This window comes from Mycobacterium sp., assembly GCF_035314905.1.
GTDB lineage: Bacteria > Actinomycetota > Actinomycetes > Mycobacteriales > Mycobacteriaceae > Mycobacterium.
This window is the reverse complement of sequence record NZ_DATFYW010000245.1, coordinates 1-50,289: the sequence shown is the minus strand read 5'-3', so window position 1 is coordinate 50,289 and position 50,289 is coordinate 1. Positions and strand designations below refer to the sequence as shown.

At 68.4% G+C, this 50,289-nt stretch carries 60 protein-coding genes; 15 read left to right on the top strand and 45 right to left on the bottom strand.

Annotated features, from left to right (window positions below):
* From VKG81_RS21130 to VKG81_RS21090, 9 genes are all read right to left on the bottom strand, one after another.
* Positions 1-194 (bottom strand): hypothetical protein (locus VKG81_RS21130; RefSeq protein WP_324398677.1); only part of this gene is annotated, 194 nt, incomplete at its 3' end.
* Positions 191-703 (bottom strand): DUF3093 domain-containing protein, encoded by a 513-nt coding sequence (locus VKG81_RS21125; RefSeq protein WP_324398676.1) that lies wholly within the window; start codon positions 701-703, stop codon positions 191-193. The genes VKG81_RS21125 and VKG81_RS21130, both read right to left, overlap by 4 nt.
* Positions 696-1,148: a hypothetical protein gene (locus tag VKG81_RS21120; RefSeq protein WP_324398675.1), complete on the bottom strand. Its 453-nt coding sequence runs from the start codon at positions 1,146-1,148 to the stop codon at positions 696-698. The genes VKG81_RS21125 and VKG81_RS21120 overlap by 8 nt, the downstream gene beginning before the upstream one ends.
* A 23-nt stretch (positions 1,149-1,171) precedes the next feature.
* A complete protein-coding gene (locus VKG81_RS21115; protein WP_324398674.1) occupies positions 1,172-1,588 on the bottom strand; it encodes a hypothetical protein in 417 nt (138 codons plus the stop codon).
* 4 nt (positions 1,589-1,592) lie between these two features.
* Positions 1,593-2,525: a porphobilinogen synthase gene (hemB, locus tag VKG81_RS21110; protein ID WP_324398673.1), complete on the bottom strand. Its 933-nt coding sequence runs from the start codon at positions 2,523-2,525 to the stop codon at positions 1,593-1,595.
* Positions 2,526-2,582: 57 nt separating this feature from the next.
* Entirely contained in the window at positions 2,583-4,211 is a 1,629-nt protein-coding gene (locus VKG81_RS21105; protein ID WP_324398672.1) for a bifunctional uroporphyrinogen-III C-methyltransferase/uroporphyrinogen-III synthase, read from the bottom strand.
* Positions 4,212-4,240: 29 nt separating this feature from the next.
* Positions 4,241-5,167, bottom strand: a complete 927-nt coding sequence (gene hemC / locus VKG81_RS21100; RefSeq protein ID WP_324398681.1) for a hydroxymethylbilane synthase — start codon at positions 5,165-5,167, stop codon at positions 4,241-4,243.
* A 24-nt stretch (positions 5,168-5,191) separates the two neighbouring features.
* Positions 5,192-6,571 carry a glutamyl-tRNA reductase gene (locus VKG81_RS21095; RefSeq protein ID WP_324398671.1) on the bottom strand — a complete coding sequence of 460 codons (1,380 nt, stop codon included), beginning with the start codon at positions 6,569-6,571 and terminating at the stop codon, positions 5,192-5,194.
* Between the two features lie 126 nt (positions 6,572-6,697).
* Positions 6,698-6,970, bottom strand: coding sequence for a glutaredoxin family protein (locus tag VKG81_RS21090; protein WP_324398670.1), 273 nt, complete (start codon positions 6,968-6,970; stop codon positions 6,698-6,700).
* A gap of 35 nt (positions 6,971-7,005) precedes the next feature.
* Between VKG81_RS21090 and VKG81_RS21085 the strand changes: the two genes are divergently transcribed.
* The gene (locus tag VKG81_RS21085; protein ID WP_324398669.1) at positions 7,006-7,875 is read left to right on the top strand and encodes an HAD-IB family hydrolase; all 870 of its coding nucleotides are present in this window, start codon (positions 7,006-7,008) and stop codon (positions 7,873-7,875) included.
* Between the two features lie 60 nt (positions 7,876-7,935).
* Positions 7,936-8,499: an FAS1-like dehydratase domain-containing protein gene (locus VKG81_RS21080; RefSeq protein WP_324398668.1), complete on the top strand. Its 564-nt coding sequence runs from the start codon at positions 7,936-7,938 to the stop codon at positions 8,497-8,499.
* On the opposite strand, the gene VKG81_RS21075 is transcribed toward VKG81_RS21080, so the two are convergent.
* From VKG81_RS21075 to VKG81_RS21035, 9 genes are all read right to left on the bottom strand, one after another.
* Positions 8,496-9,563, bottom strand: a complete 1,068-nt coding sequence (locus VKG81_RS21075) for a lysophospholipid acyltransferase family protein (protein ID WP_324398667.1) — start codon at positions 9,561-9,563, stop codon at positions 8,496-8,498. The genes VKG81_RS21080 and VKG81_RS21075 overlap by 4 nt on opposite strands.
* Positions 9,564-9,596: 33 nt before the next feature.
* A complete protein-coding gene (locus VKG81_RS21070; RefSeq protein ID WP_324398666.1) occupies positions 9,597-10,673 on the bottom strand; it encodes an SDR family oxidoreductase in 1,077 nt (358 codons plus the stop codon).
* 73 nt (positions 10,674-10,746) lie between these two features.
* Entirely contained in the window at positions 10,747-10,848 is a 102-nt protein-coding gene (locus VKG81_RS21065; RefSeq protein ID WP_003402602.1) for a 30S ribosomal protein bS22, read from the bottom strand.
* A 150-nt stretch (positions 10,849-10,998) separates the two neighbouring features.
* Entirely contained in the window at positions 10,999-11,262 is a 264-nt protein-coding gene (locus VKG81_RS21060) for a helix-turn-helix domain-containing protein (protein WP_324398665.1), read from the bottom strand.
* A gap of 140 nt (positions 11,263-11,402) precedes the next feature.
* Positions 11,403-12,278: a pyrroline-5-carboxylate reductase gene (proC, locus tag VKG81_RS21055; protein ID WP_324398664.1), complete on the bottom strand. Its 876-nt coding sequence runs from the start codon at positions 12,276-12,278 to the stop codon at positions 11,403-11,405.
* Between the two features lie 29 nt (positions 12,279-12,307).
* Complete coding sequence (locus VKG81_RS21050; protein ID WP_324398663.1) at positions 12,308-13,144, bottom strand: thioesterase family protein; 837 nt, start codon at positions 13,142-13,144, stop codon at positions 12,308-12,310.
* A gap of 22 nt (positions 13,145-13,166) precedes the next feature.
* Complete coding sequence (locus VKG81_RS21045; RefSeq protein WP_324398662.1) at positions 13,167-14,012, bottom strand: sugar phosphate isomerase/epimerase; 846 nt, start codon at positions 14,010-14,012, stop codon at positions 13,167-13,169.
* Positions 14,013-14,030: 18 nt separating this feature from the next.
* Positions 14,031-14,900 (bottom strand): hypothetical protein, encoded by an 870-nt coding sequence (locus VKG81_RS21040; protein ID WP_324398661.1) that lies wholly within the window; start codon positions 14,898-14,900, stop codon positions 14,031-14,033.
* Positions 14,897-15,865, bottom strand: coding sequence for a Ppx/GppA phosphatase family protein (locus VKG81_RS21035; RefSeq protein WP_324398660.1), 969 nt, complete (start codon positions 15,863-15,865; stop codon positions 14,897-14,899). Before VKG81_RS21035 ends, VKG81_RS21040 begins: the two co-directional genes overlap by 4 nt.
* Before the next feature lie 25 nt (positions 15,866-15,890).
* Here VKG81_RS21035 and VKG81_RS21030 point away from each other — a divergent pair, with 25 nt between their 5' ends.
* Complete coding sequence (locus VKG81_RS21030) at positions 15,891-16,688, top strand: hypothetical protein (protein ID WP_324398659.1); 798 nt, start codon at positions 15,891-15,893, stop codon at positions 16,686-16,688.
* Positions 16,685-16,984 carry a YciI family protein gene (locus VKG81_RS21025; RefSeq protein WP_324398658.1) on the top strand — a complete coding sequence of 100 codons (300 nt, stop codon included), beginning with the start codon at positions 16,685-16,687 and terminating at the stop codon, positions 16,982-16,984. Before VKG81_RS21030 ends, VKG81_RS21025 begins: the two co-directional genes overlap by 4 nt.
* On the opposite strand, the gene VKG81_RS21020 is transcribed toward VKG81_RS21025, so the two are convergent.
* On the bottom strand, positions 16,962-17,297 hold the full coding sequence (locus tag VKG81_RS21020) for a winged helix-turn-helix transcriptional regulator (RefSeq protein ID WP_324398657.1): 336 nt from the start codon (positions 17,295-17,297) through the stop codon (positions 16,962-16,964). The genes VKG81_RS21025 and VKG81_RS21020 overlap by 23 nt on opposite strands.
* A 40-nt stretch (positions 17,298-17,337) precedes the next feature.
* Here VKG81_RS21020 and VKG81_RS21015 point away from each other — a divergent pair, with 40 nt between their 5' ends.
* Both VKG81_RS21015 and VKG81_RS21010 read left to right on the top strand, forming a co-directional pair.
* Positions 17,338-17,949, top strand: a complete 612-nt coding sequence (locus tag VKG81_RS21015; protein WP_324398656.1) for a carboxymuconolactone decarboxylase family protein — start codon at positions 17,338-17,340, stop codon at positions 17,947-17,949.
* Positions 17,950-18,276: 327 nt separating this feature from the next.
* Positions 18,277-18,657, top strand: coding sequence for a hypothetical protein (locus tag VKG81_RS21010; RefSeq protein WP_324398655.1), 381 nt, complete (start codon positions 18,277-18,279; stop codon positions 18,655-18,657).
* A gap of 2 nt (positions 18,658-18,659) precedes the next feature.
* Here VKG81_RS21010 and regX read toward each other — a convergent pair whose 3' ends face one another.
* The 6 genes from regX to VKG81_RS20980 all read right to left on the bottom strand — a co-directional run bounded on the left by regX (position 18,660) and on the right by VKG81_RS20980 (position 24,542).
* A complete protein-coding gene (gene regX / locus VKG81_RS21005; RefSeq protein ID WP_324398654.1) occupies positions 18,660-19,346 on the bottom strand; it encodes a two-component sensory transduction protein RegX in 687 nt (228 codons plus the stop codon).
* Between the two features lie 4 nt (positions 19,347-19,350).
* Complete coding sequence (locus tag VKG81_RS21000) at positions 19,351-20,505, bottom strand: sensor histidine kinase (RefSeq protein ID WP_324398653.1); 1,155 nt, start codon at positions 20,503-20,505, stop codon at positions 19,351-19,353.
* Positions 20,506-20,653: 148 nt separating this feature from the next.
* Positions 20,654-21,400 (bottom strand): phosphoglyceromutase, encoded by a 747-nt coding sequence (locus VKG81_RS20995; protein ID WP_324398652.1) that lies wholly within the window; start codon positions 21,398-21,400, stop codon positions 20,654-20,656.
* A 13-nt stretch (positions 21,401-21,413) separates the two neighbouring features.
* Complete coding sequence (locus VKG81_RS20990) at positions 21,414-21,938, bottom strand: YbjN domain-containing protein (protein WP_324398651.1); 525 nt, start codon at positions 21,936-21,938, stop codon at positions 21,414-21,416.
* Entirely contained in the window at positions 21,935-23,296 is a 1,362-nt protein-coding gene (mshA, locus tag VKG81_RS20985; RefSeq protein WP_414685358.1) for a D-inositol-3-phosphate glycosyltransferase, read from the bottom strand. Before mshA ends, VKG81_RS20990 begins: the two co-directional genes overlap by 4 nt.
* 10 nt (positions 23,297-23,306) lie before the next feature.
* Positions 23,307-24,542, bottom strand: a complete 1,236-nt coding sequence (locus VKG81_RS20980) for an ROK family protein (protein WP_324398650.1) — start codon at positions 24,540-24,542, stop codon at positions 23,307-23,309.
* 149 nt (positions 24,543-24,691) lie between these two features.
* Here VKG81_RS20980 and VKG81_RS20975 point away from each other — a divergent pair, with 149 nt between their 5' ends.
* Positions 24,692-25,435, top strand: a complete 744-nt coding sequence (locus VKG81_RS20975; RefSeq protein WP_324398649.1) for an SDR family oxidoreductase — start codon at positions 24,692-24,694, stop codon at positions 25,433-25,435.
* On the opposite strand, the gene VKG81_RS20970 is transcribed toward VKG81_RS20975, so the two are convergent.
* Positions 25,413-26,729 (bottom strand): L,D-transpeptidase, encoded by a 1,317-nt coding sequence (locus tag VKG81_RS20970; protein ID WP_324398648.1) that lies wholly within the window; start codon positions 26,727-26,729, stop codon positions 25,413-25,415. The two genes, VKG81_RS20975 and VKG81_RS20970, sit on opposite strands and share 23 nt — an antisense overlap.
* Positions 26,730-26,754: 25 nt before the next feature.
* Entirely contained in the window at positions 26,755-27,822 is a 1,068-nt protein-coding gene (locus VKG81_RS20965) for a UDP-N-acetylmuramate dehydrogenase (protein ID WP_324398647.1), read from the bottom strand.
* Between the two features lie 26 nt (positions 27,823-27,848).
* Between VKG81_RS20965 and VKG81_RS20960 the strand changes: the two genes are divergently transcribed.
* Genes VKG81_RS20960 through VKG81_RS20950 form a run of 3 tightly spaced genes read left to right on the top strand, consistent with a single transcriptional unit; the run spans position 27,849 to position 30,135 of the window.
* On the top strand, positions 27,849-28,355 hold the full coding sequence (locus VKG81_RS20960; RefSeq protein WP_324398646.1) for a DUF2505 domain-containing protein: 507 nt from the start codon (positions 27,849-27,851) through the stop codon (positions 28,353-28,355).
* A gap of 35 nt (positions 28,356-28,390) precedes the next feature.
* Positions 28,391-29,209, top strand: coding sequence for a carbon-nitrogen hydrolase family protein (locus VKG81_RS20955; protein WP_324398645.1), 819 nt, complete (start codon positions 28,391-28,393; stop codon positions 29,207-29,209).
* Complete coding sequence (locus VKG81_RS20950; RefSeq protein WP_324398644.1) at positions 29,206-30,135, top strand: DUF2993 domain-containing protein; 930 nt, start codon at positions 29,206-29,208, stop codon at positions 30,133-30,135. Before VKG81_RS20955 ends, VKG81_RS20950 begins: the two co-directional genes overlap by 4 nt.
* A gap of 37 nt (positions 30,136-30,172) precedes the next feature.
* Here the strand turns inward: VKG81_RS20950 and deoC are convergent, their stop codons facing one another.
* The 6 genes from deoC to VKG81_RS20920 form a co-directional block, all read right to left on the bottom strand.
* Positions 30,173-30,850: a deoxyribose-phosphate aldolase gene (gene deoC / locus VKG81_RS20945; RefSeq protein ID WP_324398643.1), complete on the bottom strand. Its 678-nt coding sequence runs from the start codon at positions 30,848-30,850 to the stop codon at positions 30,173-30,175.
* Entirely contained in the window at positions 30,847-31,281 is a 435-nt protein-coding gene (locus VKG81_RS20940) for a DUF2599 domain-containing protein (RefSeq protein ID WP_324398642.1), read from the bottom strand. The genes deoC and VKG81_RS20940 overlap by 4 nt, the downstream gene beginning before the upstream one ends.
* A 3-nt stretch (positions 31,282-31,284) precedes the next feature.
* The gene (locus tag VKG81_RS20935; protein WP_414685357.1) at positions 31,285-31,566 is read right to left on the bottom strand and encodes a DUF2516 family protein; all 282 of its coding nucleotides are present in this window, start codon (positions 31,564-31,566) and stop codon (positions 31,285-31,287) included.
* 42 nt (positions 31,567-31,608) lie between these two features.
* A complete protein-coding gene (locus tag VKG81_RS20930; RefSeq protein ID WP_324398641.1) occupies positions 31,609-32,211 on the bottom strand; it encodes a heparin-binding hemagglutinin in 603 nt (200 codons plus the stop codon).
* 80 nt (positions 32,212-32,291) lie between these two features.
* On the bottom strand, positions 32,292-32,687 hold the full coding sequence (locus VKG81_RS20925; protein ID WP_324398640.1) for a helix-turn-helix transcriptional regulator: 396 nt from the start codon (positions 32,685-32,687) through the stop codon (positions 32,292-32,294).
* Between the two features lie 91 nt (positions 32,688-32,778).
* Positions 32,779-34,041 carry a DUF445 domain-containing protein gene (locus tag VKG81_RS20920; RefSeq protein WP_324398678.1) on the bottom strand — a complete coding sequence of 421 codons (1,263 nt, stop codon included), beginning with the start codon at positions 34,039-34,041 and terminating at the stop codon, positions 32,779-32,781.
* 131 nt (positions 34,042-34,172) lie between these two features.
* On the opposite strand from VKG81_RS20920, the gene VKG81_RS20915 reads away from it, so the two are divergent.
* Together VKG81_RS20915 and VKG81_RS20910 are read left to right on the top strand one after the other, a co-directional pair.
* On the top strand, positions 34,173-34,877 hold the full coding sequence (locus VKG81_RS20915) for a TetR/AcrR family transcriptional regulator (protein WP_324398639.1): 705 nt from the start codon (positions 34,173-34,175) through the stop codon (positions 34,875-34,877).
* A gap of 13 nt (positions 34,878-34,890) precedes the next feature.
* Positions 34,891-35,739 carry a PPK2 family polyphosphate kinase gene (locus VKG81_RS20910; RefSeq protein WP_324398638.1) on the top strand — a complete coding sequence of 283 codons (849 nt, stop codon included), beginning with the start codon at positions 34,891-34,893 and terminating at the stop codon, positions 35,737-35,739.
* Between the two features lie 16 nt (positions 35,740-35,755).
* Here VKG81_RS20910 and VKG81_RS20905 read toward each other — a convergent pair whose 3' ends face one another.
* The 3 genes from VKG81_RS20905 to VKG81_RS20895 form a co-directional block, all read right to left on the bottom strand.
* Positions 35,756-36,625: a 3-hydroxybutyryl-CoA dehydrogenase gene (locus VKG81_RS20905; RefSeq protein WP_324398637.1), complete on the bottom strand. Its 870-nt coding sequence runs from the start codon at positions 36,623-36,625 to the stop codon at positions 35,756-35,758.
* A gap of 63 nt (positions 36,626-36,688) precedes the next feature.
* Entirely contained in the window at positions 36,689-37,975 is a 1,287-nt protein-coding gene (gene aceA / locus VKG81_RS20900) for an isocitrate lyase (protein WP_324398636.1), read from the bottom strand.
* A 294-nt stretch (positions 37,976-38,269) separates the two neighbouring features.
* Entirely contained in the window at positions 38,270-39,067 is a 798-nt protein-coding gene (locus tag VKG81_RS20895; protein WP_324398635.1) for an acyl-[acyl-carrier-protein] thioesterase, read from the bottom strand.
* Positions 39,068-39,192: 125 nt separating this feature from the next.
* Here VKG81_RS20895 and ramB point away from each other — a divergent pair, with 125 nt between their 5' ends.
* Together ramB and VKG81_RS20885 are read left to right on the top strand one after the other, a co-directional pair.
* On the top strand, positions 39,193-40,608 hold the full coding sequence (gene ramB, locus VKG81_RS20890) for an acetate metabolism transcriptional regulator RamB (RefSeq protein WP_324398634.1): 1,416 nt from the start codon (positions 39,193-39,195) through the stop codon (positions 40,606-40,608).
* Entirely contained in the window at positions 40,605-41,147 is a 543-nt protein-coding gene (locus tag VKG81_RS20885) for a carboxymuconolactone decarboxylase family protein (RefSeq protein ID WP_324398633.1), read from the top strand. Before ramB ends, VKG81_RS20885 begins: the two co-directional genes overlap by 4 nt.
* A 27-nt stretch (positions 41,148-41,174) precedes the next feature.
* Here VKG81_RS20885 and VKG81_RS20880 read toward each other — a convergent pair whose 3' ends face one another.
* The 7 genes from VKG81_RS20880 to VKG81_RS20850 form a co-directional block, all read right to left on the bottom strand.
* Entirely contained in the window at positions 41,175-41,369 is a 195-nt protein-coding gene (locus VKG81_RS20880) for a hypothetical protein (protein WP_324398632.1), read from the bottom strand.
* Positions 41,370-41,454: 85 nt separating this feature from the next.
* Positions 41,455-41,736 carry a hypothetical protein gene (locus tag VKG81_RS20875; RefSeq protein ID WP_324398631.1) on the bottom strand — a complete coding sequence of 94 codons (282 nt, stop codon included), beginning with the start codon at positions 41,734-41,736 and terminating at the stop codon, positions 41,455-41,457.
* 3 nt (positions 41,737-41,739) lie between these two features.
* On the bottom strand, positions 41,740-43,137 hold the full coding sequence (gene lpdA, locus VKG81_RS20870; protein ID WP_324398630.1) for a dihydrolipoyl dehydrogenase: 1,398 nt from the start codon (positions 43,135-43,137) through the stop codon (positions 41,740-41,742).
* Between the two features lie 19 nt (positions 43,138-43,156).
* Complete coding sequence (locus VKG81_RS20865; RefSeq protein WP_324398629.1) at positions 43,157-43,666, bottom strand: hypothetical protein; 510 nt, start codon at positions 43,664-43,666, stop codon at positions 43,157-43,159.
* Positions 43,659-43,937: a putative holin gene (locus VKG81_RS20860; RefSeq protein ID WP_324398628.1), complete on the bottom strand. Its 279-nt coding sequence runs from the start codon at positions 43,935-43,937 to the stop codon at positions 43,659-43,661. Before VKG81_RS20860 ends, VKG81_RS20865 begins: the two co-directional genes overlap by 8 nt.
* 28 nt (positions 43,938-43,965) lie before the next feature.
* Entirely contained in the window at positions 43,966-44,487 is a 522-nt protein-coding gene (locus VKG81_RS20855) for a DUF779 domain-containing protein (protein ID WP_324398627.1), read from the bottom strand.
* Positions 44,487-46,010 carry an aldehyde dehydrogenase family protein gene (locus VKG81_RS20850; protein WP_324398626.1) on the bottom strand — a complete coding sequence of 508 codons (1,524 nt, stop codon included), beginning with the start codon at positions 46,008-46,010 and terminating at the stop codon, positions 44,487-44,489. The genes VKG81_RS20855 and VKG81_RS20850 overlap by 1 nt, the downstream gene beginning before the upstream one ends.
* A 62-nt stretch (positions 46,011-46,072) precedes the next feature.
* On the opposite strand from VKG81_RS20850, the gene VKG81_RS20845 reads away from it, so the two are divergent.
* Positions 46,073-48,094 carry a prolyl oligopeptidase family serine peptidase gene (locus VKG81_RS20845; protein ID WP_324398625.1) on the top strand — a complete coding sequence of 674 codons (2,022 nt, stop codon included), beginning with the start codon at positions 46,073-46,075 and terminating at the stop codon, positions 48,092-48,094.
* Here VKG81_RS20845 and VKG81_RS20840 read toward each other — a convergent pair.
* Together VKG81_RS20840 and VKG81_RS20835 are read right to left on the bottom strand one after the other, a co-directional pair.
* Positions 48,066-48,887: a hypothetical protein gene (locus VKG81_RS20840; RefSeq protein ID WP_324398624.1), complete on the bottom strand. Its 822-nt coding sequence runs from the start codon at positions 48,885-48,887 to the stop codon at positions 48,066-48,068. The two genes, VKG81_RS20845 and VKG81_RS20840, sit on opposite strands and share 29 nt — an antisense overlap.
* A 9-nt stretch (positions 48,888-48,896) precedes the next feature.
* Positions 48,897-50,289, bottom strand: a 1,393-nt coding sequence (locus VKG81_RS20835) for an aldehyde dehydrogenase family protein (RefSeq protein WP_324398623.1), incomplete at its 5' end; no start/stop codon positions are given.

Here is a 50,289-nt window from a genome sequence, read left to right as displayed (position 1 = left end):
CCCGCCAGCGACGCCAGCACCAGCGCAAGCACGAGCAGCGGCGCGTAGTAGGTGACCGACGTGGTGGCCGGCTCGCCGTCCGCGATCGGGGCCACCTCGACCGTGGACAAGGATTGCCGCCAACTCACCACGCAGCCGACCGCAGCGAGGACGGCGAGCACCAGTTCGACGACAGCGCGGCGGCGGTCGGTCATCGCGCGGTGCCGGGGACTTGTCGGTTCTCCACCAGCTCGGTCAGCGCCGCCCGCAGCTCGCGATGCCGTCGTGCCCAGGCCTGTGCCGTGCGGTCGCCGGCGAGTTTCAGGCCGATGCCAACCCGTCCGCGCGGCACGCCGGTCAACTCGCCGAGCGCGCGGGCCGACTGCCACGCGGCCGGCTCCGCGCGCGGCGCGGGTTCCGGATACACGCTCTCGATCCTGTCGACGTCGAGGACCTCGGTGCCCTGTCGCAGCCGCTCGCGGGTCAGCTCGACCGATGTGTGAATTCGGGCGGCCTTGACCTGCAGCGCGATGAAGCCCGACACCAGGACCAGGAAGGCCAGCGGCACGATCCACGCTGCGCCGACGCCGGCGTGCAGTTCGATCCCGAGCATGATCGCCGCGGAGATCGGCCCCGCGAGCACCCAGTACCAGCTCGCGCCGGCCTCGAGGAAGAGCGGTTCGACGGCGGACTTGTCGACGTCGGCCTCCGGTCCGTCAGACATTGCCGCCCTCCGGCTGGTTCACTTCGTCGAACCACGCAGCCGCATTCGGACGCGTGATAAGTCCGACGGCGACGATCAGCGCGATCATCGCCGGCAACGCGTACAACGTGACGATCGCTGCGAACCAGCCGATGGCCAGCAGCACCACGCCGGCCAGCGATAGCGCCACCGCGGCGCGCCGGAATCGCTTGTCGCCGCGGCGGGTCCGGCTGGCAAGATACGCGATCGCCAGGCCGAGAAGAACGCCGACGACCCCCGCGCTCTTGTGCAGCAGCAACCACGAGCGGATCTGCTCGTCGGTCACGGTCTTCAGGGCGGCACTGCGCACGGTGCCGAACGACAGAAACTGGGGCAGGATGCCGCCCACGATGAGCAACACGGCGGCGGCCAGCCAGGACCAGAACGCCACGTCGACGATGCGTGGCCGCGGGGGTGCTGCTGTCATGATCGGACCAGCCTACTGACCGCTCACCGCGTGAAAAAAGCGTGGGCGTCCTTGCGGTGCAGCAGGAAGACCCCGCCTGCGATCAGCACCGAAGCGACGATGGCGGTGATCGCGTAGACGACGGCCGCCGCGGTGCCCCGCTGCACTGTGAACAAACTGGTGGTGACGTACACGATCGTCGCGATTCCCCCGCCGGTGAGTACCGTGCGGGCCCACCGGTAGCCCTGGCGCATCAACAGCAGGAAGGTTACGACCACCGCGCACAGCAGGACGAGGAACACCCCGGCGGCGGCGTAGAGGATGAAGGCGTGGGGCCGGTTGGCGGTCAGCACGGTGTCGGCGGCCTGGCCGATCACCAGCAGCGGCAGCGCCGCCAGCCACAGGCCGTACCCGGTATCGACGTCCAGCGGTCGGGCCGGCGGCTGTTGTGGTGATTCCATCGACTCAGCCGAGCCAGCCCGCAACGTCGGCCGCCCAGTAGGTCAGCACGATGTCTGCGCCTGCCCGGTGAATGCTGGTCAGGGTCTCCAGCGCTGCCGCCCGGCCGTCGATCCAACCGTTGGCCGCCGCGGCGCTGATCATCGCGTACTCTCCCGACACCTGGTAGGCGGCAACCGGCACCGGCGATATCTCGGCGGCGGCACGCACGACGTCAAGGTAGCCCATCGCCGGTTTCACCATGATGATGTCGGCGCCCTCGTCGATGTCCAAGGTGATCTCGCGGATCGCTTCGCGGGCGTTGCCGGGTTCCTGCTGATAGGTGCGCCGGTCGCCGGTCAGGCTGGACGCGACGGCTTCCCGGAACGGCCCGTAGAACGACGACGCGAACTTCGCGGCATATGCCAGGATCGCTACGTCGATGTGGCCCGCGGCATCCAGCGCATCGCGGATCGCCGCCACCTGACCGTCCATCATTCCGCTCGGGGACACCACGTGAGCGCCCGAATCCGCCTGCGCCACGGCCATTTCCACGTAGCGCTTCAGCGTGACGTCGTTGTCGACCCGGCCCGCGCCGTCCACTACGCCGCAGTGGCCGTGGTCGGTGAATTCGTCAAGGCAGGTGTCGGCCATCAGCACGGTCGCGCAGCCGAGGTCCTTGGACAGGTCGCGCAGCGCGACGTTGAGGATGCCGTCGGCCGACACCGCGCCTGAGCCGGTCGCGTCCTTGTCGTCGGGCCGCGGCACGCCGAATAGCATGATGCCCCCGACCCCGGCGGCGACCGCGTCGGCTGCGCTCTGCCGCAACGTGTCTCGCGTGTGTTGCACAACACCCGGCATTGACGAGATCGGCCGCGGCTCGTCGATGCCGTCGGCCACGAACATCGGCAGCACCAAGTGCTTTGGTTGCACCGAGGTCTCGCCGACGAGCCGTCGCATGGCCGGTGTCGAACGCAGCCGGCGCGGGCGTTGTCGGGGGTAGCCCACCTCCGCCCCCTACCGCCTGCGGGTCTTCTTACGCGGCGGGGGCAGCGCGCCGTCGGCGCGCAGTCGGGCGGCGTGCTCGGCCAGCGCGTCGACCAGCGGTCCGATCGCCGCGGTCTCGGGCTGCACGTCAACACGGAGCCCGAATTCGGCGGCGGTCTCGGCGGTCTTGGGCCCGATGCACGCCACGATCGTGCGGGTGTGCGGCTTGCCCGCGATGCCGACAAGGTTGCGCACCGTCGAGCTCGACGTGAAACACACCGCGTCGAAGCCGCCGGACTTGATCATCTCGCGCGTCTCCGCCGGCGGCGGCGCGGCGCGCACCGTGCGGTACGCGGTGACGTCCTCGATCTCCCACCCGCGTTCGCGCAGTCCTTCGGCCAGCGTCTCGGTGGCGATGTCCGCCCGGGGTAGCAACACCCTGTTGACCGGATCGAAAACGTCGTCGTACGGCGGGAACTCGTCCAGCAGGCCCAGCGACGACTGCTCGCCGGATGGCACGAGTTCGGGGTCGATCCCGAACGCGCGCACGCGGTCTGCGGTGGCCTGCCCGACGCAGGCGATCTTCACTCCCGAGAACGCCCGAGCATCGAGCCCGAACTCGTTGAACTTCTCCCAGACCGCACGTACCGCGTTGGTCGACGTGAACACCACCCACTGGTAGCGGCCGTCGACGAGGCCCTTCACGGCTCGCTCCATCTGCGCGGGGCTGCGCGGCGGCTCGACGGCGATCGTCGGCACCTCGATCGGCAGCGCGCCGTGCGAGATCAGCCGCTGGCTCATGTCGGCGGCCTGGTCCTTGGTGCGCGGCACCAGCACGGTCCAGCCGTACAGCGCGCGGCTCTCCCACCAGTTCAGCTTCGCCCGGTTGGCAACGGTGCGGCCGATCGTCACGATCAGCGGCCCGGTGAGCGGGCCTGCCGGATCCGTGCCGCCGATCACGGCCCGGTCCGTCAGCCCGGACAGCGTCGTCTCGACGGAACGCTGCTGGGTCGTCGTGCCGTGGGCCGTCACGACGCACGGAGTGGTTTCGACCAGCTCGAAGTCGATCAGCGCCTTGGCGGCTTCGGCCAGGTGCTCGGCGGTCGCGTGCAGGATCAGCGGCCCGGGCGCCGCGGCCAGCGCCGCCCAGTCGACATCGCCGCGCACATCTGCGACGGTGTGTGACGACCCCAGCGGCAACCCCGCATATGTGGGCACCGCGCTGCTGGCGGTCAGCCCCGGGACGATCTCGAACCGCAGCGCCGTCTTGGCGATCGCGTTCACCTCGGTGATCACCGGGTCGATCGACAGCGGGTCGCCGGCCACCAGCCGCACCACGTCAACGCCGGCGCGCGCCTCGCTTGCCAGCGTCTTGGCAACCTCGGCCGGATCGCCGAGCGCGGGGCGGACGTCGGGCACCGGCAGCTTCACCTCGACGGTGTCGTCCACGATCCCCGGGTCGGGTTCGGACAGCTTCGGCCGCTCCGGCAGCCCCGCGCCGACCAGGGCGAGCACCTCGGGCGGCACGTCGGGGTCGGTGAACACCACCTCCGCGCACGCGAGCACGTTTCGGGCTCGCACGGTCAGCAGACCCGGGTCGCCCGGACCCGAGCCGACGAACACGACGCGCCCCGGCCTCGCCTTCCGCCCTCGCGTCATCTGTCCACTCATCCTCTTGTCATCACGCGCTAGCGCACGTGTCCCATCAACTCGCGCGCGCCCAGCTCGAACAGCTCGGCGGCGACCGAGGAGCCGAGCTCCCCGGCCCGCTCGGGCGTTCCGACGCCGGACGCACGGATCACGTCGGATCCGTCCACCGTTGCCACGCAGCCGCGCAGCGACAGCTCTTCGAAGACGCGGCCGTCCTCGTCGATCGACTCGACCACCTCGGCGATCGCGCCGACCGGCGCGGAGCAGCCGGCCTCCAGTTCGGCGAGCAGGACCCGCTCAGCGGTGACCGCCAGGCGCGTGTCGGCGTCGTCGAGCTCCGCCAACAGCGCCGCGAGCCTGGTGTCGCCGCTGCGGCACTCGACCGCGAGCGCACCCTGAGCCGGCGCCGGCAACAGCTGCACCGGCTCGAGCGTCTCGGTGACAGCGTGTAGGCGTCCGATGCGGGCCAGGCCCGCCCGGGCGACCACGATGCCGTCGAGATCACCGTTGCTTACCCTGTTCAACCTGGTATCAAGGTTGCCTCTTAAGGGGCGGATTTCCAAACCGAGACCCAATGCTCTAAGCTGCGCGGCCCGTCGCGGGCTTGACGTGCCTATGACCGAGCCCGCGGGCAACTCGCCCAGGGTCAGCCCGTCGCGGGCCACGAGGGCGTCTCTGGGGTCTTCACGCGGCGGGACCGCGGCGATCACGAACCGCGGATCGTTGGCGGTCGGCAAGTCCTTGTAGGAGTGCACGGCCATGTCGACGCGCCCCTCGGCGATGGCCTCGCGCAGCGCGGCGGTGAAAACCCCGATCCCGATGTCGGCGATCGGTGCGTCGGAACGGTCCCCCTCGGTGCTGATGACCACCAGCTCCGCGGCGTGACCTCGAGCCGCCAGGGCATCCCTGACGGCACCGGCCTGCGTTGTGGCCAGCAGGCTGCCCCGGGTGCCGATCCGGATCACCGAGTCTTGCGAGCTGGCCAACCGTTACCCGGATATTTCTGCCGGGCCGTCGAATTCGCCTGGCTGCAAAGGCAGCTCGCCTGCGGCGACAGCGTCGACGGCCTGTTGGTCGAGTTCGAACAGTTCCCGCAGCGCCTCGGCGTAGCTGTTGCCGCCCGGCGCGCTGGCCAGCTGCTTGACCCGCACGGTCGGCGCGTGCAGCAGCTTGTCGACGACACGGCGCACGGTGTGGGCCACCTCGTCGCGCTGCCCGGCGTCAAGCCCCGGCAGCCGGTTGTCCAGCCGCAGCAACTCGGCCTCCACCACGTCGGCGGCGCGCTGGCGCAGCGCGGTGACCGTCGGCGTCACCTCGGCCATCCGCTGCCCGGCCAGGTACGCGGCGACCTCCTGGGCGACGATTCGCCGGGCCGCCTCGGCGTCGGACGCCGCCGCCCGCGCCGACGGCTCCCGCTGGATGCGGTCCATGTCGATGACGAACACGCCGGGCAAACCTGCGACGGCCGGATCGACGTCGCGTGGCATCCCGAGGTCGCAGATCACCAGCCGGCGTGGTTCTCCCCGGCGAGCGGAAGGTGCCCCCAGGCCCAGCGCCAAGCCGCGGTGCACGTCGGCCAGTGACACGACCGGGCGCACCGCGCCGGTGCAGCAGACGACCACGTCGGCCCCCGCCAGCAGCGTCGGAAGGCGGTCCAGGGCCGCCGGGTCAGCAGGCACTCCGAGGTCGCGGATCGCGTGGGCCAGCCGGCGCGCCCGCGGCAACGACCGGTTCGCGAGGTGGAGGCGCCCGATGCCTGCGCGAACGAGGTGTTTGGCCGACAGCGCGCCCATCGCGCCGGCCCCGACGACGACCGCCGTGCGCCCCGCCAGGGCTTCAAGCTCGGTCCCGGCCATCCCGAGTGCGACGGACACGACCGACGCGCCCGCCGCGTCGATATCGGTCTCGGTGTGTACCCGCTTACCCACGGACAACGCCCGCTGCGCCAGCTCGTGCAGCACGCGGCCGACGGTCCGGTTGGCCTCGGCGCCCGCATAGGCCCGGCGCACCTGGCCGAGCACCTGCTGCTCGCCGACGACCGCCGAATCCAGGCCGCTGGCCACCGCGAACAGGTGCTCGACGGCGGCTTCGGCGTAGCGCACGTAGGCGTGCTTGGTCAGGTCGTTCAGCGACATCCCGGATTGCTCGGCAAGCACCTGCCCGATCACCGACAGGCCGCCGTGGAACGCGTCGACGACCGCGTAGACCTCGACGCGGTTGCACGTTGACAGCACCATCGCCTCGGTCACGAGTGAGGACTGCAGCATCTTGTCCACGATCTTGGCCTGATCGGATTCGTCGGTGCTCAGCTGCTCCAGAACCGACACCGGAGCGCTGCGGTGTGACACCCCGAAAAGCAGCACGCTCACGGCTTAATCACCACGTCATAAACGGTAGTCGCTTGTTGGTTGGGCGACCAAATTCGTGATCCGGCTCATCCCCGTACACCGAGACTTAAACTGCTGCGGCGCCGCCCGGCGTGTCGCCGCACTTGGTTAAGTGTCGGCGCCGCCCACGCCGAGATCCGCCCGCAGCCGGGGTTCGTCGACCTCCCAGTAGCTGTGCTCGCGCCCGTCGAGCAGCACCACCGGCAGTAGGTCCCCGAATTCCGCGCGCAAGGTCGGCCGACCGGCCGCGGCCTCGGCATCGACGTCGGTGACCGACAACTCGAAGCCCAGTTCGCCGGCCAATCCGGCCAGGCGTTGCCGGGCCCGTTCGCACACCGAACAGCCGTCACGGGTCAGCAACACCACCTGCCGCAGGCTCACGCGGTCAGTATCCGCCAGTGGCTTAATGTTGAACGGTGACAGGGACGGATTCGCAGGATCTCGCGGGTGACGCGAGCGCGGAAGCGGCCGTTAGCCATTTGCGACCGGCACCGTCACCGCCGCCGCCGCCCGCGGACCTGACCGCGGCCGCCTTCTTCGACGTCGACAACACCCTGGTGCACGGGTCGTCGCTGGCGCATTTCGCCCGTGGCCTCGCCGCCCGCAAGTACTTCACCTACGGCGACCTCGTCCGGTTCGTGTATGCGCAGGCCAAGTTTCAGCTCACCGGCCGCGAGAACAGCGACGACGTGGCCGCGGGCCGACGCAAGGCGCTGGCGTTCATCGAGGGCCGCTCCACGGACGAGCTGGTCGCGCTCGGCGAGGAGATCTACGACGAGATCATCGCCGACAAGATCTGGCCCGGCACCCGCGCGCTGGCCCAGATGCACCTGGATGCCGGTCAGCAGGTGTGGCTGGTCACCGCCACCCCCTTCGAGCTGGCCGACACCATCGCGAGGCGGCTGGGGTTGACCGGGGCGCTGGGCACGGTCGCGGAGTCGGTGGACGGCGTTTTCACCGGCCGGCTGGTCGGCGACATCCTGCACGGCTCCGGTAAGGCCCATGCGGTGCGGTCGCTGGCCATTCGCGAGGGGCTGAACCTCAAGCGCTGCGCGGCATACTCCGACAGCATCAACGACGTGCCGATGCTGTCACTGGTCGGCACGGCGGTGGCGATCAACCCCGACGCCGCGCTGAGGGAGCTGGCCCGGGACCGGGGCTGGGAGATTCGCGACTTCCGGACCGCGCGCAAGGCGGCCCGCATCGGGGTGCCGTCGGCGCTGGCGCTGGGAGCCGCGGGGGGCGCGCTGGCCGCGATTGTGTCGCGCCGCCACGACGGTCGCTGACGGTCCGCTGATAAGCTCGCGCCGCTGAGCACGAACGACAGCTGGAGAGCACCCGCAGGCATGAGCTTCGCCGAAGAAATCATCGGAACTCACTACCGGTACCCCGACTACTTCGAGGTGAACCGCGAGAAGATCCGCGAGTTCGCCCGCGCGGTGAAGGATGACCACCCCGCCCACTTCAGTGAGGAAGCCGCCGCGGAGCTCGGGTATCCCGCGCTGGTGGCGTCGTTGACGTTTCTCACCGTGGCCGGACGCAGGGTCCAGCTGGAGCTCTTCAACCACTTCGATGTGCCCATCAACCTGGCGCGAGTCCTGCACCGGGACCAGAAGCTCATGTTCCACCGCCCGATCCTTGCCGGCGACAGGCTGTTCTTCGACTCCTACCTGGACTCGGTCATCGAGTCACACGGCACCGTGATCAGCGAGATCCGCGGCGAAGTCACCGACGCCGAGGGCAAGCCGGTGATCACCAGCATCGTGACGATGATCGGCGAGGCCGCACACGAGAGCGAAGCCGACGAGGTGGTGTCGACGATCGCCTCCGCCCGCGACGCCGCGCTCGCGGGCCAACAGCCGGCCGTGGGGGTACCTCCCGGTCGCGGGGGAGGCTCGCCCGCCGGCTAACCCAGGAAGGTGTTGCGCCGGCCGGTCAGCAGCCGGTACAGCGTCTGCTGGATGGTCTCGCGCACCTGGTCGGTGAGCTCGAAGGTGATCATCGGGTCTTCCGGCGCGGCATCGTCATAGTCCGCCGTCGAAATCGGCGTGCCGAACTCGATGTGCCATTTCGACGGCAGCGGGATCAGTCCGACCGGTCCGGCAAGCGGGAACAACGGCGTGATCGGGAAATACGGCAACCCCAGCAACCGGGCTACCAGCTTGAGGTCGCCGATCATCGGGTAGATCTCCTCGGAGCCGACGATCGAGCAGGGGATGATCGGCGCCTTGGCCCGCAGCGCCGACGACACGAAGCCGCCGCGGCCGAATCGCTGCAGCTTGTAGCGATCCTTGAAACGCTTGCCCAGCCCCTTGTAACCCTCCGGGAACACCGCTGTCAGCTCGCCGTGGGCCAGCAGCCGGTGCGCATCGTTCGTGCAGGCCATGGTGTGCCCGGCCTTGCGGGCGGCCTGGCCCAGGAACGGGCTGTCGAACACCATGTCGGCGGCCAGCAGGCGCAGCACCCGGTGGGCGGGGTGCTTGTCGTGTACCGCCACCGCCGCCATCAGGCCGTCGAACGGCAACACCCCCGCGTGGTTGGCCACCACCAGTGCCGCACCGCTGTCTGGCAAATTCTCGATGCCGGTGACCTCGACCCGGAACCATGCCTTGAAAAACGTTCTCAGCAAGGGCATCACGATCGTGTCGTTGAAGTGCGGATCGAAGCCGAACTCGTCGACGGTGTAATCACCTGTCATCCGGCGCCGGACGAACTGCGCGATCGAGGCGATGCGCTGTGCGATTTCGTTGGGCTCTTCGGGGGTTTGATCGCCGGCGGCCGCCCCGCCCCGGCGCGCGTCGATGTCCCGGACGACAGCCGCGAGCTGCTCCGCGGATGCCCGGCCGTCCGGATCGGACATCAGCGATGGATGTCGGCGCGAGGCCTCGGCGCGCTCGCCGGGCCGTCGCGGCACCGCCGCGCGACCTGAATTGCCGTGCAGCGGAATCACTTTGGCCTTGGGTTCGCCCGCCACCGCTATTCCTTCTCCCCGCCCGTCACAGTTCGCCTACCCGCCCCAGCGCTGAGCTGCGGCGACGGCACGACTCTCCAGTGAGCGTACCCATCGTGGATCGATGATCGGGGTCAAATTACGACCGCGAAGATAGTCATCGAAGGCTTCGAGAGTAGTCCACCTGGGGCTGAAGCCGAGTTCGACACGCATCCGCGTCGTGTCCATGACTCTGCCATAGCTCAGGTAGTTCAGCTGCTCTCGAGTGACCTCAGTGTAGCGGGTCGCCCTGCGCAGCGAATCAATTGCCCAGACACCGAACCCCGGCACGGGCAGCGGAATCCGCCCGGACCGGCGGATGGCCTGCGACATCATGATGATCCCGTCGGCCGCGATGTTGAATGTGCCCGCCTTGCCCGCCATCGTGCCGCGCTCGAGCGCGCCGAGCGCGTCCTGCTCGTGCAGCAATTGCAGCCGTGCGTCGTGGCCGAGCACCGTCGGCACGATCGGGCCGGCGAGGTACCGCGACAGCGCGGTGTCCATCGCGGGGCCGATCATGTTCGCCAGCCGCAGGATCGTGACCGCGATGTCCGGACGGCGGCGGCCCAGGCCACGCGCATAGCCCTCGATGTCGAGGCTGTCCTGCGCGAAGCCGGGGCCGAGCGGCCTGCGGCTGCTGCCGTCCTCGGTGAAGACCACCGGATCGTGGGCGCTGGAGCCGTACACCTCCGACGTGGACTTCAGGATCACGCGCCGCACCGCGGGGGCCTTCTGGCAGGCCGCGAACAGTTGCATCGCGCCCATCACGTTGAGTTCCTTCAACGCGGCCCGGCCGCCCGCGCGAGGAGCGTACGACGCCGATGCCGCATGCACGACGGTGTCGACCTCGCCATTGCGAATCACCTTGGCGATGAACGGGTTTCGGATATCTGCTCGCACGAACTCGGCGCGGCCCATCCGCCGCAGCAGATCCTTGCTGGGCGCTACGGCGTCCACCGCGATCACCCGGTTGATCAACGGGTTCTGTGCCAGCCTCGCGGTCAGGTAACCGCCGAGAAACCGGCAGGCACCGGTGACCAGCACGACCTTCGGGTAATGCGGGGTGCCGTCGTCCCGCGGGGTCGCAGAATCCACCCCGACAGCCTAGCGAGCGATGCGTCGCCGGGCATTTCGGCGGAGCACGCTACGGCCGGATGCGCCCGGGCGGCTACTTGCCCAGTTTCCGGCGCTGCACCCGAGTGCGACGAAGCAGTTTGCGGTGCTTCTTTTTCGACATGCGTTTGCGCCGCTTTTTGATCACCGAACCCATAGAGAACCCGAGCCTCCGCTACCTACGTCGTGTCTGTGCCTGGCCCTGCGTTGCGAAGCCAAGCGATCCCGGCCACCTTACCTGGGCGCGGCAGGTGAGCGGGCTGGGGTGTCCCGCGACCGGCGGGCTCGAGGCCCTTAACCGAGACCCTTAACCGGCGTCGAAGAAGGACGTCTCCAGCAAGTCGTGCACGGCCTTGGCGTGCACGCGAAAGGATCGCCCCACCCGAACGGCGGGCAGCTCGCCGTTGTGAACGAGCCGGTAAACCGTCATCTTGCTGACCCGCATCAAGCTGGCCACCTCGGCGACTGTGAGAAATTGAGCTCTGGCGACCGGCTGACCGTCAGCAACGCCCGAATCGCGTGCCTTTCCGCTAGCCGAATCCCGCGCCGATGGCCCGTTCGAAGACGTCATCGCAACCCAATCCTTCAGGCACGGCCAGGGCCAGCGGCTTCCCCACCGCTGGCACGGAACACGTGCATACAACGAGGAGAATAGCGGGACTAGTGGGGTTATTGCGACGGGTGTTGGGTAATCCATCGAAAATTCATGAATTACTCTGATGTAATTCCTAACTGCTCAGAGCGGCTTTTTGCGGCCTGAACAGCCGCGGCGAACGTGGCCCGCAGCCCGCCCCGCTCCAGTTCGCCGAGGCCCGCGGCCGTTGTACCGCCCGGCGAGGTGATCGTGGCCCGAAGTTGCGCGGGGGTGGTGTCGGGGGCGGCGCCCGTAGACGCTTCCTGTTCCGGCGTGCCGGCGCCCCCCATCCGGTCCAGCAACATCGCGGCCGAACCCGCCATCGTCTGCACCACCAGGTCGGTGGCTACCGATCGGCTCAGCCCCACCGCGACCCCGGCGTCGACGAGCGCCTCGACCACCAGGAAGAAATAGCCCGGCCCGGAGCCCGACACCGCGGTGACCGCGTCCAGCTGCGGCTCGGGCACGGTCAGCACGCCGCCGACCGAATCGAAGAGCGCCGCGACCTCTTTGAGCTGCTTCGCACTGGCGAAGCGGCCCTTGGCGATCGCGCTGACCCCGGCACCGACCACCATCGGCGCGTTCGGCATCACCCGGATCACCGGCGTTCCGGCGGGCAGCTTCGCCTCGTAGTACCCGGTGGTGACGCCGGCGGCGACGCTGACCACCACCTGCTCCGGGGCGTCAGCCGCCGCGCGGGTGACGGCCTCGGTGATCGCCCCGGTCACCGCATCCACATCGGCCGGCTTGACGGCGACGATCACGAAGCTCGCGTTCGCGACCGCGTCCGCGACGCCGGTCACCGGCACTGAGTACTTCTCGGACAGGTGGCGAGCTCGCGCCTCGACGTGTTCGGCGATGGCGATGTCCTCGGCTTGGCGGCCCGAACGCAGCAGCCCCGACAGCAGCGCTTCACCGATGTTGCCGCCACCGATAATCGCGATTCTGGACACCGCGAAAGCATGCCAGATGCCGATGGCGTTCAGTGCGACGGCACGAGCGCGAGCTGGCGTGTCTGTACGACGACGCGGCCGTCTGAGTCCACGACGATGTGATCCTCGTCGAACCAGTCCCGGCCGATCTGGGTGGTGGTACACAGCACCCGCAGCCAGCCGTCGGCCGGCACACCGCGCAGGTACGCGGTCAACTGCACCGTCGGCGCCCAGCCGCGGCGGCCCACCGCGAACGCGACCGGTACCGAGATGTCGCCGCACATCAGCGCGAACAGGATGTCGGGAGCCGCGCCGCGCGGTCTCACCCACATCTGGATCAGCGGCGGTCGGCCGTCGGGCGGCATCCCTTCCATGGGTACTGTCGACATCAGCGGGCGCACCTCGCATCCGGCAGCCAGATTCACCAGCCCGGCCATCGGGTGTCCCGGCCCGATCGGCTGGGCGTCCGGTGGCGGTTCGGGATCCATCAACGGCACCACGGGATTGGCCGACAGCAACGGCGCCGCCCGGTGCTCGGGCTCACCGAGCGTGATGACGGCGTGCACGCACGCTCGCCGGTGCTGATCGCCCTGGTCGCCCTGACTCAGCTCCACCTCGACGACGCTGACCGTGCGGCCCCGCTTGCGCACGAACGTCTGCAGTCGCATCGGCCCCGGGTCGGGGGCCGACAGGTAGCTGGCCGACACCGCCACAGGCTGCACCGTGCCGCCGTGGGCAGCCCGCGCTGCGCCCGCGCACAACGCGAGCATCGCGCCGCCGTGCACCTTCGGCCCGATCGTCCAGTGCTCGTTCAGCTCGCCCTGAAAACGGCCGTCATCCACCTGCCGTAACGCCATCGCGTCGGAGAACAGGGTGGATCCGGTCATGGGCATCCTTTGGTGCAGGTGCTCAGCGGAGCAGGTGGGTGCGGGCGAAGTCCAGCGACTCCGTGAGCAGGGCTTCGCGCTGGTCCTCGGTACGCACCCCGGATGTGGTCACCTCCAGGATCACATGCCCTGAGAAGTCGCTGTTGGCCAGCGTCTGGCACACCTCCACCGTGGGCTGGGCCCCGCGGCCGGGAACCAGGTGCTCGTCGACGGATGCGCCGGAGCCGTCGGTCAGGTGCAGATGAGACAGCCCGGACCCCATCCGGGCGGCCATGTCGAGCGCGTCGGTGCCGGCGGTGGCGGTGTGCGACAGGTCCAGCGTGTAGTGGGCGTGGTTGCCGTCGAGAGGGTCGTATGAGGGTGCGAACGCCGATATGGCCGGGCCCGGCTTGCCGCCGCGCCTGCGCATGCGCTCGATCGAGGCCTGTGTGCCGCCGAAGAACCGGTCGGCGCGGAACGGGAACATGTTTTCCACGGCGACCACTACGTCGCTGCTCTGCTCGAGCCGCGCGACCTGCTCGGTGAATCCCTCCGCGTAACGCCGCTGCCAGCGGAACGGCGGATGGATCACGACGGTCTGCGCCCCGAGCGCTTGTGCGGCGCGCACGCTGCGGTCGAGCTTCGGAATCGGGTTGGATCCCCACACCCGCTGCGAGATCAGCAGGCACGGCGCGTGCACCGCCAGCACCGGCATCCCGTACCGCCGGGACAGCTTGGCGACCGCGTCGACGTCCTGGCTGATCGACTCGGCCCACACCATCAGTTCGACACCGTCGTAGCCGAGCCGAGCGGCGTATTCGAACGCGGCCTCGGTCCTCAACGGGTACACCGAGGCCGTCGACAGACCGACCTTGATTGCGGGGCGCACAGTGTGTTCCCGGGGCCCCTAGCCAGATTGCAGCAGCGCCAACGGCCCCAGGGTGACCAGAGCACCCACCGCGACGGCGATCAGCGTGCTGGCGATGTCCTCGGTCTTGCGCACCACCCGCACGGCCACCACCAGGCCGAGGATCACCAGCACCGACAGGACCAGTGCGACGATGTTGTTCCACTTCCACAGTTGGTCGAACGCGATGAACAGCCCGGCGCCGAAGGCGACCGCGACGACCGACTGCAACACGATCAGGCCGGCGCGCAGCGCCTTCTGCATCGTGGTGGGCAACTCGTGTTCTGCGAGTTCCTCGGTCGTCGTGGTCTCTGGCGGCGCGTCGGGCAGCAACGCCGCAGGCGATCGGGTGCCGCCGTCGCGGGCCTCCTCGTCGGCCACCGGATCGGGCTCTTCGTGCCGGCGCTCATCGCGGGTCGGGCCGCCGAACAGCGGTGCGCGGATGCTCCGCAGGTATCCCGGCAGGTCGTCGTCTTCCTCGTCGGCGGGCGGCTCCTCGAGCAACACGTCCTCGTCGTGTCCGTCCTCGACGACGGGATCCGGCCGCATCTGCTCGGCAACCGACGAGCCGCCGTGGTAGTCGGCGTGCTCGTCGATCTCGGGCTCGTAGTCGTGCTCGTACTCGTCCACCGCAGCCGGCTCGGCTGTGCCGTTCGATGGCACCGCGTCCACCGGCTGGGGAACCGTGTCGTGGTGCTCATCTTCCTGGACCGCCGGGATCTCACCGGTCAGTTCGGCGACGGTCACCGCGTCGCTGTTGCCGCGTCGGCGACGGCGCCGGCCACCAACCGGCGGCGCGCCGATCGTGCCGTTGCGGGCAAGCAGCTCAGCTACGGAGATCGGCCGGGTCTCGCGATCTGGCCCGGTCATCCGGCATCCCGCACGGTGGTCTCCACTAAGGCAGTTCCGTCAGCTTCGCTGTCGAGTTTCCGCAGAATGAGGCCCTCACGCAACGCCCACGGGCAGATGTCCAGGGTTTCGATAGACAGCGCTCTCATGGTCGCCTCCGCTACCAAGGCGCCGGCCACAAGCTGTGGCGAGCGCTCGGTACTCACTCCTTCCAACTCGGCGCGGTCGGCCACGGTCATTCTCGATATGAACGCGATCAGCTGCCGTATTCCGCTAGCAGTCAGTGTCCTCTTCACTCGCGGCCCGGCGCCGGAAGGCGCCGCGCCGGTGAGTCGGGCCAGCGACCGGACCGTCTTCGATGACGCTACCGCCAGATCCGGGCTGCCCGCCTTCAGCAGGGTACGGCTGGCCTCGGCCAGCTCGCTATCCAGCCAGTCGCGAAGCATTGCGACCCGGCGCCGGCCGGGCGGATCGTCGGGCAGCCACTCGCGGGTCAGGCGGCCGGCACCAAGCGGGAGCGATATCGCCACATCCGGCTCCTCGTCGACCCCACTGGACAGTTCCAGCGAGCCCCCGCCGATGTCGATGTTGGTGATCCGCCCCGCGCTCCACCCATACCAGCGGCGCACCGCCAAAAACGTCAACCGGGCCTCGTTCACCCCGCTGAGCACCTGCAGCTCGACCCCGGTTTCGGCCAGCACCCGGGCCAGCACGTCCTCGGAGTTCTTCGCATCACGGACGGCCGAGGTGGCGAAGGCCATCAGCTCGGTGCAGCCGGAGCTGGCCGCGATCTTCGCGAACTCGTCGATGGTGGCGATCAGCTTGTCGGCGCCGCGGCGGGTGAGTTTGCCGGAGCTGTCGATCGACTCCGCCAGGCGCAGCGAGGCCTTGGTGGAGCTCATCGGCGTCGGATGGCCGCCGCGGCGTGCGTCCACCACCAGCAGGTGAACGGTGTTGCTGCCCACGTCGAGAACGCCCAGTCGCACGGTTTCCAACCTACTGGGTCTACCGTTGAATACTGTGGCTGATTCGCACCCTGGCGAGGTCGAATTGGACTTCGCCCGCGAATGGATCGACTTTTACGACCCCGACAATCCCGAACACCTGATCGCCGCCGATCTGACCTGGCTGCTGTCGAGTTGGACCTGTGTGTTCGGCACCCCGGCCTGCCGTGGCACGGTCGCGGGCCGGCCCCATGACGGCTGTTGCTCGCACGGGGCGTTCCTCTCCGACGACGACGACCGCGCCCAGCTCGACGACGCTGTGAAACAGCTCGCCGACGAGAACTGGCAGTTCCGGGAGAAGGGCCTCGGCCGCAAGGGCTATCTCGAGATGGACGAGTACGAGGGCAAGCCGCAGCTGCGGACTCGCAAGCACAAGGGAGCGTGCATCTTTTTGAACCGGCCCGGTTTTCCGGGCGGCATCGGCTGCGCGCTGCACCTCAGGGCGCTCGAGCTCGGCGTGCAACCGCTGACGATGAAACCGGAGGTCTGCTGGCAGCTGCCGATCCGGCGCAGCCAGGAGTGGGTGACCCGGCCCGACGGCTCGGAGATCCTGAAGACCACGCTGACCGAGTACGACCGCCGGGGCTGGGGCGAGGGCGGCGCCGACCTGCACTGGTACTGCACGGGCGACCCGTCGGTCCACATCGGTCGCAAGCAGGTGTGGGAGTCGATGGCCGCCGAGCTCACCGAGCTGATCGGCGAGAAGGCCTACGCCGAACTCGCGGCAGTCTGCAAGCGCCGCAACGGTTTAGGACTCGTTGCCGTGCACCCGGCCACTCGGGCGGCCGACCGGAACGTACCGTGACCGACAAGCTGTTCCTGTTCCGGCTGATCCCGCCGCGATCGGACTTCGCACAGACCCTCACGCTGGCCGAGCAGGACGCGATGGTCCGGCACGCGGAGTACTGGAAAAACCTGCTCGCCGCCGGCCGGGTGGTGGTCTTCGGCCCGGTCGCCGACCCCGAAGGGGTCTGGGGGCTTGGCGTGGTGCGGGCCGGCACCCAGGAAGACGTCGTCGCGCTCGGCGAGAAAGATCCGGCAATAGCCGCCGGGGTGGCCACGTTCGACGTGGCCGAGATCATGGGCGGCCTGACGGGCTAGCGCTAGCCCAGTCGTCGGCCCACGCCTGCAGTGGCTCCAGGGCGGCCATCAGCGAAACGCCGTGCCTCGTCAGGCGGTAGCCGCCGCCGGAATGCTCGACGATGTCGAGGGCCCTGAGTTCCTTGAGCCGGGTGTTGAGCGAACCGGGATTCATCTCGCAGGCCGCCTGCAGCGCGCGAAACGTCAGTTGCTCGCCGCGCAACTCCCACAGCACACGCAGCGCGCCGCGACGGCCAAGGGCATCGAGGGCCACCATGATCGGCCGCCCCGAGGTCGACCCCCGTACCGGCGCGCCGATCCGCGGAACAGTCATGCTTCACATTCTGGAGCAACGGGGCGTAAGCTGGCCGGCCATGGACCGCTATAAAAACAGTAGCGCGCGGATCGCGCCGGCTTCCGCGCCCCTCTCGCCGGACATGCAGCAAGCCATCGACAAGATCATGCGCGGCAACCCTCCGCTGCGGTTGTTCACCACGATGGCACGCGATCGCAGGCTGTTCTTCAAGTTCTTCGACTCCGGGCTGCTCGACCGCGGCCACCTGAGCATCCGCCAGCGCGAAATCGTCATCGACAGGGTGACCGCGTCGTGCGGCGCGGAGTACGAATGGGGCGTTCACGTCGCGACATTCGCCGACAAGGCAGGCCTGACCGACGAGCAGATCGTGTCGCTGACGACCGGCGGCCCCGACGATGCCTGCTGGGATGAGCACGACCGCGTCCTCATCCGGCTCTGCGACAGCCTGCACCGCGCCAGCGACGTCGACGACGAGCTGTGGGCCCGGCTGAGCGCCCGCTTCAGCGACGAGGCGATCCTCGAGCTGCTCATGCTCGCCGGCACGTATCGCACTGTGAGCTATCTGGTGAACTCATTGCGGCTGCCGCTTGAGCCCGGCGCGCGTCGCTTCCCGCGGGCGCCGTCGCCGGGGTCGTGGCCGGCCGGCGCTGCAACAGCACCGACACCGTGAGCACCGCGAGGCCGGCCGGGGCGGGCGCGAGAAGTCAGGCGCCCTGCCAAGCGTGACGACGATCGGCGGCAGGTTCAGCTGCTCGTCGGTGTGTAGGCCATTGCTGCTTGCTTCCTCCGATCTGATAACGAGGCGGGGGCACTGTCGGGTTCAGGTCGAACCCTCCGATCCGGACCGCAATTTTTCCTTTCCGTCATTTACTGGGCGTGCCGTGTGTGACGATGCTCACTCGTTGACCTGACTCAACCGACGCTGCAGACGCTGACCGAAATCGGCTATGACCACACGAGCTACGGCCGGCCCACTCCGTTCAAGCTGATTCCGATCGTGAACCCGATCACGCTCACAACCCAACTCGTCGCGGATGCCGGCGAGGGTGTCAACAATGCCCTGGGCAATCTCGGCAACACCACACCTGTTCCGCTGACGCCGGATCCGCCCAGCGACTCGCCTGACACCTCGGCGCTGACCACCGCGGCGGCAGCGGGGCCGACCCTGTCCACGCCGACAGTCAGCCTGCCGGGACCGAAGCGCAACGTTGTCCGCACGTCCGCCAACGCGACGTCGGCGTCCGGGCCGGCCACCACCGTGGCCGCGAACGGGACCGGGCCGCTGCGCACGATCGGGCAGGATTTGTCCCAGATCGCAAAGAAGGTCGGCGGTAACGGCGCCCAGACCGGCGCATCGTCGAAGGCCGGCGCGAAGTAGCGCTAACCCTCGAGCTTGTAGCCCAGCCCGCGCACCGTCACCAGGTGCGTTGGGTTGGCGGGGTCGGCCTCGATCTTGGAGCGAAGCCGCTTGACGTGCACATCGAGCGTTTTCGTGTCACCGACATAGTCGGCCCCCCACACCCGGTCGATGAGCTGGCCACGGGTGAGCACCCGCCCGCTGTTGCGCATCAGGTACTCGAGTAGGTCGAATTCCTTGAGAGGTAACGTGATCGGCTCGCCGTTGACGGACACGACGTGGCGCTCGACGTCCATCCGTACGGGGCCGACCTCGAGCACACCGTCGCCGACGCCGGAGTCGTCGGGGTCGGCGCCGCGGCGCAACACCGCCCGGATCCGAGCGATCAGCTCGCGCGCCGAATACGGCTTGGTGACGTAGTCGTCGGCGCCGAGCTCGAGCCCGACGACCTTGTCGATCTCGCTGTCCCGCGCGGTCACCATGATCACCGGCACGCTGGACCGCGATCGCAGTTGCTTGCACACGTCGGTGCCACTCATCCCGGGCAGCATCAGATCGAGCAGCACGATGTCTGCCCCGGCGCGGTCGAATTCGGCGAGCGCCGCCGGTCCGTCGGCGACGACCGTGGCCTCGAATCCCTCCTTGCGCAGCAGAAATGCCAGGGGATCGGCAAGGGACTCCTCGTCCTCAACGATCAGCACACTGGTCACGACGTCATACTTCCTCTCCCTGATATGCCGGGATCGACAACGTGAAAGTCGACCCGGTTCCCGGCTGGCTCCACAGCCGGATGGATCCGTTGTGGTTGGCGGCTACGTGCTTGACGATCGCCAGACCCAGGCCGGTGCCTCCGGTCGCACGCGAGCGAGCCTTGTCGACCCGGAAGAACCGCTCGAACACCCGCTCCTGATGCTCCCGTGCGATCCCGATGCCGCGGTCGGTCACGGCGATCTCGATGCTGCCGCCGCGCCGGCGCCTGCTGATCGACACCGGTGATCCCTGCGGCGAGTACGAGATCGCGTTGGAAACCAGGTTCGCCAGCGCCGTGACGAGCAGGCCCTGGTCGCCGAGCACCCGAAGCCCGCTGGGCCGGTCGGTGGTGATCGCGATGTCGGCGTTGTCCGCGGCGACCTTGGAACGCGAAAGCGCCTCTGCCACAACGGTATCCACGTCCACCACCTCGAGCTCGGGCAGCGGCTCGGCGCCCTGCAGCCTCGACAACTCGATCAGCTCGTTGACCATGTTCGCCAGCCGCTGGGACTCCACGTGCATCTTCTGCGCGAAGCGGCGCACGGTGTCCGGGTCGTCCGCCGACTCCAGCAGTGCCTCGGCCAGCACCCCCATTGCGCCGACCGGTGTCTTGAGTTCATGGCTGACATTGGCGACGAAGTCGCGGCGGGTGGCCTCCATGCGGGCCACCTCTGAGTCATCGGTGACGTAGATGACCGCAAACCGGCGGTCCTCCTCGGTGAGCAGGCGGACGTGCCCGCTCACCGACAACCCGGACCGCCCCGGTGTGGGCCGCAGCGGCGACAGGTCCACGTCGACGCCCTCGCCGGACAGCAGCGTGCGTTGCGCAGCGGCCCAGGCGCGTTCGTCGAGCAGCCTGTCACCCACCAGGCCCAACTCCTGCGCCCGGGCGTTCATGAACACCACGTCGCGATGGTTGTCCACCACCGCGACACCGGTCGGCGCCAGCGCGACGATGTGCTGCAGCATCTGCGACACGGTGAGCCCGGCCCGTTCGGCCGCGATCCGCCGCTTGCGCTCGGCGATGCGGGACATCAGCCCGGCGCCGATCGCGACGCCGAGCCCCAGGGCCGCCAGCGCCGCCACCGTGGTCAGCAGCGCCACCGACACCACAGTCACGGCCAAATCGTACGCAAGGGGTGAACGTCACCCCAGCAGCGTGCGGCCAATTTGGGACAAGTCACAGACACCCGCGCAGGAGTTCGGTTGGCGTTCACCGAGTGTTTGCCGACAACACGTTGTGAAGCCGCGGTGCGGGCCAACGCGCCTACTTGGCGCCCTGGCTCGCCACCGCGGCCGCCCCGGCGGCCGCCGCCTCCGGATCGAGGTACCTGCCACCGGGAACCAGCGGCCTGAGGTTGTCGTCGAGGTCGTAGCGCAGCGGGATGCCGGTCGGGATGTTCAGCCCGACGACGTCCTCGTCCGACATCTGATCGAGGTATTTGACCAACGCGCGCAACGAGTTGCCGTGCGCGGCGATCAGCACGGTCCTGCGCACCCTCAGATCCGGGACGATCACGTCCGTGTAGTAGGGCAGGAAGCGGGCCACCACGTCGGCCAGGCACTCCGTCAACGGGCCGCCGCCGATGTTCGCGTAGCGCGGATCGCGGTCTTGGCTGAACTTGCTGCCGGGCTCGATCGGCGGCGGTGGCGTGTCGTAGCTCCGCCGCCACGCCATGAACTGCTCCTCGCCGTACTTCTCCTTGATGTCGGACTTGTTCAGCCCCTGCAGCGCGCCGTAGTGCCGTTCGTTGAGCCGCCAGCTGCGCCGGACCGGAATCCAATGCCGGTCCGCGGTGTCCAATGCGAGGTTCGCGGTCGAGATGGCCCGGCGCAGAAGCGAGGTGTACACGATGTCGGGGAGCAGCCCGTGCTCGATCAGCAGCTCGCCGGCACGCACGGCTTCCGTGCGGCCCTTGTCGGTCAGGTCGACGTCCACCCAGCCGGTGAACAAGTTCAGTGCATTCCATTCGCTTTCGCCGTGGCGAAGCAGCACGAGCGCCGCGTCTCCCATGCGCAGCAGTCTCTCACGGCGCCGCCTTGTCGGCGTCCTCGTCGTCGATCAGGTGTGAGAAGGCCTGCAGGTTGTTCAGCGACTCGCCCCGCGACACCCGCCAGGCCCATTCCCTGCGGATCGACGTGCTGAACCCGAGTTCCAGCAGCGTGTTGAAGTCCTCGTCGACCGCCTGGAGTATCTGGCCCAGTACCCGGTCGAGTTCCTCGGCGGTGACCGCCTCCAGCGCTATCCGGCCGACGAGGTAGACGTCGCCGACGTTGTCCAGCGTGTAGGCCACGCCGTAGAGCCGGCGGTTGCGCTTGAGCAGAAACCGGTACACGCCCTCGTGGTTCTCGTCGGGCTTGCGGCACACGAACGCCTCCACGCGCACGGAGTGCTCGCCGATGGTCAGGATCGTGTTGGTCTTGAGCTTGCGCTCGCCGGGCAACTCGACCACGACACCCGGCAGGCCGCCGTGCGCACCGCGGTGCCAGGAGTACGGCAACTCGCGCTCGTCGAGCGTTTCCTCGATGATCCGCTGCACATGCGAGTTCACGCCCGCACCCCCAGCCGCCTGGTCCACCGCCGGCCGTTGCGTCGCGACGCCGGGGCCCGGGCCGGGCCGCGCTGATGCGTGACGGCGTACTCGTCGCTCGCACGGCCGTAGGCGGCCAGCAGCCCGTCGACCGTGCGCGACCAGGAGAAGTTCGCAGCGTGTGACACCGCCGCGTGGCTCGCCACCTCCGCACGCCGGTCCAGCTGGGCGCCGATCGCGTCGGCCCACTCGTCGACGCCGTGACCGCCCACCAACGCGCCGCTGACCCCGTCGCGCACGGCGACCGGCAGCCCACCGACCGCCGCGGCGACGACCGGCGTGCCGCATGCCTGCGCCTCGATGGCCACCAGGCCGAACGATTCCGAGTAGCTCGGGACGGCGACCAGATCGGCGGCGCGGTACACCGTCACCAGGTCGCCGCGTGATTGCGGGGGCAGGAACGTCACCCGGTCGGTGATACCCAATTCGGCCGCGAGCCGAACGAGAGTGTCAGGTGCTTGCAGCCCCGAGCCGGATGGGCCCCCCGCGATCAACACACGGAGCCGGCCGGACCGCCCGGTCAGCCGCGCCGCGGCGCGCAGCAGGATGTCGGGTGCTTTCAGCGGCTGGATCCGCCCGACAAACGCGACGATGCGCTCGTCCGCGGCCAGGCCGAGGGCGGCTCGCGCGGCGCCGCGGTCGCCCGGGGTGAACACTTCCAGGTCCACCCCGGGGTGAACCACGTCGATGCGCGACGGGTCGGCGCGGTGCAGCGAAACCAGTTGGTGCGCTTCATCTTCGGTGTTGGCGATGAGCCGGTCGGCCTCGTCGACCACCTGCTGCTCACCCACGGCGCGCAGCGGCGGCTCGGGGGTGTCGCCGTCGGCCAAGGCGGCGTTCTTCACCGCGGCGAGCGTGTGCGCGGTGTGCACCAGAGGCACCGCCCAGCGGTCACGCGCCAGCCAGCCGACCTGGCCCGACAGCCAGTAGTGGGAGTGCACGATGTCGTAATAGCCCGGCTCGTGGTTGGCCTCGGCACGCAGCACGCCTGCGGTGAACGCGCACAGCTGCGTGGGCAGGTCGTATTTGTCGAGGCCCTCGAACGGCCCGGCCACCACGTTGCGCACCAGCACGCCGGGCGCGACGTGCACCGTCGGCGGGTCGGCCGACGAGGTCGCCCGGGTGAAGATCTCCACCGCCACCCCGCGGCGGGCCATTTCCAGCGCGGTCTGCAGGATGTAGACATTCATCCCGCCGGCGTCGCCGGTCCCCGGCTGGGCTAGCGGCGAGGTGTGGACCGACAACACCGCCACACGAGCCGGAGCCGCAAACCCGGCGGCATCAAACCCGGCGGCATCAAACCCGTCGAATGGCCCCACACTGCCATGTCTACAGGACGCCGACCTCCGGGCGGCGCGCCAGGGCACGTCGCATCGCGCCGATCGGGTCCGCGTACAGCGCGCCGAGCGACACCACCCCCGCACCGGCCTCCTGGACCCGGTTACCGAAAGCGGTGACGCGGATGTCGCGGGCAGGCAGCGTCGAGCGCTCGGTGTAGGCGGCCTCGACCAGGTTGATGCCTTCCGGATACTCGGTGAACGCCTGGCCGCCGACCACCAGGTCGTCGGGGTTGAGCATGTCGCGGAGCAACGCGACGGCCCCGCCGAGCACGCGCGCGCGTTCGGCGAGCAACTCTCGCGCGGGCCGGCTTCCGCCGCGCGCGGCCCTCAGCAGCGTCGCCATCGTCGCGTCGGCCACGATGCCCCGCCGGCGCGCCGCGGCGAGCACCGCCTCGTCGCTGACCGTCGACTCGAGTCGGCCGGAGCCGCCGAGCAGGTCCGACTGCACGGGCAGCGCGGCGATGGTGCCCGGTCCGCTGGCCGGGCTGTGCACCCGGCCGCCGATCACGAGGGCGTAGCCGACCGTCTCGCGGGCATAGACGTACAGGCTCGACGCCGCCGGGCCGGCGAATCGCCGCATGCCCAGCAGCAGCTCCGCTCCGGCCATCGCGTCGACGTGGGAGGCCACCGACACCGGCAGCGCCAACGTCTCCGCCAGAACCGGACCGACCGGAGCCGACGTCCACCCCAGGCGCGGGTGGTGGACCAGTCCGGTCGCGCCCTCGACGACGCCGCCGACGGCGACGCCCACCCAGAGTGCGCGCCGGCGGTGCCAGCGACTGAGATAGCGGCGTGCGCTGGCGGCCAGTGCGCCCAGCGCCTGCCCCTGTGGCCCCGTCGGCGTGGGTGTCTCGACGGCGTCGAGCGTGCGGCCGAGCAGGTCGGTGGCGACGATGCTGGTGGTTCGTGCGCCGATGTGCACGCCCACGGTGACGAACGGTTCATGGTTGAGCTCTACGGGCACGCGCGGCCGCCCGATCGCCCCGGACACCGCCAGGTCGGCCCGTTCCCGCAGCAGCCCCGCGTCCAGCAGCGCCGTCACCTGGCGGTTGACTGTCGCAGTCGACAGCGATGTGACGTGCGCGATCGCATCGCGCGCGATCGGCCCGCGCGTCCGCGCCGCGCCGAACACGAGCGCAGCGGCCGCGTCGGGCAGGCACAGGGCGGGCGCGACGATGTGGTTGCGGGTTACCAGCGGGTGGGACGACAGGGCTGTGGTTCGCACGGGGGGTGTCCTTCGAAGTCGGGTTGGCGGGACCGGGCCACGCCGGGGACGCTGATGTCAGGCGCGGCGAAGACCGGGGCGACAACACAATCCGGTGAAGGACACGAGGCAAACTTAGCATGGCTTCGCTCCGCACTATCGTGGGGACGATGACGACTCAACACGGCCGCCGCGTCGCGGTGGTCACCGGCGCCAGCTCCGGGATTGGAGCGGCGACCGCGAGAACCCTGGCGCGCCAGGGTTTTCACGTGGTCGCAGTGGCCCGTCGCGCCGAGCTGGTCCAGGCGTTTGCCGACGAAATCGGCGGTACCGCGGTTGTGGCGGACGTCACCGATGCGGACGCGATCGCCGATCTGGCCGATCGCGTGGACCGGGTGGACGTGCTGGTCAACAACGCCGGCGGCGCCAAAGGGCTCGAACCGGTCGCCGATGCCGACCTCGACCATTGGCGCTGGATGTGGGAGGCCAACGTGCTCGGCACGCTGCAGGTCACCCGCGCGCTGTTGCCGAAGCTGATCGAGTCCGGCGACGGGCTGATCGTCACGGTCACGTCGATCGCGGCCTTCGAGATCTACGACGGCGGCGCCGGCTACACCTCCGCCAAGCACGCTCAAGCCGCGCTGCACCGCACGCTGCGCGGCGAGCTGCTCGGAAAGCCGGTGCGGCTCACCGAGATTGCGCCCGGAATGGTCGAGACGGAGTTCTCGCTGGTGCGCTTCGGCGGCGACCGGCAGCGTGCCGACGCCGTCTACGAGGGCATGACGCCGCTGGTGGCGGAGGACATCGCCGAGGTCATCGGCTTCGTCGCGTCACGGCCGTCCCGCGTGGACCTGGACCTGATCGTGATCCGGCCGCGAGACCAGGCCAGCGCTACCCGCCGGGTCGGGGGATAGTGGTCGCAGTACCCGAGAGCGTGGGCGCATCGCTGGGCGTGGCCGGCGCTGACTTCGGAATCGACGTCGTCGCCGGCGGTGCGTTGGGCGGAGGTAGCGCCGACATCGACACCCAGGTGTCCCAGTCGACGGCCCAGTCCCAGATGTCGCCGTCGGCGGCTGACAGCTGGATCGACGTGCCGGTGACTTCCACCGGGTCGCCGTAGATCGCGCTGTTGTAGTACTCCTGTGCATTTTCCGGCGACAGGTTGATGCAGCCGTTGGTGACGTTGGTGTTGCCCTGCGCGCCCAGGCTGGCCGGGTTGGCGTGGATGAACTCGCCGTTGTTGGAGATCCGCACGGCCCAGCGTTCGTGCGCGTTGCTGTAGCCGGCAGCGGGGTTGGACATGTAGAAGTCGGAGTGCTTCTCGCTGACCACGTGTACGCCGCTGCGGGTGACGTTGCGCGGCAGGTCGGCCTCGCCGTAGCTGCAGGGGAAGTCCATGATGACGCCGTCGTCGGTGAGCACCTGGATGTGGTGCGTCGTCGCGTCCGCCTTCACGATCTGGCGCCTGCCGATGTCGATGCTCAGCGTCTCGTCCTGCGCACCGAACGCGCCGGCGCCGAACGCGACCCCGTACAGCTTCGCGTCGACGTTTACCTTGGTGCCGGGCTGGTAGTACTCCTTGGTCCGCCAGTGAATCCGCGAGCCTTCCGCCTCGTCGGGCAACCACGCCCAGCTGCCTTCGGTGGGCGGATCAGTGGTCACCGTCAGCGCCCGCTCGACGGCGGCTTTGTCGCTGATCGACGCGTCGAACTGCAAGATGATCGGGGCCGCGATGCCGACGGTCTGCCCGTCGGCGAGCTGGAACTGGCCGCTCACGGTGTTGGTGGGCTTGACCGTGGTGAGCTTGCCGGTGACGGGCACAGCCACCCCGTCGTGGCCGACCACCGAGCCGCCCCACGTGTAGGCGGCGCCGTACCCCAGCGGCTCGGTGACCGTGAACGCGGTGCGGTCCTGGTTGAGCACGCCGGAGACCGCCTTTCCGTCCGGATTGGTCAGCGTGACGCGCTGAAACCAGCCGTTGCGGACCTCCGCGCTGACAGGCGCGGTCGGGACCACGTCGGTGGCGCCGCTGTCGGGCCGAAACGTCACAGTGGGCTTTGGCGGCGGTCCCGCGGCCTCCCCTTGTTTGCCAGCACCCCCGAAACACGACACCAGAGCACCCGGCGCCACCACCCCGACCGCGAGCGCGGTCAGTGCGCGGCGCCGGCTCAGCCGCGGCACGGGATTGGCTGGTGTCACGTCGACCAAGGTTACGGGGACCGCCCCGGTGTCGCTAAATCGTCACTCCGACCAGCACCGGTTCGGGTGTGAGGGTGATCCCCAAGGCTCCGTGGACGCCGTCGCGCACCCTCCTCGCCACCGACGCCACGTCGGCTGCCGTCGCCGTCCCGCGGTTGGTCACGGCCAGCGCGTGCTTGGTGGACAACCGGGCCGGCGCTCCCTCACCGGGAAATCCCTTGCTGAAGCCGGCTTGCTCGACCAACCAGCCGGCCGCCAGCTTCACGCCGTCTGCGCCGGACCAGTGCGGCACGGGACCTGCGGCCTGTGCCTGCAGCGCGGCGAATTCCTCGACCGTGACGATCGGGTTGGTGAAGAACGAGCCGACGCTCCAGGTGTCGTGGTCGTCGTAGTCGAGCACCATGCCCTTACCCCGCCGCAGCGCCAGCACAGCCTCGCGGACCTCGCCGGGCGCCGCGCGCTCCCCCTCGCACGCACCGAGCGCGGTGACCAGCTCGCGGTAGCGCAGCGGCGCGCTGCGGCCGTCGGCGTACAGGCCGAACTCCACCTCGAGCACCACCGCGTCCGCGCAGTCCTTCAGCACGCTGCGCCGGTAGCCGAACCCGAGCTCGTCGGGGTCCGCCCAGCGCACCTGCCCGTCGCGCCGGTCTAAAAGCCGCACCCGTCGCAGCGTGTCGGCAACCTCCACTCCGTACGCGCCGACGTTCTGCACCGGCGTCGCGCCGGCGGAGCCGGGGATCCCGGACAGGCACTCCAGCCCGCCCAGGCCGTACCGCACCGCCGCGGAGACCACGTCGTCCCACACGGCGCCGGCCTCGGCGCGCAGCGTGGCGCCCTCGATGCGGATCCCCGCGTTGGCCAGCCGCACCACGGTCAGATCCCTCAGCTGTTCGGCGATCAACACGTTCGACCCTCCGGCCAGCACCAGCACGGGCCCCGGCGGGTCGTTGTCCAGCGCACGCAGTACCGCGATCACCTGATCCGTTGTGCCGCAAGTGATCAACCGACGTGCCACCGGGCCGATCCGCAGCGTGGTCAACGGTGCCAGGGGCACGTCCTCGGCCACCAGCGCCCCGGCGAATTGCTTCTGCCCGTCGGCCACGACCGCTAACGGTAGCCTGACCAGCTATGCCGCGTTCATTCGACTTGTCGGCCTCGTATCCCGTCGGTGTCGAACTGGTCCACGCCGCGTTCGGCGACGAGGAGTACTGGCTGGCGCGCCTGGCCGACTCGGGGGCGGACTCCGCCACCCTCGATTCGATGGTCGTCGAGGGCGATGGCAGGCTGATCGTCGCGACCACCCAGGCGTTGCGGCCCGACCGGCTGCCGGCCGTGGTCACCCAGTTCCACCCCGGCGATCTGGCGATCGTCCGCAGCGAGTCGTGGAGCGCGGTCGCGGACGGCAGGGCGCACGCCGAGGTGAGCGGCACGGTGCCCGGCGCGCCGGTGTCGGTCGTCGGCACGGCGAAGCTCGCGCCGGCGGAGACCGGTTCCCGGCTGACGTTCACCGCGACCGTCGAGGTCGGCATCCCGTTGGTGGGCGGCAAACTCGAGACCTTCATCGGCGGCAAGCTTGCCGAGCTGGTGACGGCAGAACAGCGCTTCACGACGCTGTGGATCGCGGAAAATGCCTGAGACACCCGACCGCGACGGCCTCTAGCCTTACCGGCATGCGGATTGCATTGGCGCAGATCTCCAGCGGCGCGGACCCGGCGGCCAACCTGGGGTTGGTCGACGACTACGCCACGCGTGCGGCCGGCGCCGGGGCGCGGCTCGTGGTGTTCCCGGAGGCGACGATGTGCCGCTTTGGCGTGCCGCTGAAGCCGGTCGCCGAGCCGCTTGACGGGCCGTGGGCGTCGCGGGTGCGCGAGATCGCCGCCAAGGCCGGCATCGCCGTGGTCGCGGGCATGTTCTGCCCGGGCCCCGACGGACGCGTGACCAACACCCTGATCGCGACCGGCCTGGGGATCGACACGCACTACGACAAGATCCACCTCTACGACGCGTTCGGCTTCACGGAGTCGCGCACGGTGGCGCCCGGACGCGAGCCGGTGCTCATCGAGGTCGACGGGGTGGGGGTCGGGTTGACGACCTGCTACGACATCCGCTTCCCGCCCCTGTACACCGAGCTTGCGCTGGCGGGTGCCCAATTGGTCACGGTGAGCGCGTCGTGGGGCTCGGGACCGGGCAAGCTCGACCAGTGGCGGCTGCTGTGCCGCGCCCGCGCGCTCGATTCGACCAGCTTTGTGGCCGCCGCGGGCCAGGCGTACCCCGGCGACGAGGTGGCCGCGGCCACGGCGCCGACGGGTGCCGGCGGCAGCCTGGTGGCATCTCCCTTCGGCGAGGTGGTGGCCGAGGCGGCCGACGGCCCGCGGCTCGTCGTCGTCGACATCGACCTGGCTCAGGTCGCTTCGGCCCGCGACACACTTGCGGTGTTGCGCAACCGCTCACGGATCGCTCAGGTCGATAGGGCAGAATCGCGCGGATGACGAACCCGCAGGGACCGCCGCACGGGGATCCGACGGTCTGGGCTCGGCCCCCCCGCTCGGCGCCTCCCCCGGAGCCTCCTACCCAGTACATCCCGCGTCCGGGCAGCCCGATGGACAGGCCGACGCAGCAGTTTCCGCGGGCCTCGACGGCGGCGGGGAAGGGCACGGGTGAACCGGTGACACCAAGACGCCGTCGGTTCCGTCTGGGCGACCCGTTGTCGATCGTGCTGATCCTCGTGATCGTGATCGCGTTGATCGCCGCGGGGCTGCTCGCCGGCGAGCTCTACGCCCGTCACCGCGCCGATGGCGTCGTGGCCGCGGCGGCCGAATGTGTGGTGCAGGACAAGGCCACCGTCTCGTTCGGCCCGGCCCCGTTTCTGCTGCAGCACATGGCGGGCCACTACGACAACATCTCGATCCAGACCGCAGGCAACCAGATTCGCGCCGCCAAGGGCATGAAGGCCGACGTGAACATCAACGATGTGCGGCTGCAGGGGAACGCGAACAGCAAGGGCACGATCGGCGCGCTCGGCGCGACGATCAGCTGGTCCTCGGACGGCATCAAGCAGACCGTTCAGAACGCGATCCCGCTGTTCGGCAGCTTCGTCAGCGGCGTCAAGACCAACCCGAGCGACGGCACGATCGAGTTGCAGGGCGGCCTGGGCAGCATCACCGCCAAGCCGCAGGTCGTCAACAACGGGGTTTCGCTACAGGTGGTCAGCCTGACCGGGTTGGGCGTCACGCTGCCGAGCGAGTCGGTGCAGCCCGCGTTGGACACGTTCACCAGCGAGCTGACCAACAACTACCCGCTGGGCATCCACGCCGACAGCGTGCAGGTGACGAATGACGGTGTGGTGGCGCACTTTTCGACGCAGAACGCGTCGATTCCGCAGGGCAGCCAGGATCCCTGTTTCGCCAACCTGTAGCCGACCTGCGCCGACCTGCAGCCGACCTAGAGCCAACCTATAACCCGTCGAGCACCGCTCGGGTGCCGGACAGCCCCAGCCGGGTCGCGCCGGCGCGCAGCATCGCGAGCGCGTCGGCCGCGGTGCGGATGCCGCCGCTGGCCTTCACGCCCAGCCGGCCCCCGACGGTGTCGGCCATCAGCCCTACGGCGGTCACCGATGCGCCGCCGCTGGGGTGAAAGCCGGTGGAGGTCTTGACGAAGTTCGCGCCGGCGTCTTCGGCGGCGCGGCACGCCGCGGCAAGGGTGGCGGCCCCGCCGCCGGGCAGGCTCAGAAGCGCCGCGGACTCGACGATCACCTTCAGCGTGGCCTGGGGGATCGCCGCGCGCACGCCGGCGATGTCGCCGCGCACGGCATCGAACTCGCCGGCCAGCGCCGACCCGACGTCGATGACCATGTCGATCTCGGCCGCGCCCGCGGCCACCGCGCGGGCGGCCTCCCCGGCCTTGATCGCGGTGAGATGCTTGCCGGACGGAAATCCCGCCACCGCGGCGATCACCGGCCCGCCGCTGCGCAGCGCCGTGACCGCGACGGGCACCATCGAGGGCGACACGCAGACCGCGAACGTGCCGAGCTCGACGGCCTCGGCCACCAACGCCGCGACATCGGCGGCCATGGCCTCGGGCTTGAGCAGGGTGTGGTCGACGAGCCTCGCGACGTCCCCCCGCGACGTCACGACGGTTCTTCGGGACCGCCGGGGTTGCAGCCGCTGGAGAACATCGTGGCGTCGTCGACCACCGGACGCCAGGGTTCGAGGTTCCAGCTGACCTTGCCGGGCTCTGCCGCCTCGGCGAGCACCCAGTGGCAGGCGAACTGGGCGCGCATGCCGGGGGTGTCGGCGTCCGGGGTGTCGGCCAGCACCTCGCGCCACGCCTCGTTAGGGCTGACGAACTCCGTCGACGCCACGCGGCCCGCCTGCGTGGGGTACACGTGCAGGCTCGAGAGGCCGCTCCCCGACGGCACCCACTGGGTGCGGTCGATGTACGGCGGCGGCGGCACCGGGGGTGCGGCGTGGGCGGGCGCGCCGGCTAGCAGCGCGACCGCGGCGGCCGCTGAAGCCAGCAGGGCGACCGCGGCCGCCGCCGAGGCCAGCAGGGCGGAGCGCATCGACTACCGCGATTTGCCTTGAATCTCGAGCAGTTTGGGCCGGACGTCGACGAGGTAGATCCCGGCCGCCACGGCAGCGATGGCGATACCGGTGACGCCAAGGACGAGCGCCAGCAGCACCCCGGCGCCGAGGATCAAAAGCCATACCGGCTTGGTCAGCTTTTCGGCGGCGGTGTAGGCGTCACCACGCTGCAGCGCGGCGTGGACGAATGCGTACACCGCCAGTATCAGGACCGCGATACGCAGAACGTTCAGGACGGTGTCCGCCAGGCCAGCCAGCATCATGCGGACTAGCCTATGCGGGCACCGCCCCGGTCGTCGACCTGACTACTTCTGTGTGACCTTCTTGGCAGGAGCCTTCTTGGCAGGAGCCTTCTTGGCCGGCGCGGCCTTCTTGGCCGGCGCGGCCGTCTTGGCCGGCGCCTTCTTGGCGGCGGACTCGGCCTTCCCCTCGCGCCCGATCAGCTTGGCGGCGCGCTCCCCGACCGCGCGGGTCTGGCTCGCGACGTTGCCCAGCGCCTCCTGGGTCAGTTCGACGGTGTCGCTGAGGGCCTGCTCGGCGCGGGCCCGGCTCTCCTCGAACCCGGGTTGGCTGCGCAGCCGCTCCAGCGCCGCCTCGCCACGCTCGACCAGGCTCTGGTACACCTCGGTGGCCTGCTCCCGGTAGCCCTCGGCGGCCTTGCGCAGCTCATCGCCGCTCAGCCGGCCGCGCAGCTCTTCGCCCCGCTTGGGCAGGTCCTCCTGCAGCTTGGTCAGCCGGTCACGGGTCTCCTGCGCCCGGCTGCTCGCATCGGTGCGGGCCTCCTCGGCGCGCTCGCGCAATGCGATGACGATCTCGTTGACCCGCTCGAGGGCAAAATCGGCGGCACCCACTGCGGCGAGCAGCGGAGCCTTCAGATCGTCAACGGTGGGGGTGTTTCGTTCGGCCATCATGATTCCTTTCAGTTCAGTGGCTCATCTAAGTTCAGTGGCTCATCTAATGGGTAGGTTTGCACAACACTGTCGCGCGGTCAGGCAGTTGTCGACTCCTCACGGGCAGCTTCGTTCTGTTGGCAAAACGAGGAGTAGATGTCGAGCATTACCTGCTTCTGCCGCTCGGTGATCGCCGTGTCGGTGATGATGGCGTCGCGCACCGCATTGGTCTCGGCGGGCTCGAGAATCCCGGCCCTGATGTAGAGCACCTCGGCGGACACCCGGAGCGCCTTGGCGATCTGGGCGAGCACGTCGGCAGAGGGTTTGCGCAATCCGCGTTCGATCTGGCTGAGATACGGATTGCTGACACCGGCCTTTTCGGCCAACTGCCGTACCGACACCTGCGCCGCCTCACGCTGCGCCCTGATGAAGCTGCCGATGTCCTGGGCGGCGTTCGTCACCACAGCGGCGATGTCTGCCTCTTGCGGGGGCATGATTTACCACCTTGACGCACGGGTGTCAGCACGGACAACCACCACACTAGGCGCCGGTGCTAACTTTTGCAAGCACTTAGTTAGCGTTCTCTTAGAAAAGTAGCTGTGCGACCGTGTAGATCACCAGCCCGGCGAGCGAGCCCACGACGGTGCCGTTGATGCGGATGAATTGGAGATCGCGCCCGACATGCAACTCGATGCGCCGGCTGGCCTCCTCGGCGTCCCAGCGCTCGATGGTGTCGGTGATTATCGTGGTGATCTCCACCCCGTATTCGCTGACCAGGTGCTGTGCGGCCCGCACGATCCAGTCGTCGACCTTGTCGCGCAGGTCGGCGTCGTCGCGCAGCGATTCGCCGATGCGCACCACCGAGTCGGCGATGCGGGTGCGCAGCGCGCTGGACGGGTCGTCGACCGATTCCAGGATCATCCGCTTCGCCGCCCGCCATGCGGTGCCCGCCGCGTTGGTCACCTCGTCGCGGGCCAGCAGCTGCTCCTTGACCGCCTCGGCCCGGGCGATCGTGGTCTCGTCGTGCTGCAGGTCGTCGGCGAAGTCGAAGAGGAACCTCGTGGCCGACCGTCGCACCTCGTGGTCGGGGTTGCGACGGACCTTGTCCGTGAACTCGATCAGCTCGCGGTGGATGCGATCCGCGACGAGTTCGTCTACGAACCGCGGCGACCAGCTCGGCGCGTCCCGGATCACCACGCGGTGGATCGTCTCGCCGGCATTCAGTGACCACTGGAACGCCCGGTCGCTCAGCAGCTGGATCAGCGCTTCCTGCCGGTTCTCCGCGAGCAGCGTGGCGAGCACCCGGCCCACCGGCGGACCCCATTTCGGCTCGGCGATGCGCCTGATGAGCATTCGGTCCAGGACGTGCTGCACGTCCTCGTCGCGAAGCATCTCCACCAGCACCCGCAGCACGGTCGCGGTCTCGCTCGCCACCCGGGTGGCGTGGCTGTGGTCCGAGAGCCATTTGCCCATCCGGCTGGCGACCTGCGCGTCGCGCAGCTTGTTCTCCACCACGTCGGGCGACATGAAGTTCTCCCGGACGAACGTGCCGAGGCCCTCGCCGAGCTGGTCCTTCTTGCGCTTGATGATCGCCGTGTGCGGGATCGGAATCCGCAGCGGATGCCTGAACAGCGCGGTGACCGCGAACCAGTCCGCCAGTGCGCCCACCATGCCGGCTTCGGCCGCCGCGCCGACGTAGCCGACCCAGGCGGGGGCCGCGTGTGCCTGAGCCCACCGGCAGACGAGGAAAAGCACGGTCGCCCCGATGAGGAAGCTCAGCGCCACCAGCTTCATCCGGCGCAGCGCGCGGCGGCGCTCGGCGTCGGCGCTCGCGTCGACCGCGAACATGTCGCGTTGCGGAATCGCTCGGTGGACCACCACACCATCATCCAGGAATTGCTGGTGAGGCGATGTGATCCGTCGGCCGGTTGAGCCGCGCCGTAGTATCGGGATGGACTAGTGAACGGACATCCGCGACGGTGGCAGATCAAATCCCGCAGGCAACGGTCAAAATCGACGGCCGTAAGCGGCGATGGCACCGACACAAGGTGGAGCGCCGCAACGAGTTGGTCGACGGCGCGCTCGAGGCCATCCGCCGGCGGGGGCGCTACGTCAGCATGGACGAGATCGCCGCTGAGATCGGTGTCTCGAAAACCGTTCTGTACCGCTACTTCGTCGACAAGAACGATCTGACGACTGCGGTCATGATGCGGTTCGCGCAGACCACGCTGATCCCGAACATGGCCGCGGCGCTGTCGTCCAACCTCGACGGTTTCGACCTCACCCGCGAGATCATCCGCGTGTACGTCGAAACCGTCGCGGCCGAACCCGAACCGTACCGCTTTGTGATGGCCAACAGCTCGGCCAGCAAGAGCAAGGTCATCGCCGACTCGGAGCGGATCATCGCCGGCATGCTTGCGGTGATGCTGCGCCGGCGCATGCAGGAGGCCGGCATGCACACCGGCGGCGTCGAGCCGTGGGCGTACATGATCGTCGGCGGCGTGCAGTTGGCCACCCACTCGTGGATGTCGTATCCGCGCATGAGCTCAGACGAGCTGATCGACTATCTGACGATGCTGTGCTGGAACGCGTTGTGCGGCATCGTCGAGGTCAACGGATCACTGGAGAAGTTCAACGCTCAGCCACATCCGACACCGATCCTGCCGTCCGCGCGACCCGGCTGACTGGTCTGCCGGTATGCCGGATCTGTGGAGGCACGACCCACGTAAGTTGCTCGCGTTCATCGCGGGCGACAACGTGGCGGACATCGACACCGCTGCGACGCCGGGCTTCACCGGGTCGAAGGATGACGTGCCCCGGCTGCAGGCCGAGCGCAACGAGCGCTACGCCGCGCTGCAGGAACTGCTGTACGCCAACGGCAAAGAAGGCGATCCCAGATCGGTGTTGCTGGTGTTGCAGGGGATGGACACCGCAGGCAAGGGCGGCATCGTCAAACACGTTGTCGGCGCTGGCAATCCGATGGGCATCTGCTACACGGCCTTCGGGGTTCCGACCGAGGAGGAGAGAAAGCACCACTACCTGTGGCGTGTGTGGCGCGCGTTGCCGCCGGCCGGGCACATCGGCGTGTTCGATCGCTCCCACTACGAGGACGTCTTGGTCGTCCGCGTCCATTCTCTCGTGCCGCCCGAGGTGTGGGGCGCGCGCTACGACGAGATCAACGCATTCGAGAGACAACTCGTCGACGGCGGGATGACCTTGGTCAAGGTCGCGTTGCTCCTCTCGCCCCGGGAGCAGAAGAGACGGCTCAAGGAGCGGCTGGAGCGGCCCGACAAGTACTGGAAGTACAACCCGAAAGACGTCGATGAGCGAAGGCTCTGGCCGAAGTACGTGAAGGCCTACCAGGCCATGCTGGATAACACCTCGACCCCGCACGCGCCGTGGTACGTCGTCCCGTGCGACCAGAAGTGGTACAGCAGGCTCGCCGTCACCGAGCTCCTGGTCGATGCCCTCGGAAGCCTCGGCTTGTCTTGGCCGCCGGCGAAATTCGACGTCGAGGCCGAGAAGAAGCGCCTGACCGACTCCTAGGCCGGCCGGGGTGGGCCTACTTGGTCGCGTAGGAGTAGAAGCCCTTGCCGGACTTCTTGCCGAGCATGCCCGCCTCGACCATCCGCTGCAGCAGCGGTGGCGCGCCGTAGTGCGGCTCCTTGAATTCCTCGAACATCTTGTCCGCGATCAGCTTCAGCGTGTCGAGCCCGACGAGGTCGGACAGCCGCAGCGGACCCATCGGATGCGATAGGCCGGCCACCACGGCCTTGTCGATGTCCTCGACGGTCGCGAAACCGGCTTCCACCATCCGGATCGCCGAGAGCAGATACGGCACCAGCAGCGCGTTGACCACGAAACCCGACCGATCGCTGCACCGCACCACCTGCTTGCCCAGCACCGAGCTCGCGAACTGCTCGGTCCGTGCCGCGGCGCGCTGCGCAGTGACCAGCGTGCTGACCAACTCGACCAACGGCAGCACCGGCACCGGGTTGAAGAAGTGCAGCCCCAGCACACGGCCCGGATTCTTTGTCGCCGCAGCCAGTTTCATGATCGGGATGCTTGAGGTGTTGGACGCCAGCACAGCATCGGGGTCGCCGATCGCCCGGTCCAGTTCGGCGAAGATCTGCGCCTTGACGGCCTCGTCCTCGATCACCGCCTCGATCACCAGCTGGCGGTCGGCCATGTCGGCGAGATCGGTGGTGAACCGCAGCCTCGCAACCGCCTGGTCTCGTTCCCGCTCCGTGATCTTGCCGGCGCTGACGCCGCGCTCCAGCGACTTCACTATGCGGGCCCGGCCCGCCGCGACCAGCGCGTCGGTGGTCTCGAACACGAGCACGTCCACGCCGGCCCGGGCCGACACTTCGGCGATGCCCGCGCCCATCTGCCCGGCGCCGATGACACCTACCCGTTCGATTACGTCGCTCACGGCATCTCCTCACACAGCATCAGGCCCCGCCCAACATCGCCGGGCGGGGCCTGTGCTGTCAACTCAGTGGAACTGACCAACTTCGGTCGAGCCGGTCAGCGCCGTGGTCGACGACCGCGGATCGACTGTGGTGGCGATCCGGTCGAAGTACCCCGCACCCACCTCGCGCTGGTGCTTGGTCGCGGTGTAACCGCGCTCCTCGGCGGCGAACTCGCGCTCCTGCAGCTCGACGTAGGCCGACATCTGGTTGCGGGCGTAGCCGTAGGCCAGGTCGAACATCGAGTAGTTCAGGGCGTGGAAGCCGGCCAGCGTGATGAACTGGAACTTGAATCCCATTGTCGCGAGCTCCTTCTGGAACTTGGCAATGGTCGCGTCGTCCAGGTGCTTCTTCCAATTGAACGACGGCGAGCAGTTGTAGGCCAGCATCTGGTCGGGGAACTCGGCCTTCACCGCCTCCGAGAACTGCTTGGCGACCTCGAGGTCCGGCGTGCCGGTCTCCATCCAGATCAGGTCGGCGTACGGCGCGTAGGCCTTGGCCCGCGCGATGCACGGCTCGATGCCGTTCTTGGTGCGGTAGAAACCTTCCGCAGTGCGCTCACCGCTGATGAACTGGCGGTCGCGCTCGTCGACATCGGAGGTGATCAGCGTCGCAGCCTCGGCATCGGTGCGGGCGATCACGACGGTCGGCACATCGGCGACGTCGGCCGCCAGCCGCGCGGAGGTGAGCGTGCGGATGTGCTGCTGGGTCGGGATGAGCACCTTGCCACCCAGGTGACCGCACTTCTTCTCCGAAGCCAGCTGATCTTCCCAGTGCGACCCCGCGACGCCTGCGGCGATCATGGCCTTCTGCAGCTCGTACACGTTGAGTGCGCCGCCGAACCCGGCCTCGCCGTCGGCAACGATCGGCACCAGCCAGTTGTCGACCGACCTGTCGCCCTCCACCTTGGCGATCTCGTCGGCGCGCAGCAGCGCATTGTTGATCCGGCGCACGACCGTCGGGACGGAGTTGGCCGGGTACAGGCTCTGGTCGGGATAGGTCTGGCCCGCAACGTTGGCGTCGCCGGCGACCTGCCAGCCGGACAGGTAGATCGCCTTCAGGCCCGCACGGACCTGCTGGACCGCCATGTTGCCGGTCAGCGCGCCCAGCGCGTTCACCCACTCCATGTCGTACAGCTGCTCCCACAGGATCTCCGCGCCGCGGCGAGCCAGCGTGTGCTCCTCGACGACGGTGCCCTGCAGCGCCACGACGTCCTGGGCGGTGTAGTTGCGGGTGACGTCCTTCCAGCGGGGATTGGTGTCCCAATCGTGTTGGATCTGCTCGGCTGTCTTCGGCTTCCCGACGGTGGGCATTGGGCTGCTCCTTTGTGTCTACGAACCTTGGTGTACAAACCTTTGTGTCTACAAACAGCCGGTGCGTTGCCGACCTCCCGGCTTGTTAACGCGTCAGCGGCCTCACTGATGTGCTAACTCAACGGTGCCACGGGCTATATGCGCAGGTCCAACCGTTTCACTTGCCAATTTCAGTAAGGGCATTGCCCGATTTTGCCAAGGTTGCGAAGGCAGCTATGTGCTTAACCGGTTCAGAGCCTACCGGCTCGTAACTTCATCTCCGCAGGTCAACGCGATGATCTGGGGGAAGCGGGATCAGGACAGGGCGAAGATCGACGCGATCGCCTTGACCTCGTCGCCCACCGCATATGTGAGGGTTGTAACACTCTTCTTGGCAAGCTCTTCGCCGAATTGGTCGGTCGAACCCGGCGGGTGGACGTGGGCGAGGATCTCGAGCTTGTCTCCCAGCGCGATCGGCGCCTCGTGTTCGAGCGTGACCCGTATCGGCCCCCGCAGCATGTCACCGGAGGCCGACAGGTAGTCCTCCACGACGCTCCAGTAGACAGCGTTGTTCATGTGGTCGAACAGGTCGATGTCGGTGAACCGGATCGGGTATTCGCGGATCTGGTCGGCGGTCTCGCGCGCGGCTGCCTTCAGGTAGGCCTTCCAGCGCAACCGGTCGACCTTCGTGGTGCGCTGCAGGCCCTCGAGAAAGTCGTCGGCGATGCGGGAGGGCATCTGCGTGTCCCGGTTGATTTTGATCCAGAACGCCTCGGATTCGATCAGCCCGCCGTTTCGGCCGTCGATGCGAACCCGCATTTCACACCACCGGTTCGACGTGCCCGAACACCACCGGCGCAGCCGCAGCATGTCCTGGAACTCGATGGGCCGGATCAGGTCGATCATCGTGCGCCGCACGATCCACAGCGGATGGGTCTCCTCGAAGCCGAGCTGCCGCAGCTGGTCCTGGCCGATGTCCTGGATGTGACGGGCCGCGGCGTCGAGGCGGAGCCTGCCGTCGCGGTCGATGTCGGCAACCCTCAACGGCCACTCCCGATCGAACACGTCGGGATGGCCGTCGAGTACCGGCATCATCACTTTGTCCAGGGCCATCGGTTTGTCTCCTGCGGTTCCTCTCCCCGAAGCGCGATCATGCCAAACCGCCTCGCTGACTGCCAGCGCCGTTGATTTGCCAATGCTGCGAAGGCCACCTTTGCACGGCGGGTACGCTGGTCGCCGTGCCGAAAACGTTCGTCGGGTCGCGGGTGCGTCAGCTGCGCAACGAGCGCGGGTTCAGCCAGGCTGCGCTCGCGCAGATGCTGGAGATCTCGCCGAGCTACCTCAATCAGATCGAGCATGATGTGCGGCCGCTGACCGTCGCGGTGCTGCTGCGGATCACCGAGGTGTTCGGCGTCGACGCAACGTTTTTCGCCTCGCAGGACGACACCCGCTTGGTCGCCGAGCTGCGCGAGGTGACGATGGACCGCGACCTGGACATCGATGCCGACCTGCCCGAGATCGCCGACATGGTGGCCGCGCATCCGACGCTGGCCCGGGCGATGGTGAACCTGCACCGCCGCTATCGGATCACGACCGCGCAGCTGGCCGCGGCCACCGAGGACCGGTTCAGCGACGGCAGCGGCAGCGGGTCGATCACGATGCCGCACGAAGAGGTGCGCGACTACTTCTATCAGCGACAGAACTACCTGCACGAGCTCGACACCGCTGCCGAGGACCTCACGATCCGTATGCGGATGCACCGCGGGGACCTGGCCGGCGAGCTCTCCGACCGGCTCACCGCGGTGCACGGAGTGCACATCCTCAAGCGGATCGACCTCGGCGACACCGTCCTGCACCACTACGACCCGGCCTCCAAGACGTTGGAGATGAGCGGTCACCTCTCCCCCGGTCAACAGGTTTTCAAGATGGCCGCCGAACTGGCGTATCTGGAGTTCGGCGATTTGATTGACATGATGGTCGACGAAGGCAAGTTCACCAGCGACGAGTCCCGCAGGCTCGCGAGGCTCGGCCTCGCCAACTACTTCGCCGCCGCGGCGGTGCTGCCGTATCGCCAATTCCACGACGTCACCGAGAGCTTCCGCTACGACATCGAGCGGTTGTCGGCGTTCTATTCGGTGAGCTACGAAACGATCTGTCACCGGCTCTCGACGCTGCAGAGGCCGTCGATGCGCGGGGTGCCGTTTTCCTTCGTGCGGGTCGACAAGGCAGGCAATATGTCGAAACGTCAGTCCGCCACCGGTTTTCACTTCTCCTCCAGCGGTGGCACGTGCCCGTTGTGGAACGTCTACGACACCTTCGCCAACCCGGGCAAGATTTTTGTGCAGGTCGCCCAGATGCCCGACGGGCGCAACTACATGTGGGTGGCCCGAACGGTCGAGCGGCGTGCGTCCCGGTATGGTCAGCCGGGAAAGACTTTCGCGATCGGGCTTGGGTGCGAACTTCGGCACGCGAACCGGCTTGTGTATTCGGAGGGACTGGACTTGTCGGGTGACAACGCCACCCCGATCGGGGTCGGCTGCCGGGTGTGCGAGCGGGACAGCTGCCCGCAGCGCGCATTCCCCGCGCTGGGCCGCGCGCTCGACCTCGACGAGCATCGCAGCACGGTGTCGCCGTACCTGGTGAAGCAAGCGTGACGGCGCCGGAACGCGTCCCGCCCGGCGGCTTTCGCGAGCTTGGCCCGCTGACCTGGGCATTCTCCAGGCTGGCGGCACGCACGATGAAGCTGCCGCAGGTGCACCTGTTCACGACGCTGGGCCAGCACCGGCGGCTCTTGTGGTCGTGGTTGCCGTTCGGGGCGGTGCTGCTGAGCTTCGGCAGGCTGCCACGGCGGGACGCCGAGCTGGTGATCCTGCGGGTCGGGCATCTGCGCGGCTGCGAGTACGAACTGCAGCAACATCGCCGAATCGCGAAACGGCGCGGGGTCGACGCCGAAACCCAGGCCAAGGTCTTCGAAGGTCCGGCGGCCGACGGTCTGGCCGATCGCGACCGCACGCTGCTTGGCGCGGTGGACGAACTCATCGACACGCGCACGCTCTCGCAGCAGACCTGGCAGTCGCTGTCCGCCTACCTCGACCGGCCGCAGCTGATCGAGTTCGTGACGCTGGTGGGCCAATACGACGCGCTGGCGGCGACGCTGAACACGCTGAAGGTCCCGCTCGACTATCCGGACTAGAGCGCGCGTCGGCTCCGATGGCACCCGTCAGCTACCCAGCAGGTCTTTCAGGTCGTCGGCGTGTTCCTCTTCCTGTTCGAGGATCTTCTCCATCAGCCGCTCGATGTCGATGGTGTTGCCTACGGTGACGGCACCCGCTTCCATGTGCTTGCGCGCCTCGTCCCGAATCCTGTCCAGATCCAGCGCGAATTGGTTTTTTGAGTTGGTTGTTTGCGTGGTCACCTCGGTCCTTCTTTCTGGCCTCCCGCGACGAAGATGCCGGCGGTGGGCCGATACCCCCGGCGCGCAGCGGATAAACAGCCGCTGCTCAGAGGTAGGCGACCGTGATCACGCAAAGCGACAGCACCACGGGAAGAATCGGGAGACCGAACAGAAATGCCGCCCACGGGTGCACCCGGCGGCGACGCAGCCGCCACCCGGCGAGCCAGGCCGCGACCCCGACCAGCACGCTGATGACCAGGATCACCACGGACCACGTGGCGGTGGTGGCAACGGTGACGCCGATCGAGACGCCCACCAGCCACAGGATGTAGCCGATCACCACCCCGCCGATGGCGCCGACGACTGTCTCGGTCTGCGACTGCGCCATGCGTCAGAAGTTGATCATGTGGCCCGCCAGGCCGTGGAAGCACTCCTGCAGCGCCTCCGACAGCGTCGGGTGCGTGTGCACGTTGCGGGTCAGCTCGTTGACGGTCAAATCCCACTTCTGGGCCAGCGTCAGCTCCGGCAGCAGTTCGGACACGTCCGGGCCGATCAGGTGCCCGCCCAGCAACTCGCCGAACTTGCCGTCGGCGACCAGCTTGACGAACCCCGCGGTCTCACCGAGCCCGTGCGCCTTGGCGTTCGCGGTGAACGGGAACTTGGCCACATTGACGTCGAAGCCCTCGTCTCGCGCCTGCTGCTCGGTGAGCCCGAAGCTGGCCACCTGCGGCTGGCAGAACGTCGCCCGCGGCATCATCCGGTAATCGCCTAGCTCCAAAGTCTCAGCGCCGGCGATGGTCTCGGCCGCGACGACGCCTTGGGCCTCCGCGACATGCGCCAGCTGCAGCAGTCCGGTGACGTCGCCGATCGCGTAGATGTGCGCCACATTGGTCCGCATCCGCCCGTCGATCCCGATGGCCTTGCGCTCGGTGAGGCTGACCCCGGCCGCCTCGAGCCCATAGCCCTCGACGTTGGGCAAAAAACCGATGGCCTGCAGCACTTTGTCGGCCGCCAGCTCCTCCGTCTGGCCGTCCTTGCTGACGCTCACCGTGACTCGTGAACCGTCGTCTTTGATGCCCTCGACCTTGCTGCCTGTCAGTATCTTGACGCCCAGTTTCTTGAACTGCTTTTCGATCTCCTTGGAAACCTCGGCATCCTCGTTGGGCAGCGCGCGCGGCAGGAACTCGACGATGGTGACCTCGACACCGTAGTTGTTCAGCACGTAGCCGAACTCCATGCCGATCGCTCCCGCGCCGGCGATGATGATCGAGCCGGGCAGTTCCCGCGACAGAATCTGCTCCTCGTAGGTGACGACGTTCTCGGAGAGCGACGTACCCGGCACGAGTTGGGTGTGGCTGCCGGTCGCGATGATGACGTTGTCGAATGTAACGGTGTCGGTGTTGCCGTCGTTAAGGTCGACCGACAGCGTGTTGGCGTCTTTGAACGTGCCGCGGCCGTGGATCTCGGCGATCTTGTTCTTCTTCATCAGGTAGTGCACGCCGGCGACGCGGCCCTCGGCGACCCTGCGGCTGCGGTCGAAGGCGACTCCGTAGTCGAAAGTCGCTTCGCCGTTGATGCCGAATGTGTTGGCCTCCTTGGTGAAGATGTGCACCAGCTCCGCGTTGCGCAGCAGCGATTTCGACGGGATGCAACCGACATTGAGGCACACTCCGCCCCAGTACTTCTGCTCGACGACTGCGGTGCTCAGCCCGAGCTGGGCGGCGCGAATGGCCGCAACGTACCCGCCCGGACCGGCTCCGAGCACGACGACGTCATAGTGGGAAGTCACAGGCCCACCCTATCGGGGTCTAGCGGGGGATCCAGTGCAGGACGTATGCGCCGTGGAGCGCGGCCGCGGCGGCGGTCGCGGCGAACGGGGCTGACAAGACGGCGACCGAGGCCGCGGCGACCGGGGGTTTGTGCTCCACCATCGCCAGTAGCTGCGCGCCAACGGTGCAGACGACGACGAACATCAGCACGAGGAAGACCGCCGGCGTTTTGTGCGGCGAACCGAACCAGTAGTAGTCGAGCGCCGCCCCGATGAGGGCGGCGGGGATCCAGACGCCGATCAGCACGAGGACGACCGTCCACCGCTTCAGGTAGTGGTACTGCCCCGGGACGACCACCGGCTGCGCGGGCACGGGCACCGGCTCGGACGGCGGCGCTTCCCCGGGCGGTCCCTCCGGCCCGGCCGGTGCGGCGCTGTCCACCGCGGTGGCGACGGGCGGCTCGGGGCGCGCGGCCGGCGGCTCGAGCGGATCGGGTCGGGCTTCGAGGCTCGGCTGGGTCTCGGGGCCGGGATCGACGGGTTCAGGCACGATGGACCACCTGGATCGCCACCAGCACGCCGAACCAGCCGGGGGCCAGCGCCAGGATGAACGCGCCCAGCGCGGTCACCCACCGTCGGCCCGAGAACAGGATCATCAGCAGCCCGGCCCCGCTGGGAATGCCGACTACGAGCGTGATCACCACATCCGGCCGGATGTGAGCTTTGACCATTAGCGTGGACGCGATTCCCGCCACCACGCCCACCGCGGTGCCGACCACCATCGCGCTCGTCAGCAACCATGGGCGGGGGAGGGGTATCACGATTATGACAGTAGCGGCTCCGGCGGCATTAGCGCCGTTCACGCACCGTCGCGACGGGACCCGGCGGCACCGGGCTGGGGGCACGGCCCGCTTGCGGGGGAACGTCGGCGGCCGCAAGCACCACCACCGGACGGCTCGGATCGCGCGGCCGCCGGCCGGCGGCGTAGTCGACGCCGCGCAGCGGCGGATCGGCCTCCAGCACCGCGAGCTCGTCGGGCGTGAATGCCCTGCCCCTGCTCAGAAATCGCACACCCTCAGGCGCTTCCAGGCTGAAGCCGCCGCCGCGCCCGGGCACCGCGTCGATCACCAGCTGGGTGTGTTTCCACGCCTCGAACTGTGAGCCGGAGATCCACACCGGTGCGCCGTCGAGGATGCCGAGCAGCACATCACGGTCACCGACGATGAACTCCCCCTCCGGGTAGCACATCGGCGACGAGCCGTCGCAACAGCCGCCGGACTGGTGGAACATCAGCGGTCCGTGGCGCTCACGAAGCCGACGCAGCAACTCTGCGGCGGATTGTGTGATGAGCGCCCTCGGCGGCGCGTCCATCAGAAGAACCCCTGTGCCTTGGTGCTGTAGGAGACGAGCAGGTTCTTGGTTTGTTGGTAGTGGTCGAGCATCATCTTGTGGCCTTCGCGGCCGATGCCTGATTGCTTGTATCCGCCGAATGCCGCGTGGGCGGGATAGACGTGGTAGCAGTTGGTCCACACCCGCCCGGCCTTGATGTCGCGCCCGGCGCGGTAGGCGGTGTTGCCGTCGCGCGACCAGACCCCCGCACCCAGCCCGTAGATGGTGTCGTTGGCGATGGCGATCGCCTCGTCGTAATCGGTGAACGAGGTCACCGCCACCACCGGCCCGAAGATCTCCTCCTGGAAAATGCGCATCTTGTTGTCCCCGGCGAAGATCGTCGGCTGCACGTAATAGCCACCGGCCAGGTCCCCGCCCAACTCGGCGCGCCCCCCACCGCACACGACACGCGCACCCTCGTCCTTACCGATCTCGATGTAGGACAAGATCTTCTCGAGCTGGTCGTTGGAGGCCTGCGCCCCGATCATCGTCTCGGTGTCGAGCGGATCACCCTGGCGCACCGCCTTGGTACGAATGGCCGCCAACGCCAGGAACTGCTCATAGATATCGGCGGCCACCAGCGCCCGCGACGGACAGGTGCACACCTCCCCCTGATTGAGGGCGAACATCGTGAACCCCTCCAGCGCCTTGTCGGCGAAATCATCGACGCTGGCCAGCACATCGGCAAAGAAGATATTGGGCGACTTGCCCCCCAACTCCAACGTCACCGGGATCAAATTCTGGCTGGCGTACTGCATGATCAACCGGCCCGTGGTGGTCTCCCCGGTGAACGCCACCTTGGCGATCCGATCACTGCACGCCAACGGCCGACCCGCCTCGAACCCGAACCCGTTGACCACATTGACCACCCCCGCCGGCAACAGGTCACCGACCAGCGCCAACAAATACAAGATCGACGCCGGGGTCTGCTCGGCCGGCTTGAGCACCACCGCATTACCGGCCGCCAACGCCGGCGCCAACTTCCACGCCGCCATCAAGATCGGGAAATTCCACGGAATGATCTGCCCCACCACCCCCAACGGCTCCCGAAAGTGATACGCCACGGTGTCCTCGTCAATCTGGGACAACGACCCTTCCTGCGCCCGGATCACCGCCGCGAAATACCGGAAATGATCCACCGCCAACGGCAGATCCGCATTCAACGTCTCCCGAATCGGCTTGCCGTTGTCCCACGCCTCCGCCAGCGCCAACGACTCCAAATTCTGCTCAATCCGATCCGCCACCCGACTTAACACCGACGCCCGCTCCGCCGGCGCGGTCCGACCCCACCCCGGCGCCGCCGCATGCGCGGCATCCAGCGCGGCCTCCACGTCGGCACCGCCAGAGCGCGGCACCTCACAAAACACCTCCCCCGTCACCGGCGACCGATTCTCGAAAAACTCCCCGCCAACCGGGCCCACCCACTCCCCGCCAACGAAATTCCCGTACCGGGACTCAAACGACATCAACGAGCCCTCGGTACCGGGACGCGCATAAACAGTCATCAGTTACTCCTACCCAACGGTGTAATCCAGCTCACATTACCGCCGGCGAGAGAATCGGTTCCATGGACGACGAAGACCCGTTTCTCTGGCTCGAGGACATCACCGGCGACGCCGCGCTGGACTGGGTCCGCCGGCACAACGCGCCCACGCTCGCGGAGCTGGCGGGCGACCGCTTCGAGCAGATGCGCACGGAGGCCCTCGAGGTTCTCGATACCGATGCGCGCATCCCGTACGTGCGGCGCCGCGGCGATCACCTGTACAACTTCTGGCGCGACGCCGAGCATCCACGGGGCGTGTGGCGGCGCACCACCCTTGCCGAGTACCGCGGCGAACGGCCCGAATGGGATGTGCTGATCGACGTGGACGCGCTGGCCGCCGCCGATGGGGAGAACTGGGTGTGGGCCGGCGCCGACGTGATCGAGCCAGAGTACACGCTGGCCTTGGTGAGCCTGTCCCGCGGCGGTTCCGACGCCGTTGTCATACGCGAATTCGACATGCTGACAAGGCGATTCGTTGCTGACGGCTTCATGCTTCCCGAGGCCAAGACACAGATCGGCTGGGAGGACGAGAACAGCCTGCTGGTGGGCACGGATTTCGGTCCGGATTCGCTGACCGACTCGGGCTATCCGCGGCTGGTGAAGCGGTGGCGCCGGGGCCAACCGTTGGACGCGGCGGAGGTGCTGTTTTCCGGCTCGCCCTCGGATGTGATCGTCGGCGCCGCGGTCGACAGGACGCCTGGTTTCGGGCGCACGCTGGTGCGCCGCGCCATCGACTTCTTCAACGACGAGGTGTACGAGCTTCGGGCCGGCGAGCTGATCCGTATCGACGCGCCGACCGATGCAACGGTGTCGGTGCATCGCCAGTGGCTGCTTATCGAGCTCCGCACCGACTGGTACGCGGGCGCCGACGTGTACCGGGCGGGCTCGCTGCTGGCGGCTGACTACGACGAATTCCTTTCCGGCACTGCGGAATTACACGTGGTCTTCGAGCCGGATGCGCACACCAGCCTGAACCACTACGCGTGGACGCGGGACCGGCTGATGATGGTCACGCTGGCAGATGTGGCCAGCCGCGTCGAGGTCGTCAACCCGGGCAGTTGGGAGCGCGCGCCGGTACCGGACATTCCCGAGGCGACCAACACGGTGATCGTCGCGGCCGATGACACCGGTGATGAAATCTTCCTGGATTCGAGCGGATTCGACACGCCTTCGCGACTGCTGCACGGCACCGCCGGCGGCGCCCTGCGGCAGATCAAATCCGCTCCGGCTTTCTTCGACGCCGGAGACCTCACGGTCACGCAGCACTTCGCGACATCCGACGACGGCAGCGCCATCCCCTACTTCGTCGTCGCTCATCGTGACGCCGAGGGGCCGGCTCCGACGCTGCTCGGCGGTTACGGGGGCTTCGAGGTGGCCCACACGCCGGGCTACGACGGGGTGCTGGGCCGGCTGTGGCTGGCTCGGGGCGGCACGTACGCGCTGGCCAACATCCGGGGCGGCGGTGAGTACGGACCGACATGGCACACGCAGGCGATGCGCGAAGGTCGCCACTTGGTGGCCGAGGACTTCGCGGCCGTCGCCAGGGATCTGGTCGACCGCGGCATCACCACCGTCGATCAGCTGGGCGCGCAGGGCGGCAGCAACGGCGGCCTTCTGATGGGCATCATGCTCACCCAATACCCGGAGCTGTTCGGGGCGCTGGTCGCCAGCGTGCCGCTGCTCGACATGCGGCGGTTCCACCTGCTGCTCGCCGGCGCGTCGTGGATGGCCGAGTACGGCAACCCCGACGACCCGGCGGACTGGGAGTTCATCAGCAGATACTCGCCCTACCAGAACATCTCGGCCGATCGCCGGTACCCGGCGGTGCTGATCACGACGTCAACGCGCGACGACCGTGTGCACCCTGGCCATGCGCGCAAGATGACCGCGGCGCTGCAGGCCGCGGGTCACCGGGTGCGCTACTACGAGAACATCGAGGGCGGCCACGCGGGCGCCGCCGACAATGCGCAAACCGCGTTCAAGTCGGCGCTGGCGTTCGAGTTTCTGTGGCGAATGCTCACGCCCGCTGCCGCAGGCCACCGATGATCGTGACGATCACGCCGAAAACCACGAGCGCGCCACCTGCGGCCAGCGTCAGGTTCAGCCACTGGTGCAGGCTGTTCTCCGCCTGCGCGACCATCACCTCGGCGATCCGGCGCACGTCGCCGGTGGTGTGGTTCAGCGCGTCGTTGAGCGGGCCACGAGCCACCTCCAGCGCCGCCCAGCCGCCCCCGCCGACGATCAGTGCGCAAACACCAAGCGCCGCAACTGCTTTTCCTCGTCGCCGCGCGGACGCCAACGTCAGTAGCGCCAAGATCGCGGTCAGCACGGCACAACCGATGCTCACCCACGGCCCCCACGTCGCCAGCGCGCGAAGTTGCCCGGGCGCCAGATTGCCCGTGGCGGTCACCGGAACGGTGACTTCCGACGGCACCTCGACGTTGAGGGTGTTGAGCATCTGCGCAAACGACGTGTCCGACAGCATGGGCGCTAGGTCGATGACCCAGCCGTTCGGCGTTTGACCCACGGAGTTGGTGAACAGCCACCGGTGCGCTATCCGATTCGCCTGGGCGAATTGGCCGGGAAACGACGGGCTGGCCGTGTAGACGGTGGCGACGCGGCGCACCGCGCTTTCGCTCGCGCGCGAATTGGTGACCACCTGGGTGGTCAGCTCCGACGCCACCGCGTCCTGCAGTTCACCGTCGCGGGCGGCTGACTGCGCCAGTGCGGCATACCCGTCGACGTCGATGATGCTGCGCTGCGCCCACACCACGGGCACGGTGACTGCGAGTGCGATCGTGGTGACGAGCCACAGGAGGATCGTCAGCACGAAACGCACCAGGCAACCCTAGCGTTCGCGGGCGGCTCGGCGCGGACGACGCAGGGCCATCCACGTCGTCTGTTTGTTCATCCGCGCCTGTGCTTTCGGGGAAGCGGTGTAGTAATTCGCACCGGCGCCCAGCCTGATCCTCGGCTCGACGACCGTCTCCGCCCGACAGAATTTGCGCAGCCCGTCGGCTCCGCCGAAGCGCGCGCCGATGCCCGACGACTTCCAGCCGCCCATCGGCGCGCTCGTGCACGACAGGTTGGAAACGGCGTCGTTGATGTTGACCGCGCCGCAGTCCAATCGCACCGCGATCTGTTTGGCGCGCTCCAGATCACCGGAAAACACCGACGCCGACAGGCCGTACGGGCTGTCGTTGGCCAGCCGGACGGCTTCGGATTCGTTGGCCACCTTCATGATCGGTAATGTCGGACCGAACGTCTCTTCGGTCATGCATGCCATTGAGTGGTCGACGTCGACGATCACGGTCGGCGGGTAGAAGACACCCCCTCCGGGCATCCGCTGCCCGCCCCTCAGCAGCCGCGCGCCCTTGGCCCTGGCGTCCTCGACGTGCCGCTCGACGACCGCGAGCTGGTTCTCGTCGATCAGCGAGCCGTAGTTGTAGCCTTCGCCGGAGCCGACTCTCAGCGCGTCGACGTCGCGCACCACCGTGTCCACGAACTTGTCGTAAACCTGCTCGTGCACGTAGACCCGCTCCACCGACACGCACATCTGGCCGGCGTTGAACATCCCGCCCCATACCGCGGCGTGAGCAGCCAGGTCGATGTCGGCGTCCTCGAGAACGATCATCGGATCCTTGCCCCCGAGTTCCAGGCTGACCGGGGTGAGTCGGCGCGCGGCGCGTTCCATCACCTTGCGGCCCGTCGCGCTGGAACCGGTGAACTGCACGAAGTCGGCATTGTCGATCACGGCCTCGGACACTTCGCGGGCGCCCTGCGCCAGCGCGAACACGTCGGGCCCGCCACATGCGCGCCAGCCGCGAACCAGGATCTCGGCCGTGAGCGGAGTTCGTTCTGACGGCTTGAGCAGCACTGCGCATCCGGCGGCCAGCGCGCCGATTCCGTCCATCAACGCGTTGGCAACCGGGAAGTTCCACGGCGCGATGATCGCGACCACCGGGCGGGGCCGATAGTGCACCGTGATCTTCTTGATCGCCAGGAACGGCTGCGACGGTGGCCGCGTCTCCGGCGCCAGGGCCTTCTCCATCGTCTTGATGTAGTAGGACAAGATCATGATCAGCAGCGGCACCTCCTGGGTGGCGTCGGCGCGGGACTTGCCGGTCTCTGCGACCAGCAACTCCTCGATCTCGCCGCGGTGTTCGCCGAGCCACACGGCGTAGCGCGCCAGCACCTTGGCACGGCCTTTCGGGCCCCGCGTGTCCCAGTCGCGTTGGGCC

Bases quoted from the DNA above. Each gene is read 5' to 3' on its own strand.
- VKG81_RS20920 (WP_324398678.1), bottom strand. From the start codon at position 34,041: ATGTTCGCGGTCGACGCGAGCGCCGACGCCGAGCGCCGCCGCGCGCTG.
- VKG81_RS21015 (WP_324398656.1), top strand. From the start codon at position 17,338: ATGGACCGCTATAAAAACAGTAGCGCGCGGATCGCGCCGGCTTCCGCG.
- VKG81_RS21080 (WP_324398668.1), top strand. From the start codon at position 7,936: ATGAGCTTCGCCGAAGAAATCATCGGAACTCACTACCGGTACCCCGAC.
- VKG81_RS20875 (WP_324398631.1), bottom strand. From the start codon at position 41,736: ATGGCGCAGTCGCAGACCGAGACAGTCGTCGGCGCCATCGGCGGGGTG.
- VKG81_RS21040 (WP_324398661.1), bottom strand. From the start codon at position 14,900: ATGACCGGGCCAGATCGCGAGACCCGGCCGATCTCCGTAGCTGAGCTG.
- aceA (WP_324398636.1), bottom strand. From the start codon at position 37,975: ATGCCCACCGTCGGGAAGCCGAAGACAGCCGAGCAGATCCAACACGAT.
- VKG81_RS20930 (WP_324398641.1), bottom strand. From the start codon at position 32,211: ATGGCCGAACGAAACACCCCCACCGTTGACGATCTGAAGGCTCCGCTG.
- VKG81_RS20950 (WP_324398644.1), top strand. From the start codon at position 29,206: ATGACGAACCCGCAGGGACCGCCGCACGGGGATCCGACGGTCTGGGCT.
- VKG81_RS20975 (WP_324398649.1), top strand. From the start codon at position 24,692: ATGACGACTCAACACGGCCGCCGCGTCGCGGTGGTCACCGGCGCCAGC.
- VKG81_RS20955 (WP_324398645.1), top strand. From the start codon at position 28,391: ATGCGGATTGCATTGGCGCAGATCTCCAGCGGCGCGGACCCGGCGGCC.
- VKG81_RS20935 (WP_414685357.1), bottom strand. From the start codon at position 31,566: ATGATGCTGGCTGGCCTGGCGGACACCGTCCTGAACGTTCTGCGTATC.
- VKG81_RS21065 (WP_003402602.1), bottom strand. From the start codon at position 10,848: ATGGGTTCGGTGATCAAAAAGCGGCGCAAACGCATGTCGAAAAAGAAG.
- VKG81_RS21105 (WP_324398672.1), bottom strand. From the start codon at position 4,211: ATGACGCGAGGGCGGAAGGCGAGGCCGGGGCGCGTCGTGTTCGTCGGC.
- VKG81_RS20845 (WP_324398625.1), top strand. From the start codon at position 46,073: ATGGACGACGAAGACCCGTTTCTCTGGCTCGAGGACATCACCGGCGAC.
- VKG81_RS21125 (WP_324398676.1), bottom strand. From the start codon at position 703: ATGTCTGACGGACCGGAGGCCGACGTCGACAAGTCCGCCGTCGAACCG.
- VKG81_RS20895 (WP_324398635.1), bottom strand. From the start codon at position 39,067: ATGGCCCTGGACAAAGTGATGATGCCGGTACTCGACGGCCATCCCGAC.
- VKG81_RS20960 (WP_324398646.1), top strand. From the start codon at position 27,849: ATGCCGCGTTCATTCGACTTGTCGGCCTCGTATCCCGTCGGTGTCGAA.
- VKG81_RS20995 (WP_324398652.1), bottom strand. From the start codon at position 21,400: ATGGGAGACGCGGCGCTCGTGCTGCTTCGCCACGGCGAAAGCGAATGG.
- VKG81_RS21115 (WP_324398674.1), bottom strand. From the start codon at position 1,588: ATGGAATCACCACAACAGCCGCCGGCCCGACCGCTGGACGTCGATACC.
- VKG81_RS20855 (WP_324398627.1), bottom strand. From the start codon at position 44,487: ATGGACGCGCCGCCGAGGGCGCTCATCACACAATCCGCCGCAGAGTTG.
- VKG81_RS21020 (WP_324398657.1), bottom strand. From the start codon at position 17,297: ATGACTGTTCCGCGGATCGGCGCGCCGGTACGGGGGTCGACCTCGGGG.
- VKG81_RS20850 (WP_324398626.1), bottom strand. From the start codon at position 46,010: ATGACTGTTTATGCGCGTCCCGGTACCGAGGGCTCGTTGATGTCGTTT.
- VKG81_RS20940 (WP_324398642.1), bottom strand. From the start codon at position 31,281: ATGCGCTCCGCCCTGCTGGCCTCGGCGGCGGCCGCGGTCGCCCTGCTG.
- VKG81_RS21120 (WP_324398675.1), bottom strand. From the start codon at position 1,148: ATGACAGCAGCACCCCCGCGGCCACGCATCGTCGACGTGGCGTTCTGG.
- hemB (WP_324398673.1), bottom strand. From the start codon at position 2,525: ATGCGACGGCTCGTCGGCGAGACCTCGGTGCAACCAAAGCACTTGGTG.
- VKG81_RS21050 (WP_324398663.1), bottom strand. From the start codon at position 13,144: ATGACCGGATCCACCCTGTTCTCCGACGCGATGGCGTTACGGCAGGTG.
- VKG81_RS20910 (WP_324398638.1), top strand. From the start codon at position 34,891: ATGCCGGATCTGTGGAGGCACGACCCACGTAAGTTGCTCGCGTTCATC.
- VKG81_RS20925 (WP_324398640.1), bottom strand. From the start codon at position 32,687: ATGCCCCCGCAAGAGGCAGACATCGCCGCTGTGGTGACGAACGCCGCC.
- VKG81_RS21060 (WP_324398665.1), bottom strand. From the start codon at position 11,262: ATGACGTCTTCGAACGGGCCATCGGCGCGGGATTCGGCTAGCGGAAAG.